Source organism: Vogesella fluminis (genome assembly GCF_014652335.1).
Classification (GTDB): domain Bacteria; phylum Pseudomonadota; class Gammaproteobacteria; order Burkholderiales; family Chromobacteriaceae; genus Vogesella; species Vogesella fluminis.
On the sequence record NZ_BMYP01000026.1, the window covers coordinates 1 to 43,092 of the forward strand.

34 protein-coding genes are annotated in these 43,092 nt (G+C 64.3%); 16 read left to right on the top strand and 18 right to left on the bottom strand.

Features of this window, described 5'->3' with window-relative positions:
• A partial coding sequence (locus tag IE083_RS10775) for an IS66 family transposase (protein WP_229799717.1) occupies window positions 1–761 on the top strand: 761 nt, incomplete at its 5' end.
• A 141-nt stretch (window positions 762–902) separates the two neighbouring features.
• Here IE083_RS10775 and IE083_RS10780 read toward each other — a convergent pair.
• The 9 genes from IE083_RS10780 to IE083_RS10820 form a co-directional block, all read right to left on the bottom strand.
• A complete protein-coding gene (locus IE083_RS10780) occupies window positions 903–1,517 on the bottom strand; it encodes a response regulator (RefSeq protein WP_189353607.1) in 615 nt (204 codons plus the stop codon).
• Window positions 1,517–2,026 carry a nitrous oxide reductase accessory protein NosL gene (locus IE083_RS10785; RefSeq protein ID WP_189353608.1) on the bottom strand — a complete coding sequence of 170 codons (510 nt, stop codon included), beginning with the start codon at window positions 2,024–2,026 and terminating at the stop codon, window positions 1,517–1,519. Before IE083_RS10785 ends, IE083_RS10780 begins: the two co-directional genes overlap by 1 nt.
• A 461-nt stretch (window positions 2,027–2,487) precedes the next feature.
• A complete protein-coding gene (locus IE083_RS10790; RefSeq protein WP_189353609.1) occupies window positions 2,488–3,303 on the bottom strand; it encodes an ABC transporter permease in 816 nt (271 codons plus the stop codon).
• Entirely contained in the window at window positions 3,300–4,226 is a 927-nt protein-coding gene (locus tag IE083_RS10795) for an ABC transporter ATP-binding protein (protein WP_189353610.1), read from the bottom strand. Before IE083_RS10795 ends, IE083_RS10790 begins: the two co-directional genes overlap by 4 nt.
• Entirely contained in the window at window positions 4,219–5,445 is a 1,227-nt protein-coding gene (locus IE083_RS10800) for a nitrous oxide reductase family maturation protein NosD (RefSeq protein WP_189353611.1), read from the bottom strand. Before IE083_RS10800 ends, IE083_RS10795 begins: the two co-directional genes overlap by 8 nt.
• A gap of 245 nt (window positions 5,446–5,690) precedes the next feature.
• A complete protein-coding gene (locus tag IE083_RS10805; RefSeq protein ID WP_189353612.1) occupies window positions 5,691–7,811 on the bottom strand; it encodes a 4Fe-4S binding protein in 2,121 nt (706 codons plus the stop codon).
• A gap of 13 nt (window positions 7,812–7,824) precedes the next feature.
• A complete protein-coding gene (locus tag IE083_RS10810) occupies window positions 7,825–8,241 on the bottom strand; it encodes a hypothetical protein (protein ID WP_189353613.1) in 417 nt (138 codons plus the stop codon).
• A 190-nt stretch (window positions 8,242–8,431) separates the two neighbouring features.
• Entirely contained in the window at window positions 8,432–9,064 is a 633-nt protein-coding gene (locus IE083_RS10815) for a helix-turn-helix transcriptional regulator (RefSeq protein WP_229799718.1), read from the bottom strand.
• 104 nt (window positions 9,065–9,168) lie between these two features.
• The gene (locus tag IE083_RS10820; protein ID WP_189353615.1) at window positions 9,169–10,137 is read right to left on the bottom strand and encodes an ornithine cyclodeaminase family protein; all 969 of its coding nucleotides are present in this window, start codon (window positions 10,135–10,137) and stop codon (window positions 9,169–9,171) included.
• Between the two features lie 427 nt (window positions 10,138–10,564).
• On the opposite strand from IE083_RS10820, the gene IE083_RS10825 reads away from it, so the two are divergent.
• Both IE083_RS10825 and IE083_RS10830 read left to right on the top strand, forming a co-directional pair.
• Window positions 10,565–11,344 (top strand): ABC transporter substrate-binding protein, encoded by a 780-nt coding sequence (locus IE083_RS10825; protein WP_189353616.1) that lies wholly within the window; start codon window positions 10,565–10,567, stop codon window positions 11,342–11,344.
• 104 nt (window positions 11,345–11,448) lie between these two features.
• Window positions 11,449–12,690, top strand: a complete 1,242-nt coding sequence (locus IE083_RS10830) for an NAD(P)/FAD-dependent oxidoreductase (RefSeq protein WP_189353617.1) — start codon at window positions 11,449–11,451, stop codon at window positions 12,688–12,690.
• A gap of 90 nt (window positions 12,691–12,780) precedes the next feature.
• On the opposite strand, the gene IE083_RS10835 is transcribed toward IE083_RS10830, so the two are convergent.
• Complete coding sequence (locus IE083_RS10835) at window positions 12,781–13,674, bottom strand: LysR family transcriptional regulator (protein ID WP_189353618.1); 894 nt, start codon at window positions 13,672–13,674, stop codon at window positions 12,781–12,783.
• Between the two features lie 140 nt (window positions 13,675–13,814).
• Here IE083_RS10835 and IE083_RS10840 point away from each other — a divergent pair, with 140 nt between their 5' ends.
• Together IE083_RS10840 and IE083_RS10845 are read left to right on the top strand one after the other, a co-directional pair.
• Complete coding sequence (locus tag IE083_RS10840; protein WP_189353619.1) at window positions 13,815–14,891, top strand: alpha/beta hydrolase; 1,077 nt, start codon at window positions 13,815–13,817, stop codon at window positions 14,889–14,891.
• Window positions 14,892–15,039: 148 nt separating this feature from the next.
• Entirely contained in the window at window positions 15,040–15,342 is a 303-nt protein-coding gene (locus IE083_RS10845; protein ID WP_189353620.1) for an MFS transporter, read from the top strand.
• A 148-nt stretch (window positions 15,343–15,490) separates the two neighbouring features.
• Here IE083_RS10845 and IE083_RS10850 read toward each other — a convergent pair whose 3' ends face one another.
• Window positions 15,491–16,072: a DNA-3-methyladenine glycosylase I gene (locus IE083_RS10850; RefSeq protein WP_189353621.1), complete on the bottom strand. Its 582-nt coding sequence runs from the start codon at window positions 16,070–16,072 to the stop codon at window positions 15,491–15,493.
• A 136-nt stretch (window positions 16,073–16,208) separates the two neighbouring features.
• Here IE083_RS10850 and IE083_RS10855 point away from each other — a divergent pair, with 136 nt between their 5' ends.
• From IE083_RS10855 to IE083_RS10890, 8 genes are all read left to right on the top strand, one after another.
• On the top strand, window positions 16,209–16,766 hold the full coding sequence (locus IE083_RS10855) for an ANTAR domain-containing response regulator (RefSeq protein WP_229799719.1): 558 nt from the start codon (window positions 16,209–16,211) through the stop codon (window positions 16,764–16,766).
• Between the two features lie 393 nt (window positions 16,767–17,159).
• The gene (locus IE083_RS10860) at window positions 17,160–18,371 is read left to right on the top strand and encodes a nitrate/nitrite transporter (protein ID WP_189353623.1); all 1,212 of its coding nucleotides are present in this window, start codon (window positions 17,160–17,162) and stop codon (window positions 18,369–18,371) included.
• Between the two features lie 94 nt (window positions 18,372–18,465).
• Window positions 18,466–20,130, top strand: coding sequence for a bifunctional protein-serine/threonine kinase/phosphatase (locus IE083_RS10865; RefSeq protein WP_189353624.1), 1,665 nt, complete (start codon window positions 18,466–18,468; stop codon window positions 20,128–20,130).
• 294 nt (window positions 20,131–20,424) lie between these two features.
• Entirely contained in the window at window positions 20,425–22,857 is a 2,433-nt protein-coding gene (nirB, locus tag IE083_RS10870; RefSeq protein ID WP_189353625.1) for a nitrite reductase large subunit NirB, read from the top strand.
• A gap of 153 nt (window positions 22,858–23,010) precedes the next feature.
• Entirely contained in the window at window positions 23,011–23,325 is a 315-nt protein-coding gene (gene nirD / locus IE083_RS10875; RefSeq protein ID WP_189353626.1) for a nitrite reductase small subunit NirD, read from the top strand.
• 159 nt (window positions 23,326–23,484) lie between these two features.
• On the top strand, window positions 23,485–26,166 hold the full coding sequence (locus tag IE083_RS10880; RefSeq protein ID WP_189353627.1) for a nitrate reductase: 2,682 nt from the start codon (window positions 23,485–23,487) through the stop codon (window positions 26,164–26,166).
• A 102-nt stretch (window positions 26,167–26,268) separates the two neighbouring features.
• Window positions 26,269–27,021, top strand: coding sequence for a uroporphyrinogen-III C-methyltransferase (gene cobA / locus IE083_RS10885; RefSeq protein WP_189353628.1), 753 nt, complete (start codon window positions 26,269–26,271; stop codon window positions 27,019–27,021).
• 165 nt (window positions 27,022–27,186) lie between these two features.
• Window positions 27,187–28,383 carry an amino acid aminotransferase gene (locus IE083_RS10890; protein ID WP_189353629.1) on the top strand — a complete coding sequence of 399 codons (1,197 nt, stop codon included), beginning with the start codon at window positions 27,187–27,189 and terminating at the stop codon, window positions 28,381–28,383.
• 111 nt (window positions 28,384–28,494) lie between these two features.
• On the opposite strand, the gene IE083_RS10895 is transcribed toward IE083_RS10890, so the two are convergent.
• The 6 genes from IE083_RS10895 to IE083_RS10920 form a co-directional block, all read right to left on the bottom strand.
• Window positions 28,495–29,688 carry a branched-chain amino acid ABC transporter substrate-binding protein gene (locus IE083_RS10895; protein ID WP_189353630.1) on the bottom strand — a complete coding sequence of 398 codons (1,194 nt, stop codon included), beginning with the start codon at window positions 29,686–29,688 and terminating at the stop codon, window positions 28,495–28,497.
• A gap of 281 nt (window positions 29,689–29,969) precedes the next feature.
• Window positions 29,970–31,169: a branched-chain amino acid ABC transporter substrate-binding protein gene (locus IE083_RS10900; RefSeq protein ID WP_189353631.1), complete on the bottom strand. Its 1,200-nt coding sequence runs from the start codon at window positions 31,167–31,169 to the stop codon at window positions 29,970–29,972.
• A gap of 260 nt (window positions 31,170–31,429) precedes the next feature.
• Entirely contained in the window at window positions 31,430–32,515 is a 1,086-nt protein-coding gene (gene hemH, locus IE083_RS10905; protein ID WP_189353632.1) for a ferrochelatase, read from the bottom strand.
• A 79-nt stretch (window positions 32,516–32,594) separates the two neighbouring features.
• Entirely contained in the window at window positions 32,595–34,892 is a 2,298-nt protein-coding gene (locus tag IE083_RS10910; protein WP_189353633.1) for a DNA translocase FtsK, read from the bottom strand.
• Between the two features lie 79 nt (window positions 34,893–34,971).
• Window positions 34,972–36,072, bottom strand: coding sequence for an anhydro-N-acetylmuramic acid kinase (locus tag IE083_RS10915; RefSeq protein ID WP_189353634.1), 1,101 nt, complete (start codon window positions 36,070–36,072; stop codon window positions 34,972–34,974).
• Window positions 36,073–36,123: 51 nt separating this feature from the next.
• Window positions 36,124–37,455 (bottom strand): M23 family metallopeptidase, encoded by a 1,332-nt coding sequence (locus tag IE083_RS10920; protein ID WP_189353635.1) that lies wholly within the window; start codon window positions 37,453–37,455, stop codon window positions 36,124–36,126.
• Between the two features lie 344 nt (window positions 37,456–37,799).
• Between IE083_RS10920 and IE083_RS10925 the strand changes: the two genes are divergently transcribed.
• The 3 genes from IE083_RS10925 to IE083_RS10935 are packed head-to-tail and all read left to right on the top strand — an operon-like array spanning window position 37,800 to window position 42,101.
• On the top strand, window positions 37,800–38,804 hold the full coding sequence (locus IE083_RS10925) for a hypothetical protein (protein ID WP_189353636.1): 1,005 nt from the start codon (window positions 37,800–37,802) through the stop codon (window positions 38,802–38,804).
• Window positions 38,801–40,492 carry a single-stranded-DNA-specific exonuclease RecJ gene (recJ, locus tag IE083_RS10930; protein ID WP_189353637.1) on the top strand — a complete coding sequence of 564 codons (1,692 nt, stop codon included), beginning with the start codon at window positions 38,801–38,803 and terminating at the stop codon, window positions 40,490–40,492. Before IE083_RS10925 ends, recJ begins: the two co-directional genes overlap by 4 nt.
• A gap of 31 nt (window positions 40,493–40,523) precedes the next feature.
• Window positions 40,524–42,101 carry a DNA recombination protein RmuC gene (locus IE083_RS10935; protein WP_189353638.1) on the top strand — a complete coding sequence of 526 codons (1,578 nt, stop codon included), beginning with the start codon at window positions 40,524–40,526 and terminating at the stop codon, window positions 42,099–42,101.
• Between the two features lie 500 nt (window positions 42,102–42,601).
• Here IE083_RS10935 and IE083_RS10940 read toward each other — a convergent pair whose 3' ends face one another.
• Window positions 42,602–42,949, bottom strand: coding sequence for a hypothetical protein (locus IE083_RS10940; RefSeq protein WP_189353639.1), 348 nt, complete (start codon window positions 42,947–42,949; stop codon window positions 42,602–42,604).
• Window positions 42,950–43,092 lie beyond the last annotated feature (143 nt).

A 43,092-nucleotide genomic window follows, 5' to 3' on the forward strand; every position in this document is an offset into this window, starting at 1 on the left:
AAAACAGCCCTGCGTTTCACTATTCCGCCTTCGGGCAGGCCCAAGTCCGACAGGCTGCTAGTATGTTCCCACAGATGGACAGGTTGTGTCATCCCAATTGCATCAGCTTTCGACAGAAAAAATTCCCTTCGCAAAGTCATCGCGTGCTATCGCTTCACCCTTTGACCAATCCCCGTCAGCCAACAAAGGCGATGCCGATGTCCACTACGCCTTGGCTGAATCGCCTGGGTGCGCATGCTCGCCGCAAGTTCTTCGAATTACATGCCGCCGGCGGCCATCCTGTGGCAGAAGATGTGTTGACGCGGATCGGGCGACTGTACGCCATCGAAGCCACGGCACGAGACGACTCCATAGAAGATCGTGCGCACTTGCGCGCCGAACAAGCCCAACCCGAGCTGCAGTCGCTGCACGACTGGCTGGTCGCGCTGCGCCCCGGCGTGGCCAACGGCAGCGGTTTGGGCAAAGCCATCGACTACACACTGCGCCGCTGGCCAGCCTTTGCCCGTTACGCCGAAACCGGCGATCTGCCGATCGATAATAACCCGATCGAGAATGCCATTCGTCCGATCGCGGTCGGGAAAAAGAATTGGTTATTTGCTGGCAGCGAACGTGCCGGTCGCGGTGCCGCTGCGATTCAAAGTCTGCTGGCTACGGCGAAGCTCAATGGACTGGAGCCATTGGCCTGGCTGAAAGAAACCCTTGAAAAACTTCCCGCCTGGCCGAACAGCCGCATCGACGAATTGCTGCCGCTAAAACCCTGAACAACGACAGAGCCATTTGGGCAGGTGCCGGTCATGCCGGAGTTGAACGGCCGTGCCAGCCGGATGCCGCACCGGCGGCCGCAGCCCGTCCCGGGCAAGGTTGGCCGCAAGTACACGCCCGCGCGGTGTAACCGTGTCTGCTCAGACGCCCGCCGCCAGCCGGACCGGTGCGCTGTCGGTCAATAGCCAGTCCAGCAGGGCGGGCAGTTGTGCCGGAGCGGGGGTGGCCAGCCGCAGCTGACTACCGTCCGGTCGGCTCAGCCGTGGTGCAGTGGCACCGGGCAGGGTGTCCAGCGCCCAGATGCCATCCGTCATCTGCCACACCAGCCGCCACTGGCACGGTGACAGCAGGCGCAGCAGCAGTTGTGCACCGTCGAGACCAGTCAGCACCAGTGCGTCATGGTGCAGCAGCTGTGTCGGGTAGGCCGCGCCATGGCGGGTCGTGATGGCGACCTGCAGGGCCTGCTGCGGGCTGTCTTCGATATCATCCTGGCCGGCAATGGCCCGCTGCAGCGCCTGGCGGGTGTGTGCCAGCTCACGAGCCACGATGGCCTGCGCCAGATAGTATTCGTAGCCGGGGTCCGGGGGGCAGTCGCCAGCTACGATGGCCGCCAGCAAGGCATCTGCATCGGGGTAGCCGCTGCCTTGCTGCAGGGTCTTGCCGGCCTCGCGCAACTGGTACTGGCGCAGCGACAGGGGTTCGATGCGGGCGCCACAACCGGCGGGCAGGCCACGAAAGAAGTCACTGCGCGCCATCACATGCCTCCATCGTTCAGTACGCCGCCATCCAGCCGCGCCATGTCCGCGCTGATGGCAGCATAGCCATATACCTTGCCACCGTTGTGCCGGGCGAAGGCATCCGCTTCCGCACGCTGGGCGAAGCTGGCAAAGGTCGGCCCCATACTGCCGTGCAGCTTGCTGCCGGCCACATAGAACGCAGTTTTGGCATCTATCCAGTGGCCTTGCGGGTTTTCCCATTCGGCCTTGGCCATGTCCTGCACGTAGGCGCCGCTGATGCTGCGCGTGCTTTCCGGCGTTTTCAGCATGGCGATCAACTCCACAGTGTCGCAGAAGGCGTCTACCTGGCCATCCTGATAGCGGATCTGGCCCTTGGGGCCAGGGTAGTCAGCCAGCAACATGCCATCCAGTGCACACGCGGTATCGCGTGCCAGCTGCAAGGCATCGCCGGCCAGTTTGGCTGCCGGCTCACTGCAGGCGGCGAGTACGGCGGAAAACAACAGGGTCAATAACAGGCGCTTGTTCATAACAAACCTCGTATGGAGTGGTTGGCCTCGGAAATAACCGAGGGAAAACCGATTTCAGCCACGAAACCTACGAAAGAAACCCGAAACCATTTTTAGCCACGGAAGCACACGGAAAGACACGGAAAAAAGCAAGAGTACCCAAGGTTGGCCGCAAGAAACGCATGGGTCTGCTGCTTATTGATCCGGCCGGCTGAAGTCTGAACTTATGCCGTTGTAGCGGCACCAGTCGCTGGACCCCGGCTTTCGCCGGGGCAATGAATCCAGAAATCAGCCGACCTGGTCAATAGCGTTGCCCTGCGCGGCATGGACACGGCTGAGGTCGGGGTGGATTTTCTTCCGTGTCTTCTGTGTGCTTCCGTGGCTAAAAATGTCTTTGGTTTTGTTTCGTGCCTGTCGTGGGTTTCGTGCCTGTCGTGGGTTTCGTGGCCAAATGGTTTTAGGGGTTTTGTGGCAAAAAATTCCTACGCCCGCGCAAACAGCCGCCCGGCGATAGCCAGCGGCAGGGCAATCCACGCCAGCATCACCGCACACAGGGTGACCGGATGGGTAAGGGCGCCGGGCAGGGCAGTAGCCAGACCGTAATAGCTTTGCAGTTGTTCGGAGGAAAAGATGTTGAGCATGCGGAACACGTCGGCCGGATTGACCAGCAGCAGGGCGCCGAACAGCCAGCCGACGGTATCGCCCAGCAATACCATACCGCCGAGCAACAACAGGTCGAACACCAGTACCAGCGCGAACCACAGTGCGATAGCGGCACCGCTGGCGCGTGTGCGCTCGCGGCTGGCGACACTGATCAGCAGCGCCAGACTGAGAAAGGCATAACCCAGCAACAGGGCACTGACGATGAAGCCGGCGTAATGCCAGGCGGCATAAGCATCAAGCTGTGGTGCCAGCACGGCACCGGCCACGCCAAAACCGCCGACGGTAGCCAGCGTCAGTGCCGCCGCCAGACCCAGGTACTTGCCCAGCAGCAATTCGCCGCGGGTGAGCGGCATCGACAGCAGCAAATCCAGCGAGCCACGTTCACGCTCGCCGACCACGCTGTCAAAGCCCAGTATCAGCGCGATCAGCGGCAGCAGGTAGATCACCAGACTGACCAGGCTTGCGATGGTGGGGGCGATGCCCTGAAAGCCGACCAGCCCCTGTTGCGCCGGACCGAAACAGGCGATGGCCAGTGCGAACAGCGCGAACAATACGGCGACGGCCAGCACCCAGCGGTTACGGATGCGGTCACGGCATTCCTTGGCGGCGATGACCAGTAGTGGATGCGATGTCATGCGCTGGCTCCTGTGTCGTGGATACTGGCGTGGCGGTGGCCGAGAAATACCGCTTCCAGCGTCGGTTCGATAAAGCGGACGTCGGCAAGCGTCGCGGCCAACGGTGCCAGCGCGGCCAGCAGCCGTCCCTTGTCGTGGCGGGCGATGGCCAGACTGAGGCCGTGCGGTTTGGTCTGGCAGGCAAAGCCGGCAGCAGCGAGGCTGGCAGCAAGCGTGTCGTGGTGGGTCGCGGCACTGACCAGCTCCACCGCCACCGGCAGCGCGATGCCAGCCGACAGCTCGGCAACGCTGCCGATTGCGGCCAACTTGCCGCCGGCCAACATCGCCAGCCGGTCCACGCGCTGCTCGATTTCGGCCAGGATATGCGAGCTGAGGATCACGGTGCAGCCGTGCGCGCGCCGTGCCTCGACGATGCGGTAGAAGTCGTGGATGCCTTCCGGATCCAGGCCGGTGGTGGGTTCGTCCAGCAGCAGCAGTTGCGGGCTGCCCAGTAATGCCTGGGCAAAGCCCAGGCGCTGCCGCATGCCCTTGGAGTAGGTGCCGACACGGCGGGCCGCGGCATCTGCCAGACCGACCTCGGCCAGCAGCGGCGCGCATGCCGTCAGCGGCACGCCCTTGAGCCTGGCGTAGAAGGCCAGTGTCTCGCTGGCGGACAGGTTGTCGTACAGCACCACGTTTTCCGGCAGGTAGCCGATGCGGCGGCGCACATCACGGAAGCTGGCGCCGCGTATCGACACGCCGTCCAGCAGGATGTCGCCGCTGTCGGGTGCCAGCAGGCCCAGCATCAGCTTGAACAAGGTGGACTTGCCGGCGCCGTTGTGGCCGATCAGGCCGAACAGCTCACCGGGCGCCACCGTCAGGCTGACCTGGTTTACGGCCAGCTGCGCGCCAAAGCGGCGGCAGACCGCGTGTAACTCAATCATATTGCGTTGCAAGCCAGTGTCTCCAGTCGCGGTGATGGGGGGCGAGTGCCGGATGGGCGTCCACGATGGACGGCACCCGCAATAGCGGAAACTGCCGCGCCACCAGGCGCAGGGTGTGTACCGCCGGGCTGGCCAGCAGCAGTTTGATTTGCGGGTGGCGCCAGCTGAGGCGGTCCACCACGTCGTTGGCCTGGTAGGGCACGTCGCCGGCGCCGTCGCCGTTCTGGTCCCAGCCCAGGTAGTTGCTCCAGTAATTGCCGCCGTCAACGCCCCACGGTTCATCGCGGCTGGCGACATAACGCACCTGTTCGCGGTTATGGATGAAGTCGTTGTTATAGACACTGTTGCGGAAGGAACCGGCCGACAGGTGCACGCCGGTGCGGTTGTTGATCACCAGATTGCGACGCAGGGTGTTGTACTCCGCGTCGTAGATGAAGAAACCGCGTGCGTTGCCGGCAACAATATTGTCCTCGATCACCGAATCCTGGATGGTGCGTAGCATGATGCCGTGGTCGCTGTTGCCCCACGCCTTGTTGCGGCGCACGATCTGGTCGCGTACTTCCATCAGTGCCAGCCCGCCGCGGTTGCGGTATACCTCGTTGTCCTCCCACACATTGTGGTAGGAGTTCATGTAGTGGCTGCCGTAGCGGGCGTGGTGCATGCGGTTGCCGCGGAACAGCGCCTGGTGCGATACATCTACATAAATGCCGTCGCGCACGAAGCTGATGTCGTTGCCTATCACCCGTGCGCGCTGGGTGTTGTACAGCTGGATACCGTTGCCGCGCTGCGCGCTGGCAAAGTCGCGCTTGCCGGTGATGCGGTTGCCGGCCACCAGCACGTCGTCGGCCTTCTCGATCCACAAGCCGAACAGCACCCAGGCGAAATCGTTGCCTATGACGCGTGCGCGGTGGGCGCCGGGGGCAAGGTAGATGCCGGCATGCTGGGCGCCAAGGTCGCTGCCGGAATCGCGCACGATGAAGCCTTCGATGCGTACGTCCGGTGCGGTGACGCGGATCACGTCGCCGGCCTCGCCGCCACTCAAGGTTGGCCGCAACTGGCCGATCAGGGTCAGCGGTTTGTCGATCAACAGCCGGGTGCGGTAATGGCCACGCGCCACCTTGACAGTGTCGCCGGGCGCGGCGGCGCGCACCACGGCGGCGAGGTCGTCACCGGGCTGCACCTGCCAGCTGGCGGCGTGGGCGGCGGCGGTCAGCAGCATCCAGGGGAGGCAATGAAAGGCGATCTTTTGCCACAGAAGAACACAGAAGGACACGGAAGGCAGTGCTTGGCGCGGCGGAGGCGGTTCTGCTTGGCGAGGGCATGCCGCGTGGCGAGCGACCGTTGCCAGTTGCGCACGCAGCGCTTGCGCCCAGGCGTTGCCGAGCGGTGGGCGCATTTCGGTCTGTGTTTTTCTGTGTTCTTCTGTGGCAGATAGGGTTTTTGCCTGCTTACTGTGGCGCACGCTCATTTCACCTCCCGTATCGGGATGTAGTAGCCGTCGCGGCCGATAGGTGTCAGTGCCTCGCCGGCCTTGGTGCGGCGCTTGCGCTCCTTGGCCAGCGGCGGGCAGGCGTGGTCGTCGTAGTAGTACACCAGGCAATCCAGGCAGTGCAGGCACTCCGCCGGGTCGATGCGGCCGTCCTTGGCGATGGCCTGCGCGCCGCACTGCACGGTACAGGCCTGGCATGGGCCGCAGTCGCGCTTGCGCTTGAGCGCAAATACCCGCAGCCAGGAAGGGATGGCGAGGCCGGCACCAAGCGGGCACAGGTATTTGCAGTACGGCCGCTCGGTGAACAGCGACAGTGCCAGCAGCGCGGCGACGAACAACCCGTACGGCCACGGCCGCTGCCAGATGCCGACCAGGAAGGTGGTCTTGAACGGCTCCACCTCGGCCAGCTGTTCGGCCAGCACCATGGAGTGCAGTGATGCTGCCACCAACATTGCCAGTACGCCGTACTTCAGCCACTTGAGTTTGTCGTGCCAGCGTTGCGGCAGTTGTCGTTGCCAGCGTTTGAGGCCCAGCTTGCCGGCAACACGGTACAGCCCCTCGGACAACGAGCCGAACGGGCACAGCCAGCCGCAGAACACGCCGCGCCCCCACAGCAGCAGGCTGACGGCGATGAAGATCCAGAACAGGAAGATCAGCGGATCGGACAGGAACAGCTCCCAGCGCCAGCCTTCGAACGGTGCGTGCAGCAGCGTCAGCAGCTGGGTGACCGACGGCTGCGCCATGCCGGCGAAACCGACCACGGCGACGCTGACGCCCCACAGTACATAACGTGGCCAGTCGATGCGGCGCTTGTCGCGGCGGCTGCTGGTGCGCGCCAGGCGGTCACGCTGGGCATAGAACAGCAGTGTGAATAGCAGGAAGGCACCGAAGGTGATCACTTCCGGCAGCCGCGTCTGCCAGGTTTTCTGCCATGCCGGCAGCTCGCGGCCGTCGGCCGGGCGGCCACCCTGCAGGTAGGCGTCTGGCAGCCAGTATTCGCTGGCGAAGTTGACGAAGGTCTTCTGGCTGCTTTCCTGTTCCTGACGGTTGGCGAGGAACACGAAGTGGAACGGGTAGGCGGCGGAGAACGTCGCATCGCGCACGATGAAGATTGCCGACTCGTGGTAGCGTGGTGCACCGGCAGCCTGCATGGCGTACAGGTTGAGGTAGTCGCTGTCGCGGAAGGTGTACACTTCGTCGCCCTGGCGCAGCTGCACGCGGTCGTAGATGCCGCCACGCACGAAGCCGGAGCCCTTGAATGAGGCAGCACCGTCGTTGATGGCGAAGATGGCATGCTCGCCGGGTTTCAGCCGGGCCATCAGTTCACGCCAGCCGGCCTCGCCCAGCACGCTGCGGCCAACCTGCGGCTGGTTGAGGTAGCCGAAGTGCAGGTCGAGGTAGGGCTTGCCCGTATCCGGCAGCCCGACATCGGCGTGCTCTACCCGCAACGGCTGCACGGCACCGTCGACCTGCAGCGCCGCCCAGTCGCGCATCTTGCCGTCGTCGGCAAACTTCGCCTGCGCGCGCGCCTGCTGCTTGATCAGGCCGGCCTGGCGCGCAATCGCCTGGCTGGTGCGGGTGAGCAGCTGGTTCTCGGCGATCAGCGTCACCGTGGCGCCGGAGATGGCGTCCAGCGCTACCGCCTTGTCGTCGCTCTTGCCCAGCTCGAAGCGGGTTCCGGCCATGTGTCCCAGGTACTGGTTCACGTAATCGGTCAGCTTTTGCTCCGGGATGCCCAGCAGCAGAATGGGTTCGCTGTGTTTGAGGATGCGTACGCCGACGATTTTGCCCCTTGCGTCCATGCCGACCAGCGTTACCACCGGCTTGCCGGAGTAGGCGGGAATGTCTGCCACGTCGGTAGAGAGATACACATAGCCGGTGGTGCGGCCATTCGCATCGCGGCCGATCACGTACGGCGGCTTGCCCTGGCGTGGCGAAAAGCTGGCGGCCTGCGGCAGCACGGCCTTGCAGTCCAGGTAACGGCACATGTCCGGATCGCTGGTCAGCTGTTCCGGCAGCTTGGCCTCATAGGAAGATGCGGTAGCGATAGCGGACAGCAGCAAGGTGCAGATGGCAAGCAATAGGTGATGCAGCATGAGAATCTCCGGCTCAGGCGACAAACGGCAGTGCGTAGCGTTTACCGTCGGTTTCTATGGTCAGTAGCCAGCGTCTGGACGTGGTGGAGCACAACGGCAGGCTGAGGCGGGCATGCCACTGGCCGTTGCCGGCGGCAGTGGCACGGTAGCGCACCGGCGCCATTGCCATGTCGGCCATCTCCAGCTGCAGCACCGGCTGTGTGGGGCTGGCAATATCCACCCGGAACGGCTTCATGCCGGATGGCGGTTCGGCAAAGCGCAGCTGCAGTGCACCGGCGCGACAGCCCAGCTGCGGGTCGGCACAATCAATGGCAATCTCGGCAGGTGCGGCTGCCGTCTGGCTGCCGACCGAGGAGTACAGCAGCCAGGCAGGTGCGGCGAGCAGCGGCAGGAACAGGGCAAGACGGGACAAGTGGTTTGACGACATCATGCGGCGATTATGGCGCGGCATTTTGTCGCAGGGATTGACGTATGTCATGCCAATGCGGTGTGACTGTTGCAATTACGACGCAAACATCATCACCGACGACATCGTACGCCGGCTGTGCCGGCTGGCGAGTGTCAGAACCTGTTCAAGGTTGGCCGCAGCGCTGCGGCCAACCTTTTTCATTGGCGGACGCCTATTTCAGCGTCTGCAGGTATTTGTACACCGTGGCGCGGCCGAGGCCGAGCACGTTGGCGATATAGTGGGTGGCGCTCTTGCCGTTGAAGGCGCCCTCGGCGTACAGCGCCTCGACCAGCTCCTTGCGGTGCTGGCGCGACAGGGTGTTCAGCGCCAGCTGCCGCTCCTGCAGCCAGCGGTGCATGAAGGTGTTGATGCGCTCCTGCCAGTCGTCGCGGAACAGCTCCGCCGGCTGTTCCACCAGCCCGGCGCCCTTCAGCAACATGCCCAGCATGCCGTGCATGTCCTCGAACACCGCGATGTTGAAGTTGATGCACATCACCCCCAGCGCCACGCCTGCGTCGTCGAACAGCACCGAGCTGACGCAGCGCATCTTGCGGCCGTCCCAGTTCACCTTTTCATACGGCCCGACGTAGCGTTCGGCGATGGTGCGCTCGATTTCCTCCAGCGCCGACTCGTCGCCGATCTCGCGCCGCGACAGGTTGTTGGCGAGGTAGAGCACGCGCTGCTGCGCCAGGTCGTGGATCACCACCTCGGCGTAGGGAAAGAACAGCTTGGCGATGCTGTCGGCGAGGTGGCTGTAGCGCGACAGCAGCAATGGCTGCGGCGTGGGGCTGGGCGTGGACGTCATGGTCGGGTCGGGCGCATCGGCAGGGACAGCGATAGTGCCTGATGCGACGGGCAGGGCACAAGCACTGTGCCCGCCGGCTGCCGCCAGACCGTCCGCGCTCGGGCTCATTGCGCGGCCTGGGCCTGTTGCAGTAGCGCGCAGGCGATGGCGATGTCCTGCAGCCCCATGCCGATGGAGCGGAAGAACACCGGGCGCTGGTAGTCCGGCAGCGCGCAGCGCCGGCTGACCAGATCGGCCAGGTCACCGACGACGCGCTCGCGCTGCCAGCTGCCGGCCTGGCTGGCGAGCACCATCTCGCCGGCGCTGTCCGGCGTGCTGTGCTTGTGGTCGCAGTACACGTCCATCGCGGCGAGGCTGGCCGGTGTCACCTCGTGCGCGTTGACAGCGTTGGTGCTGATCGAGGTGATTAGCGCCGGCTTGCTGAGGGTGGCCGGGTCCAGCACCGGGCTGGCGGAGGAGGTGCACAGCATGATCACGTCGCTGTTATCGCAGGCAGCATCGACGCTGCTGCTGATCTCGATGCGCGCATCCAGCGCCTGCAGTTGCTGCTGCAGTTCCGGTTTGGCGGCGAGATCCGGCGCGTACACGCGGATGCGCTGCCAGTCGCGCAGCGGCAGCACGTGGCGCAGGTGCGCCTGGCCCAGCGCGCCGCAGCCGATCAGCGTCAGCTGGCGGCTGTCCTGGCGCGCCAGCAGGTCGATGGCCAGCGCGCTGGTGCCGGCGGTACGCTCAACCGTCAGCAGGCCGGCATCGCAGAACAGCAGCGGCTGGCCGGTGTGCATCGACATCAGGCTGGTCCAGGCGCTGATCACCGGCCGGCCGTCGGTGACGATGTAGGGCGACAGCTTGGCGCCGAACACGCCGGCATCGGCCAGCACGCCCTGATAGGTGATGACGTCGCCGGCGCCCTGTGGAAACAGGGTCAGCGTCTGCGCCGGCTGCACCGCGCGCTCGTGCGCCAGTGCCTGGAACAGCGCGCTCAGCGCGGCGCGCACCGGTAGCGCCGGCAGGTAGTCGCGCACCTGTTGCTGGTTGAGGAGCAGGGGCGCGGCGTGGTGGTCGATGGGGTTCATGCTGGGCTCTCGTATTGGCGTGGTCGGGCGCTGCCGGGCGGTCGGCCGCGGCGGGCAGGCTTGTTTGTTGTATTAAATTCCATTGTGGAAAAAAAGTCTACAAATTGTGCGATTACCAATTCCACAGGGTTTTGCGTACGTTTTTTGATGTTGATTTGACGTCAAGTTATTGTTATTTAAGTGATAAGTTGCAATTTGCGACATGGTTTTGTCATGAAGAGATCGGCTTTGACCGCCGTGTCTGGCGGGTGGCGGTCAGATTTTCTATAAATTAATTGTCCAAAGTGGAAAAAATGTCTATCTTGTGACCGAGCCAAAGCAAGACGTGAACGCAGCCCCGCCGGCTGCCAAACCACGCAGGCGCCATGGTCTGGCCAGGCGCAACGGGACGGGACGTTACCCGCTACAGGAACAAAGGAGACATTTCATGATCAGCAAACGCGTTCGCAATGCCGTTTTCCCTCTGCTGGCCTGCCTCGCCGGTACCGCCATGGCGCAGGGTGCGCCGCTGCGCATGGGGCTGGAGCCGTTCTACCCGCCGTTCGAGAGCAAGCAGGCCGACGGCCAGCTGGTCGGCTTCGACATCGATGTCGGCAAGGCAGTGTGCGAGCGCATGGCCGCCAAGTGCAGCTGGGTGGAAACCTCGTTCGAGGGCCTGATCCCCGGCCTGAAGGCGAAGAAATTCGACGCCATCAACTCGGCGATGAACATCACCGCCAAGCGCCGCGAGTCGATCGACTTCACCGTCCCGATCTACATCGTGCCGATCCAGATGGTGGCGCGTCGCGACAGCAAGCTGACACCGACCGTGGCCAGCCTGAAGGGCAAGACCGTCGGCGTGCTGCAGGGCGCCACCCAGGAAGACTTCGTGCGCAAGCACTGGGAGAAGCACGGCGTGAAGGTGGTCGCCTACCGCGACCAGGCGCAGATTTTCCTCGATCTGGCCTCCGGCCGTCTGGATGCCGGCGTGCAGGAAGCGCAGACTGCGATGGAAGGCTTCCTCAGCAAGCCGCAGGGCAAGGACTTTGACTTTGCCGGCGGCGTGATCAGCGACTTCGCCACCCTCGGCGAGGGCACCGGCATGGGCGTGCGCAAGGGCGATCCGCGCAAGGCCGAGCTGGACAAGGCGATTGCCAGCCTGAAGCAGGACGGCACCCTGAGCCGCATTTCGATGAAATACTTCCACCGCGACATCATCGCCAAGTAAGCGGCGTGCAAGGTTGGCCGCAGGCTGCGGCCAACCTTGCAGATTCCGTTGCCATGGCCGCTGGCCGCAGCGCCCATGGCAACTGCATCTGAAAGAAGCAAAACATGGATTTCGACATCATTGTCCTCGGCGCCGGCATGATCGGCGTCTCCAGCGCCATCGCCCTGCAACAACGCGGCCAGCGCGTGGCGCTGCTGGATCGCCGTGCCCCCGGCGAGGAAACCAGCCACGGCAACGCCGGCCTGCTGGAGCGCGCCGCCGTGGTGCCCTACGGCTTCCCGCGCGACCTCGCCAGCGTGCTGCGCATCGGCCGCAACCGCTCCACCGACGTGCGCTACCAACCGTCCAGCCTGCTGCAGAGCACGCCGTGGCTGTGGCGCTACTTCCGCGCGTCCGCACCGCACCGCCTCGCCGCCGCCGCGCGCGACATGCTGCCGCTGATCAGCCGCAGCCTGGACGAACACGCGACGCTGATTGCCGCGGCCAACATGCGGGACCTGTGCAGCGACGACGGCCTGTACGAGGCCTACCGCAGCGAGGCAGGCTTTGCCGCCGAGGCCGCCAACGCGCGCCGTATCGCCGCCGAACACGGCCTGCAGCTGCAGATTCTGGACGCGGCGCAGCTGCGCGCCGCCGAGCCGGGGCTGGGCGAGGGCTTTGCCGGCGCCGTGCACTGGCGCGACCCGCAGCGCATCAGCGATCCGGGTGCGCTGACCCGCGGCTATGCCCGTTACTTCGAAAGTCTGGGCGGCACGCTGCTGCAACAGGAAGCCACGTCGCTGATCCCGGATGGCAGTGACTGGCAGATCGGCACCAAGCAGGGCACGCTGCGCGCGGCGCAGGTGGTGGCGGCGATGGGGCCGTGGTCGGACGACATGTTCCAGCCGCTGGGTTACCGCATCCCGCTGCAGACCAAGCGCGGCTATCACATGCACTACCAGCCGTTGGGGCCGGGGCTGAACTACACCGTGGCCGATGTGGAAGGCGGCTTCGTGGTGTCGCCGATGCAGCGCGGCCTACGCATCGCCACCGGCGTGGAGCTGGCGCGGCGCGATGCCGCCCCCAACTACGCGCAGCTGGAGCAGGCCGAGGTGCTGGCGCGCGGGCTGTTCCCGCTGGGCGAGCGGCTGGACGCCACGCCGTGGCTGGGCAGCCGCCCCTGCCTGCCGGACATGCGGCCGGCCTTGGGCGCCGCGCCGCGTCACAAGGGCTTGTGGTTCAACTTCGGCCACGCCCACCACGGCCTGACACTGGGGCCGGTGTGCGGCCAACTGCTGGCGCAGGTGATCTGCGGCGAGACGCCGTTCACCGATCCGGCGCCATACGCACCGGCGCGCTTCCTGTAGCGCGGGGTGCACAGATGCAAAAGGCCCGCATCCTGACCAGATCCGGCAGCCTGTCATGTAACACCGGCCTGGCATCGATACATGAAGGGCTCAGCTCCGGTAGCGCATCGCCTCGACGAAGGCGAGGAAGGCAGGGGAGGTTTGCCGCCGGTTAGGGTAGTACAGGTGGTAACCCTGGAAGGACGGGCACCACTCGGGAAGCACCTCCACCAGCCGCCCGTCCGCGAGGTAGGGCGCGACCAGTTGCTCCGGGATATAGCCTAGCCCCAGCCCGTCCAGCGCGCCATTGAGCACGTGCATGATGCTGTTGAACACGAGTTGTCCCTCCCCCTTGACGGTGAAGGCCTTGCCGTCTTTCTCGAATTCCCAGGCATAGATGGCGCCCGAGGGGCGGTGCCGGATGTTGATGCAGGCGTGCCCGGTCAGCTCGTGGGGCGTTTCCGGGCGGGAGCGTGTCTCGAAATAGGCCGGCGAGCCAACAACGGCGAGGCGCCAGTCCGGCCCGATGCGCACGGCAATCATGTCCTTGCTGATGGACTCTCCCATGCGTATGCCCGCGTCGAAACGCTCTTCGACGATGTTGCGGAAGCCGTAGTCGACAAAGAGCTCCAGCGTGATATCCGGATAGTGGCTCAGGAACGCGGAAAACTTTGGTCGCAAACACAACTCGATCTGGTCGTCGGTGCAGGTGAGACGGATGGTGCCCGCCGGTTTGTCGCGCAGCTCGCCCAGGGCCTCGACCTCGGCGGCGATCTGCTCGAACAGCGGGGCCAGCGATCTCAGCAGACGCTCGCCGGCTTCGGTCGGGGAGACGTTGCGGGTCGTGCGCGCCAGCAGGCGGATGCCCAGCCGCGCCTCAAGCGTCCTGATCGTGTGACTCAGCGCCGAGGGCGTCAGATCCAGCCTTGCCGCCGCCTTCGAGAAGCTCTGTTCGCGGGCGACGGCGACGAAGGCCTGCAGGTCGTTTACCTTGGTCGGTTTCATTGCTGAAAAATTCTCACAAGTACATGAAGACTATACCGGCTAATAGTCTTGGCGTCGATGCGTCACTATCTGTCTGCACCGCGATGACGGTGCTGGCGGGCAGTTTGCACGCCAATTCAGAGACGACAAGGAGTACTCAAATGGACGCCGCAATCTCCAGGAAAAACTTCATCAAGGGCGCGCTGCTGACCGGCGCCGCCATGCTGATCGGTGCGCAGCCGGTGTTGGCCAGCGCATCGCGACCCGCAACAGGAAATACCATGCAACTGACCCAAAAGTGGGACAAGACCTTCCCCCAGAGCGACAAGGTCGATCACCAGAAGGTGACGTTCAAGAACCGCTACGGCATTACGCTGGCGGCGGACCTGTACTTGCCGAAAAACCGGGGCGGCAAGCGCCTGGCGGCGCTCGCGATCAGCGGCGCGTTTGGCGCGGTCAAGGAGCAGTCTTCCGGTTTGTACGCGCAGACCATGGCCGAGCGCGGTTACGCGACGGTTGCGTTTGACCCCTCGTACACCGGCGAAAGCGGCGGCGAGCCGCGCAATCTGGCCTCTCCGGAGATCAATACCGAGGACTTCAGCGCCGCGGTCGACTACCTCGGCCAGCAGCCCTTCGTCGACCGCGAGCGGATCGGCATCATCGGCATCTGCGGCTTCGCCGGCATGGGGCTGAATGCGGCAGCGGTGGACAAGCGCATCAAGGCCGTTGCCACCACCAGCATGTACGACATGTCGCGCGTGATGGCGAAGGGTTACAACGACAGCCTGGGCAAGGCGCAGCGCGGGCAAATGCTGGAGACGATGAGCCGGCAACGCTGGGCCGACGCCTCCGCCATCGGTCCGCGCATTCTGCCCGAGACGCTGGATGGCGTGACCAACCCCGTGGTGCGGATGTACTTCGACTACTACCGTACCCCGCGTGGTTTCCACGAACGCTCGCTGAATTCCAATGGCGGCTGGACGGCCACCATGCCGCTGTCTTTCATGAACATGCCGCTGCTCACCTACATCAACGAGATCTCGCCGCGGCCCATCCTGCTGATCGCGGGAGAAAAGGCCCATTCACGCTACTTCAGCGAAGACGCCTACAAGGCCGCGGCGGAGCCCAAGGAGCTGCTGATCATCAAGGACGCCATCCACACCGATCTGTACGACCGGGTCAACATCATTCCCTGGGACAAGCTGGACGCGTTCTTTGGCAAGCATCTGGCGAAGTGAGCGATGACAAATCCGCTTGTTGACGCGTCGATAAGCCGCGCCGGGAACCGGGAAGCAAGCGGTGACCGGCGCGCCTGCTGGAGCGGCGTCTTTGCGATGACGCTTTGCGTCTTCGTGCTGATCGCATCGGAATTCATGCCGGCCCGCCATGAAGGTGGTCGCCCGCCCGGCGAATGCGGGCGGTGTCTTCAGGCTGTTGCAGCGTCCCCGGATCGTGCTGGGCATGTCGGCGGTGGGCACGTTCTTCATGGGCCAGTTTGTGCTGTTTACCTACGTGCGTCCCTTCCTGGAAAACACCACCCAGGTGACCGTGCCCACCCTGTCGATGATCCTGTTGCTGATGGGTGTCGCGGGTTTCGTCGGTAGCACGCTGATTGGCCGCTTCCTGAAGACCGGTCTCTACCGCACGCTGGTGTGCATTCCGGTGCTCATGCCCGCGCCGGAGGTCTGAGGCGGGGTTCCCCGTGCTGCGCTGACGATGCAATGGGTCATGTCGCGTCGCCATGGTGCAGTGCGGTGGCCTCGCGCGTGCCGCTGCGCCGAACTGGTGCGCCGGCCACGCTTGCGGCCAACGTTGGCCGCAAGCGTCCGGCTGCTGCTTACGCACCGGGCTTTCGGTGTTGCGGGTGCTGCGGACAGGTGCAGAGGTGGTCGTTGATCACGCCGGTGGCCTGCAGGAAGGCGTAGATCACCGTGCTGCCGACAAAATTCATGCCTTCCTTTTTCAGCGCCTTGCTGATGCGGTCGGACAGTTCGGTGCTGGCCGGGCACTCGGCCAGGCGGATCCACTGGTTCTGCAGCGGCTGGCCGTCGACGTGGCTCCACAGCCAGCGCGCAAAGCTGCCGTGTTTTTGTTGCATGGCGAGGAATACGCGTGCATTGCGGATCGCACTGTTGATTTTCAGCCGGTTGCGCACGATGCCGGCATCCTGCAGCAGCCGCTCGACGTCAGCCTCGTCCATCGCCGCCACCCGTTGTGGATCGAAGTCGTGGAAGGCGCGGCGGTAGTTGTCACGTTTTCTCAGGATGGTGATCCACGACAGCCCGGCCTGGGCGCCCTCCAGCACCAGCATCTCGAACAGTTTGCGGTCGTCGTGCACCGGCTGCCCCCATTCGTGGTCGTGGTAGGCGATGTACAGCGGGTCGTCGCCGCACCAGCCGCAGCGTTGCAGGGTGGTCATGACGGCAGGCTCCTTTGCTTGGTGGCAAGCCGGCATTGTACGGTGATTTGCGCCTGGCACGCAGGCGGCACATGGCATGGCATTTGCTGCACCGTATGCAATGGCAAATCGGGAGGGGCATAAGGTGCTGACAGTCATGTTGGTGAAGGACGGTGCGGCCGCCTTGCCGCGGTCGCGGCTGGAGCAGGCCGGCGTGCGAGTGGTGGCCGAGGTGGCGGCGAGCCGGTGTCTGGCCGAGGTGGCGGCGGTACGCCCGGATGTGGTGCTGATCGACTGCGATACGCCATCACGCGATATGCTGGAATGCGTGCGCGTGATGAGCATGCAGGGCGGTCAGACGGTGGTGATGTTCACCGCTGACGATAGCCGTGATGCCATCCGCGCGGCACTCGGTGCCGGGGTCGCGGGCTATGTGGCTGGCATGGTGGAGAACGCTCGCATACGTTCCTTGCTGGAAGTCGCGATCGAGCGCCACCGGATCGACGTCTCACGCCGTGCCGAGCTGGCCGATGCGCAGCGGCAGCTGGCCGAGCGCAAGGTGGTGGAAAAGGCCAAGGGCCTGTTGATGGCGATGAAGGGGCTGGACGAAGCCGCCGCCTACAAGCAGCTGCGCGAGCGGGCGATGAAACAGCAGAAAAAACTGGTGGAGGTGGCGCAGGAGATTATCAGTCTGGCGGCGTGGCTGAAAAGCTGAATGTGGCAGTAGCGTCGTGCAAGGTTGGCCGCAACAGACCCTGGCTGTGACGGCCCTCTTTTCTTTTGAGCCTGCTGCCGTCGTGGTGCAGGGGCGGAGCCGTACTGGTGCTGCCACGCTCTGTTGCGGTGCAAAAAACGACGGTTTGCCATGTGGTATCCGCATGGAGGCGGGGCAAGTACCGTATCCGGCTGGCACGGCACTTGCTCAGTCAGGCTGGCAGAGCAAGTGCCGCTTGCCAATGACGGTAAGCGGGCCCGGACAAAGAGGTCCGTTGCGCGTGGTGCGATACCACGGGCAGCGGGCCTCTTGGCATTTCTGCGGCACCAGCCACCGCAGCCGTTACCGTTGTGCCGCCTGACCGAGCACGGATATTTTTCAAGGGACAAGACAATGAGCAAGGACTTCTGGAAAGCAGGCCATACCCCGACACTGCTGGTGTCGTTTCTTTATTTCGACCTCAGTTTCATGGTGTGGTACATCCTCGGGCCGCTGGCGATCCAGATCGCCGAGGCCCTGCAGCTGTCGGCACAGCAGCGCGGACTGATGGTGGCAACACCCATCCTGGCCGGCGCCTTCCTGCGCTTCGGCATGGGGCTGGTCGTGGATCGCTTCTCGCCCAAGTTTGCCGGGGTGCTGGGCCAGGTCGTGGTGATGCTGGCGCTGGGCTTCGCCTGGCTGCACGGCATCCATTCGCTGGCCCAGGCGCTGCTGCTGGGGCTGTTCCTCGGTGTCGCCGGTGCCGCCTTCGCGGTGTCGCTGCCGCTGGCGTCGCAGTGGTATCCGCCCGAGCACCAGGGCAAGGCGATGGGCATCGCCGGTGCCGGCAACTCCGGCACGGTGTTCGCCGCGCTGCTGGCGCCAACGTTGGCCGCAACCTTCGGCTGGGAGAACGTGTTCGGCATGGCGGTGCTGCCGCTGGGGGTGGCGTTCGTGCTGTTCTGCCTGTTTGCCAAGAACGCGCCGCAGCGGCCTCGTCCCAAGGCGCTGGCCGACTACCTGCGCGTGCTGGGCGCCAAGGACAGCTGGTGGTTCATGTTCTTCTACTGTGTCACCTTCGGCGGTTTTGCCGGCCTCGCCAGCGCACTGCCGGGCTACTTTTATGACCAGTACGGGCTGGATGCTGTCACCGCCGGCTACTACACCGCTGCCTGCGTGTTTGCCGGTTCGCTGATGCGGCCGCTGGGTGGTGCGCTGGCCGACCGTATCGGCGGCATCCGTACCCTGCTGATGGTGTACACCATCGCTGCGCTGCTGATTTGCGCGGTCGGTTTCAACCTGCCGCAGGCCGGTCTGGCGCTGACGCTGTTTGTCGGCGCGATGTTGGCGCTGGGCAGCGGCAACGGCGCGGTGTTCCAGCTGGTGCCGCAGCGCTTCCGCAAGGAAATCGGGGTGATGACCGGCCTGATCGGCATGGCCGGCGGCATCGGCGGCTTCCTGCTCGCCGCCGGTCTCGGCCTCGTCAAGCAGCACACCGGCAACTACCAGCTCGGGCTGTGGCTGTTCGCCAGCCTCGGCGTGGTGGCGTGGGTCGGCCTGCACGGCGTGAAGCTGCGCTGGCGCACCACCTGGGGCGCCAGCAACGTGACCGCGGCACGGGTATAAGCAGCAACAACCGGACATCAACGGGGCGGGATCACGGATCCCGCCCCGTCATGCCATGGCGGCGCACGACATCATTTTTAAGCGGGATAACAGCATGAGCTTGCAACTTGCCGTCGGCCACGCCAGCGACGCCGGCCGCCGCGGGCGCAACGAGGATGCGCTGGGCTGGAGCGTGCCGCAGGACGGGCTGCTGACCAGCAAGGGTGCGCTGTTCGCGCTGGCCGATGGCGTGTCCGGCTGCGCCGACGGCAGGCTGGCCGCACAGTCCACCATCCGCGCGGTGTGCGCCGATTACTACGCCACACCGGAAACGTGGGCGGTGTCGTCGGCGCTGGACCGGCTGCTGGCGGCACACAACCGTTGGCTGCGCTCGCAGGGCAGGCCGCTGGTGGCATCGCTGTCGGCGCTGGTGCTGCGCGGCCACCGCTATACCGTTGCCCACGTCGGCGATTGCCGCATCTACCGGCTCAGCCAGGGACGCCTGGTGCAGCTGACCGTCGATCACGTGTGGGAGGAGGCGTCGCTGTCGCACGTGCTCAAGCGCGGCATGGGGCTGGACGAGCATGTGATGCCGGATTTCTGCGACGGCGACCTGCACGCCGGCGACGTGTTCGCGCTGTTGTGCGACGGCGTGTGGCAGGCGCTGGGCGACAAGCGCATCGGCGAGGTCCTGCACCTGCACCTCGACGTGCAGCGCGCCGCCAGCGTGCTGTGCGAGACGGCGCTGGCCGCCGGCGCGCAGGACAACCTGTCGGCGCTGGTGCTGCGGGTGGAGGCGCTGCCGCAGGGCGCGCTGGCCGACGAGCTGGCGCGTGGCGCCAGCCTGCCGCTGCCGCCGAAACTGCGCGACGGCCAGCCGTTCGAGGGGCTGACGGTGGTGGCCAGCCTGCACGCCTCGCCCGGCGGGCAGGCCTATCGCGTCGCCGACGCCGCCGGACGGCACTGGGTACTGAAGACGCTGCCGCCGCCGCTGGCCGGCGACCAGGGCGTGGAGCAAGCGCTGCTGGTGGAGGAGTGGCTGCAGAAACGCATCAGCTCGCCGTACTTCGCCGAGGTGGCCACCGGCATCGACCGCCAGCACCTGTACTACCTGCAGCGCTGGCACGACGGCGAAACGTTGGCCGCACGGCTGGCGCAGCAGCGTTTCGGCATCAGCGAGGTGGTCGCCATCGGCCTCGCGCTGTGCCGCGCGATGTCGGCGCTGCACCGCCTCGGCATCGTGCACCGCGACATCAAGCCGGACAATGTGCACCTCGGCCGCGACGGCCAGCTGCGCCTGCTCGACCTCGGCGTCGCCTGCTGCGCCGGGCTGACGCCGGAGCACGACGGCCCCGGCCCCGGCACCGCCAGCTACATGGCGCCGGAGCGCTTCGCCGGCGGCAAGGCGAATAGCGGCAGTGACCTGTACGCCGCCGGCGTCACCCTGTACCAGCTGCTGACCGGCCGCTATCCCTACGGCGAGATCGAGGCGTTCCAGAACCCGCATTTCGATGCGCCGCAGCCGGCATCGCGCTGGCGTCCGGATGTGCCGCTGTGGCTGGATAACCTGCTGCTGAAAGCGGTGGCGCGCGAGCCGGAGCAGCGTTTCGAAACCGCCGAGGAAATGCGTCTGGCACTGGAGCGTGGCGACAGCGTGCCGCAGCGCCGCCTGCAGCGTGTGCCGTGGGCGGAGCGCGCACCGCTGCGGCTGTGGCGCACGCTGGCGCTGGTTTCGCTGCTGCTGAACCTGCTGTTGCTGTACGCATTGTTGCTGCGCTGACGCGGTGCTGCCTGCTTTTGGTGCTGCTATGCACCATAGGCAGGCAGCAATGGCATTGCAGGCCGGCATGGCTGCAAAAAACGGGCGTTGCAGGCTGGCACGGCCTTTGCGTTAAGACAGGCACAATCAGATTGTCCGGGTCGCCAATGGCGGTGACCGGGGCAGGGACAATGAGGTCCGTCAGGTGTGGCAGCGGTCATGCTGGCGGGCTTTTTCGTTTCGGCACCGCAACGACGACGGGCGGCGCAGGCAGGACACCGCACACTGCGTCGCAAATCAGACAAAGGAAATACCATGAAGAAACTCAAATTGGTAATGGTCGGCAACGGCATGGCCGGGGTGCGCACCCTGGAGGAGCTGTTCAAGCTCACCCCGGACACCTACGACATCACCGTGTTCGGTGCCGAGCCGCACCCCAACTACAACCGCATCATGCTGTCGCCGGTGCTGACCGGCGAACAGACGCTGCCGGAGATCATCCTCAACGATCTGGATTGGTATGCCGAGCACGGCATCACGCTGCACCTGTCCAGGGCGGTCACCGAGATTGACCGCGTGCGCCGCGTGGTGCGCGCCGCCGACGGCACCGAGGCGGCCTACGACAGGCTGCTGCTGGCCACCGGCTCCAGCCCGTTCATGCTGCCGGTGCCGGGCAAGGACCTGCCCGGCGTGGTCAGCTTCCGCGACGTGGCCGATGTCGAGGCGATGATAGCCGCCGCGGCCAACCATAAACACGCGGTGGTAATCGGCGGCGGCCTGTTGGGGCTGGAGGCGGCCAACGGCCTGCTCGCCCGCGGCATGGACGTCACCGTGGTGCACCTGGCGCCGTGGCTGCTGGAGCGGCAGATGGACGAGACCGCCGCCCGCCTGCTGCAGCAGAGTCTGGAGGCCAAGGGACTGAAGTTCCTGCTGCAGAAGCAGACTGCCGAGCTGGTGGCCGGCGAGAGCGGCCGTGTCGGTGCGGTGCGCTTCAAGGACGGTGACGAGGTGCCGGCCGAGCTGGTGGTGATGGCGGTGGGCATCCGCCCCAACTACAGCCTGGCCGAGCAGTCCGGCATCTATTGCAACCGCGGCGTGGTGGTCAACGACTTCATGCAGACTTTCGACCCGCGTGTTTATGCCGTGGGCGAATGCGTCAGCCACCGCGGCGTCAGCTACGGACTGGTGGCGCCGCTGTTCGACCAGGCCAAGGTTGCGGCCAACCATCTGGCGCAGTTCGGCATCGCCCACTATGTGCCGGCGGCCACCTCGACCAAGCTCAAGGTCACCGGCATTGACGTGTTCTCCGCCGGCGATTTCATGGGCGGCGACGGCTTTGAGGCCATCACGCTGTCCGATCCGGTCGGCGGCATCTACAAGAAGCTGATCATCAAGGACGACAGGCTGGTCGGTGCCTGCCTGTATGGCGACACCACCGATGGCGGCTGGTATTTCCGCCTGATCCGCGAAGGCCACGGTATCCACGAGATGCGCGAACAGCTGATGCTGGGCGAGGGCACGACCGGCGATACCGGCCACGCCGGCCAGAACCGTGCGATGAGCATGCCCGATGACGCCGAAGTGTGCGGCTGCAACGGCGTGTGCAAGGGCAGCATCGTCAAGGCCATCCAGGAAAAAGGCCTGTTTACCGTCGACGACATCAAGAAGCACACCAAGGCCGGCAGCTCCTGCGGCTCCTGCGTCGGCCTGGTGGAGCAGATCCTGATCAACACCGTGGGCGGCGCGGCAGACGTCAAGCCCAAGTCCGAAAAGGCGGTCTGCGGCTGCAGTGACATGACGCACGGCCAACTGCGCCAGGCAATACGCGACAAGCATCTGGTCACCCTGGCCGATACCTTCCGTGAACTGGCCTGGCGTAGCCCGGACGGCTGTGCCAGCTGCCGCCCGGCCATCAACTACTACCTGATTTCCACCTGGCCGGGCGAGGCGCACGACGATCCGCAATCACGCTTCATCAACGAGCGCGTGCACGCCAACATCCAGAAGGACGGCACCTACTCGGTGATCCCGCGCATGTGGGGCGGCGTCACCAACCCGGCCGAGCTGCGCCGCATCGCCGACGTCGCCGACAAGTACGCGATCCCGATGGTGAAGGTTACCGGCGGCCAGCGTATCGACCTCTTGGGGGTGAAGAAGGAAGACCTGCCGGCAGTGTGGAAGGAGCTGGACATGCCGTCCGGTCATGCCTACGGCAAGTCGATCCGCACGGTGAAGACCTGCGTCGGCAGCGAGTTCTGCCGCTTCGGCACCCAGAACTCCACACAGATGGGCATCGACCTGGAGAAAGACCTGTTCGGCATGTGGAGCCCGGCCAAGGTCAAGCTGGCGGTGTCCGGCTGCCCGCGCAACTGTGCCGAGGCCGGCATCAAGGACATCGGCGTGATCGGTGTCGATTCCGGCTGGGAGCTGTACATCGGCGGCAACGGCGGCATCAAGACCGAGGTGGCCGAGTTCTTCTGCAAGGTGAAGACACACGACGAGGTGCTGGAGTACAGCGGCGCCTTCCTGCAGCTGTACCGCGAGGAGGCGTTCTACCTGGAACGCACCGTGCACTACCTGCAGCGTGTCGGCATGGAGTACATCAAGCAACGCGTGCTGGCCGACGAGGTTGGCCGCAACGAGCTGTATGCACGGCTGAAGTTCGCGCTGTCCTTCGAGCAGGACCCATGGGCAGAGCGTTACGAAAAAGGCGTGGCGCAGCACGAGTTCGAGGCGTTGGCGCTATAGAACCCCTGTTGCCACAGAATCCACGGAAAACACGGAAATTTATCACCCACCATGCGGCAATCGACAGGAGGCCAAAGTGGGAAATACGGGGGTTTTCTTCCGTGTTCTTCTGTGGTTTCTGTGGCGAAAAAAGACTTTGAAAAGGATTTAATCATGAGCAACTGGAAAACCATCTGCCAGCTGAACGACATCCCGGTGCAGGGCGCCCGTGTCGTCAAGCGCGAAGGGCATACCGATATCGCCATCTTCCGCACCGCCGACGACCAGGTCTTCGCGATGGTCGACAAGTGTCCGCACAAGGGTGGGCCGCTGTCGCAGGGTATCGTCTCCGGACATAGCGTCACCTGCCCGCTGCACAACTGGAACATCGCGCTGGAAACCGGCCTGGCGCAGGCACCGGACGAAGGCTGTGCCGGCCGTATCCCGGTGCAGCTGGACGGCAATACCGTACAGCTGGCGCTGGATTGATGTCTGTTTTGCGATAGAAGCTACAGAAAGCCATGCCGTCGGGCCTGAGGCGGATGGCATGGCGTAAGGAACAACGGCTTTCGCCATGGCGCGACTTGATTGTTCTTTCCGTGTTTTCCGTGGATTCCGTGGCAAAAAAATAAGCCGCAAGGAGAAACCATGAACGCCAGACCCGCCCCACCCGAGGTCTCGTCCGTCTGCTGCTATTGCGGCACCGGCTGTGGCGTCGAGATCACCACCGATGGCCACCGCGTGCTGGCAGTGACCGGCGACGGCACCCACCCGGCCAACTTCGGCCGCCTGTGCAGCAAGGGCCGTACCCTGGGCGACACCACCGGCCGGCCGTCGGCACGGCTGTTGCGGCCAACCTTGCGTCCGGCCAAGGATGAGCCGGCGCAGGAAGCCAGCTGGGAGCACGTGCTGGATGTGGTCAGCACAAGACTTGCCGACGCCATCCGCCAGCACGGCCCGGACTCGGTCGGCTTCTACCTGTCCGGCCAGCTCTTGACCGAGGACTACTACCTGTTCAACAAGCTCGCGCGCGGCCTGGTGGCGACCAACAACATCGACAGCAATTCGCGGCTATGCATGTCCGGCGCCGTCACCGGCTATAAGCAGACACTGGGCGCCGATGCGCCACCGGCCTGCTACGACGATTTTGCTCATGCCGGATGCGTGTTCATCGCCGGTGCCAACATGGCCTATGCCCACCCGGTGCTGTTCCGCCGGCTGGAAGAGGCCAAGGCGGCCAAGCCGGAGATGAAGATCATCGTCGCCGACCCGCGCCGCACCGACACCGCCAGCCTCGCCGACCTGTACCTGCCGGTGCTGCCGGGGACGGACGTCGCGCTGTTCCACGCGATGCTGAACGTGATGATCTGGGAAGAGCTGATAGATCGCGACTACATCGCCGCGCACACCGAAGGCTTCGCCGCACTGCGCGCCCGGCTGCGCGAATTCACCCCGCGTGCCGCCAGCGAACTGTGCGGCGTGCACGAAGACGACATCGTCACCGCCGCGCGCTGGTTCGCGCAGAGCCCGGCTACACTGTCCTGTTATGCCATGGGCCTCAACCAGTACAGCAACGGCAGCGACAAGAACGCGGCGCTGATCCACCTGCACCTGGCCACCGGCCACATCGGCAAGCCGGGCGCCGGCCCGTTCTCGCTCACCGGCCAGCCCAACGCCATGGGCGGGCGCGAGGTCGGTGGCATGGCCACGCTGTTGCCGGGGCATCGCGAGCCGGGCGATGCTGCGCATCGTGCCGAGGTGGCCGCGTTGTGGCATATCCCGGCACTGCCGTCCAACCCCGGCCTGTCGGCCATCGAGATGTTCGAAGCAGCGGCGGCAGGCAGGATCAAGGTGCTGTGGATCGCCGGCACCGATCCGGCACAATCGCTGCCGGAGCAGGCACTGGTACGCACCGCACTGGAAAAGGTGGACTGCGTGATCGTACAGGAAGCGTTCAACAGCAGCGAGACGCTGGCCTACGCCGACATCGTGCTGCCGGCCGCTGCCTGGCCGGAGAAGGACGGCACCGTCACCAACAGCGAGCGCCGCATCAGCCGCGTGCGCGCCGCACTGCCGCCACCGGGCGCGGCGCGTGAAGACTGGCGCATCGTCGCCGCCGTCGCGCAAAGGTTGGCCGCAACGCTGATGCCGGAACGCGTCGCGCTGTTCGAGTTCGCCGACGCGGCGGCAGTGTTCGCCGAGCACGCCGCCACCACCGCCGGGCGCGATCTGGATTACAGCGCGCTCAGCTACGAGCTGCTGGAACAGCGCGGACCACAGCAATGGCCGTTCGACGGCAAGATTGGCCGCACCCGGCTGTACGAGGACGGCATGTTTCCCACTGCCAGCGGCAAGGCGCAGTTTGTCGATATTGCCTGGCGCACGGTCAGCGACAAGGTATCGGCGCACTTCCCGCTGCGCCTGACCACCGGCCGTCTGCGCGACCACTGGCACACCATGAGCCGCACCGCGCTGGTGCCGGCGCTGACCCGCCACGCGGAAGAACCGCAGCTGGCGATGCACCCGCGCGACCTGCAGCGACAGCGCCTTGGCAGCGGCGATCTGGTCAAGGTTCGCAACAAGCGCGGCGCGATCTACCTGCCGGTGGTAGCCGACGACACGCTGCGCCCCGGCGTGGCCTTCATCGCTATGCACTGGGGCGGCGCTGCGCTGGGCGGGCAGGGCATCAACGCGCTGACCACCCGCGTTATCGATCCGCAATCGCGGCAGCCGGAACTGAAACATGCCGCAGTAGCAGTGGAACCGGCCAGACTGCCGTGGCGCGCCACCATGCTGCTGCGCGGTGATGTGCCGAGCATGCGCCCGCAACTGGATACGCTACGCGCAATGTTTCCGTACGCGGTGGCGGTACCGGTGATGCTCGGCGGCACGGAAGCGCTGCGGTTGCGGCTGGCAGCCAGCGCGGCACCGGATGCCGCCGTGCTGCAGCAGCTGGCCAGCGTGCTGGAACCGGCCGGCAGCCTGTCGGCGGTGCTGGATGATCCGGCGCGCGGCATCCTGCGCCGGGTATGGCTGCGGGCGAAACAGCCGCTGGGCTTCGTACTCGCCGGCGACGTGCGCGCCGACGAGGCATTGAGCAGCTGGCTGGACGGTGGCGCAGCACCGGACAGCCTGCCTGCGCTGCTGGCCGGACAGGCGCGCGGCACGGTACGGTCGCGCGTGGTGTGCGCATGCGAAGGCGTGCGCGAGGATGCAATCTGTGCCGGCATCGCCAGGGGGCTGGACGTGAACGGGCTGAAACACGAGCTGCGCTGCGGCACCGGCTGCGGTTCCTGCGTGCCGGAACTGGTGCGCATGGTAGCGGCATGATGGCCCGGATTTTGCGCCATTTGGTTATGAAACATCGGTCTAACCGAACTTTTTGTTTCGGGTATGGTGACCCTGACAGGCTGCACACGCAAAGGAAATCTCATGAATGGCAAGGTATGGTTGGTCGGGGCCGGTCCCGGCGACGCGGAATTGCTGACCCTGAAGGCGCTGCGCGTGCTGCAGTCCTGTGACACCTGGCTGGTGGATGATCTGGTCGGCCGCGATATTCTCGGTCTGGCTCGTCCCGGCACCCGCATCGTGCACGTCGGCAAGCGTGGCGGCTGTAAATCGACTTCACAGGCATTCATCCTGCGACTGATGGCACGCTACGCACGGCAGGGCAAGGTCGTGGCACGGGTGAAGGGCGGCGATCCGTTCATCTTCGGCCGTGGCGGCGAGGAATGGGCGTGGCTGGCGGAGCGCGGCGTGGACGTGGAGGCGGTCGGCGGTATCACCGCCGGTCTCGCCGTCGGCCCGGCGCTGGGTTTGCCGCTGACGCACCGCAGCGTGGCTCGTGGTGTAGTGCTGGTCACCGCACAGACCTCGGACGGCTCGCGGCCGGACTGGGCGGCGCTGGCAGCATCAAGGCTGACGATAGTCTGTTACATGGGCATGAGCGATGTCGCCGCACTGGCCGGCGAGCTGATGGCCGCCGGTTTTGCCGCCAGCCTGCCTGTGGCGGTAGTGCATCGTGTCGGCTGTGCCGAGCAGCGCCACATCGTCACCCGATTGCAAACGTTGGCCGCCGATGTGGCACGCAGCGGCCTGGCCAGCCCGGCGGTGATCGTGCTGGGCGAGGTGGCGGCGCTGGCACAGGTGGCGGTGGCCGAGCAGGCGTGGCCCATCGCGGTGTAAGGCCCTGGCGGGTGGCTGGCAATTTAGTGGCTGAAAAATGAATTATGCTGCAATGTTGCTACGGATTTAGCGGCTTGTTGGTGTCGATGCTGTGAAAATACAGGCTTTATGTTAGGTTTATCGCTTGTTTGCCACCCGATCCGGACAAGAGAGAAACAGGAAACTATGTTCCAGCATGTCGAAGCCTACGCCGGCGACCCGATCCTGACCCTGGTTGAAACCTTCAACAAGGACACCCGCAATCCGAAAGTCAACCTTGGCATCGGCCTGTACTACGACGAGGAAGGCCGCATTCCGCTGCTGCTGTCAGTACAGAAGGCCGAAGCCCGCCGCGTGGCCAGCGCCGGTCCGCGTTCCTACCTGCCAATGGAAGGCGCCGCCAACTACCGCACCGCGCTGCAGCAGCTGCTGTGGGGCGCCGGCCACGAGGCGGTCACCGCCGGCCGCATCGCCACCATCCAGACCATCGGCGGCTCCGGCGCGCTGAAGATTGGCGCCGATCTGCTCAAACGCTACTTCCCGCAGAGCGAAGTGTGGGTCAGCAGCCCGACCTGGGACAACCACCGTGCCATGTTCGAAGGTGCCGGCTTCATGGTGCACGACTACCCGTACTACGATGCCGCCAGCGGCGGGGTGAAGTTCGACGAGATGATCGCCTGCCTGCAGGCGCTACCGGCCAAGACCATCGTACTGCTGCACCCGTGCTGCCATAACCCGACCGGTGTGGATTTGAACCATGCGCAGTGGGAGCAGGTGATCGAGGTGGTGAAGCAGCGCGACCTGCTGCCGTTCATGGACATCGCCTACCAGGGCTTCGGCGACAGTCTGGAAGACGACGCCTTCGCCATCCGCGCAATGACCGCCGCCGGTGTCAGCTTCTTTGTCAGCAACTCGTTCTCCAAGAACCTGTCGTTCTACGGCGAGCGTTGCGGCGGCCTGTCGGTAGTATGCCGCGATGCCGAAGAAGCCGAGCGCGTACTGGGCCAGCTGAAGGCCACCGTGCGCCGCAACTATTCCAGCCCGCCAACCCACGGCGGACAGGTTGCGGCCCTGGTCATGGCCGAGCCGGCGCTACGCAGCGAGTGGGAGACCGAAGTGAGCGGAATGCGCGAGCGCATCAAGGCCATGCGCCAGAAGCTGTACGAGGTGATCTCTGCCAAGGTGCCGGGCCGCGATTTCAGTTACTTCATCAAGCAGCGCGGCATGTTCAGCTACACCGGGCTGACCCCGGAACAGGTGGATCGCCTGCGCGAAGAGTTTGCGGTGTACCTGGTACGCTCCGGCCGCATGTGCGTGGCCGGCCTTAACAGCCATAACGTGGAATACGTCGCCGATGCGATGGCGGAAGTGCTGAAAGCCTGATTGCGGCCAACCTTGGCCTGCCGGAACGCCCCGTGTGGTTACGAGGCGTTTTTCATGAAAAAACGCCGTTCCCGCGGTGGCGGGAACGGCGTTGTTGCATCAGGCTCAGGTTTATTGCGCCGCAGAAGCGTCACTGGCCGGCTTGACTACGCCGGTCCACTTGCCGCCCTCCATACGATACAGGGTAACGGTACCGTTCTTGATGTCGCCATTGCTTGCAAAGGCGATCGGGCCGGTCACGCCCTGCAGCGAGGTCTTGCCGACTTCGGCCAGGTATTTCTTCGGATCGGCGGAGTTGGCGCGTTTCATCGCGTCGATCACCACACGGGTGGCATCGTAAGTGTACGGTGCGTAGGCCTGAATCTCGCCATTGAAGCGCGCCTTGTACTTGATGTTGAATTCGGCATAGCCCGGCATCAGCTCTTTCGAAGCGCCGGCGCTGGAGGCGTAGGCACCGTCAGCATCCTTGCCTGCCAGTTTGGCAAACTCGGCGGTATTGACACCATCGGCACCCATGAAGATTGCCTTGATGCCCAGCTTGCGCATCTGCTTCACCAGCGGGCCGGCCTGTGCGTCCATGCCGCCGTAGAAGATCAGTTCCGGCTTCTCGGCCTTGATCGAGGTCAGGATCGCCATGAAGTCGGTGGCGCTGTTGGTGGTGTACTCGCGTTTGACGATGGTGCCGCCGGCCGCTTCGGTGGCCTTGGCAAAATCGTCGGCCAGGCCCTGGCCGTAGGTGGTGCGGTCGTCGATGACGGCGATGCGCTTCGATTTCAGTTCGCTCACCGCATAATTGGCCAATGCCTGGCCTTGCTGCAGGTCATTGGCAATGATGCGGAAAGTATTGTTATAGCCTTGCTGGGTGAATTTCGGGCTGGTTACCGAACCGGCGATCATGGCAATGCCGGCATCGTTGTACAGGCGCGAGGCCGGGATGGCCGCACCGGAGGTCAGGTGGCCGATCACGGCGGCAACACCGGCGTCGACAAAGCGCTGGGCAACCTGGGTGGCGACTTTCGGGTCGGCCTGGTCGTCTTCGGAAATCACTTCAAAACGGACCGGCTTGCCGTCCAGGGTCAGCTTTTCTGCGTTGGCTTCTTCGGCAGCCAGTTGTACGCCATTGTCGGCATCACGGCCCCAGTGGGCGAACGGGCCGGTCAGCGGGTTGGCGGAACCGATCTTGACCACGTGCTCCTGTGCGGCAGCGGGGGCGCTGGCGGCGGCGTCTTGCTGTGGTTCGGCATTATTGCAGGCGGCCAGCGTCAGTGCGGCCGCGGCGATAGCGGTGATGCGATATGGATTCATGGTGAAAACGGGTCCCTGTTCCTCATGGCGGGAACATTCTGTTTGTAAAATGCAGGTGGTTTTATGTTCAGCCGAACCGGGCCCGGTCGGGCGCCTGTTGTCGTGACATTGTGTCCGGACGGCGCGGGGTGGTGGCAATCGCGGAGACAAAGGGGAGCGGCGACTGGATACAATCGACGCGTACTGCAACGATCTTAATTGGTGCACTGCGATATGGCAAGCATAAAAAACGGCGCCCAAGCGGGCGCCATTTTCACAGGCAAAAGCCTTGCCGGATCAGCTTACTGGGCCGGGCCGCCAACAGTGGAAACCACTTCCCACTTGCCGCCTTTAACCTGGTAAACGGTCACTGCGCCGTCCTTGATATCACCTTTTTCGTCAAAGGCGATGTTGCCGGTCACGCCGGTCATCTGGGTCTTGCCCACTTCCGGCAGGTAGACCTTGGGATCGGTCGAACCGGCACGCTTCATGGAGTCAACCAGTACTTTCACGGCATCGTACTCGTACGGTGCGTAGATCTGTACTTCGGTGTTGAACTTGGCCTTGAAGCGATCGTTGAACGCCGCAAAACCTGGCATCTTGTCGCGGGGCACGCCGCAGCTGGAGGAGTACTGACCTTCGGATGCTTCGCCGGCCAGCTTGATGAATTCCGGAGTCTGCCAGCCGTCGCCACCCATCAGCTTGGCCTTGATGCCCAGACGCTGCATCTGCTTGGCCAGTGGTGCCGCCTGTGCGTCCATGCCGCCGTAGAAGATCACGTCCGGCTGTGCCGACTTGATCGAGGTCAGGATGGCGTTGAAGTCGGTGGCGGTGTTGGTAGTGAACTCGCGCTTGGCGATTTCGCCGCCCTTGGCCTTGATGGCTTTTTCGAATTCGTCAGCCAGACCCTGGCCATAAGCGGTACGGTCATCGATGATGGCGACTTTTTTCGCTTTCAGGTTGTCGACGGCAAACTCGCCCAGCGCCTTGCCTTGCTGTACGTCGTTGGCAATGACACGGAAGGTGGTCTTGTAACCTTGCTTGGTGTAGTCAGGGTTGGTCGCCGAAGGGGAGATCTGCGGAATGCCGGCATCGGAGTAGATCTTGGATGCCGGGATGGTGGTGCCGGAGTTCAGGTGTCCAACCACGCCGACGACCTGGGCATCAACCAGGCGCTGGGCAACCTGGGTGCCGATCTTCGGGTCGGCCTGGTCATCTTCGGATACCAGTTCAAACTTGACTTTCTTGCCGCCGATCTCGATGCCTTCGGCGTTCAGATCCTCAATGGCCAGGCGGGCGCCAAATTCGTTGTCTTTGCCCAGGTGAGCAATCGGACCGGTCATCGGCGATACCTGGCCGATCTTGACCACTACTTCACCGCCGGCATCGGTTGCGGCAGCGGTAGCAGAGGCGTCGGCAGCTGGTTGTTCTTCTTTATTGCCGCAAGCAGTCAGTGCGATGGCGGCGGCTGCAAACAGGCTAAGGCGTGCGAATTTATTCATCTTGTGTTTCCCCTGATCTTAGTCATGTGACTTGTAAGATCTGCCCGGTTCTTTTGGAAAGGGCAGATGCGGACTGATTATGCGTAGCACCCTATGCAGTGTCAACGAAGTTTGATTTCACCAATTTGGAGATTGTCGGACATGTCAAGGTTAATGACATTTTTGTTGCGCTGCGGTAGTTCGGCGCCCGGATGGGAAAGTACAAAACGGACAATGGCGCACTGTTCTGGTGCGCCATTGGGGTGAAAAAATTGCTTTTGCTAGTTTTTTGCGCCGGAATCTTGCGCGCGCTGCTGACGCAGCACCGGATCGTCCGGTGTTGTTATCCAACCACCAAGATGCTGTCTGACCAATGCCGTCAGTGCATTTAGCCAGTTTGGATCCTCGTTGAGACAGGGGATGTAGCGGTATTCTCCCCCACCATTGGTCAGGAAAATCTCCTTGCCTTCCATCGCGATTTCTTCAAGTGTCTCCAGACAGTCACCGACAAAGCCGGGGCACATCACGTCCAGTTTTTGCGTACCAGCCCTGGCCAGTGCCGTCAGCGTGTCGGCGGTATAGGGCTTGAGCCACTCCGCCTTGCCGAAGCGGCTCTGGAATGCCACCACATACTGTTCCTTGCTCAGCTGCAGCCGCTCCGCCAGTAGGCGGCCGGTTTTCAGACATTCGCAGTGGTAAGGGTCACCCTTGTCCAGTGTAAAACGCGGCACCCCGTGGAATGACATCAGCAGCTTGTCACCACGGCCGTTTGCCTGCCAGTGCGCCTCCACCTGTCGTGCCAGCGCTTCGATATAAGGCGGGAAGTCGTGGAAATGGCGCACGGTGCGGATTTCCGGCATGTTGCGCATGCGTAGCAGGCTGCGGAACACCTCGTCCAGCGCGGTCGCCACCGAGGAGCCGGCGTATTGCGGGTACAGCGGCACCACCAGCAGGCGCTCGACACCCTGTTCGCGCATGCGGCGCAGCACGCTGTCGACCGACGGTTTGCCATAGCGCATTGCGAAATCGACCACCAGGTTTTCCAGTCCGGCGGCGGCCAGTTTGTCAGCCAGCAGCTGGCTCTGCTTGCGGGTGTGGACCAGCAGTGGCGAGCCTTCGCTGCTCCAGATGCTGGCATACTTCTCGGCACTCTTGCGCGGGCGCAGGTTGAGGATGATGCCGTTGAGGATCAACCACCACAGTGCCTTCGGAATTTCGATCACGCGCTGGTCGGACAGGAATTGCTTGAGGTAAGGGCGCAGGGCCTTGGCGGTCGGCGCGTCGGGGGTGCCGAGGTTGATCAGCAGCACGCCGGTCTTGGAAGTGTAGCTGTGGCGGAAAGCCGGTTCTGTGAGCGGTACGGCCATGTTTTGTCCAGTATGAATAATGATGAAGCCTTGGGAGCGCTATTGCGGCCAACCTTGTGCAAGGTTGGCCGCAAGCCGCTCAGTCGTCGCGCGCCGGCACCAGTACGCTGCGGTTGCCGTTGGTTTCCATCGGGCTGACGATGCCGGTGGCCTCCATCTGCTCGATCAGGCGCGCGGCGCGGTTGTAGCCGATGCGCAGGTGACGCTGTACCGACGAGATCGACGCCTTGCGCGTTTTCAGCACGATGGCGACGGCATCGTCGTACAGCGGGTCGGCTTCCGTGTCGTTGCTGCCGGAGAGGCCGTCGCTGCCGTCACCAGCCTCGGTTTCGGTGCCGCCGGTGAGGATGCCCTCGATGTAGTCCGGCTCGCCGGTGGTCTTGAGGAATTCCACCACCTGGTGCACCTCGTCGTCGGCGACAAAGGCGCCGTGCACGCGCAGCGGGTAGCCGGTGCCCGGCGGCAGGTACAACATGTCGCCTTGCCCCAACAGCGTCTCGGCACCCATCTGGTCGAGGATGGTGCGGCTGTCGATCTTGCTGGATACCTGGAATGCGATCCGCGTCGGGATGTTGGCCTTGATCAGGCCGGTGATCACGTCCACCGACGGCCGCTGCGTGGCGAGGATCAAATGGATGCCGGCGGCGCGCGCCTTCTGCGCCAGGCGGGCGATCAGCTCCTCGATCTTCTTGCCGGCCACCATCATCAGGTCGGCCAGCTCGTCGATCACCACCACGATCAGCGGCAGGGTCTCCAGTGGCTCCGGCGTTTCCGGGGTCAGGCTGAACGGGTTGGGGATTTTCTCGCCGCTCTTTTCCGCGTCGCGTATCTTCTGGTTGTAGCCGGCGAGGTTGCGCACGCCGAGCTTGGACATCAGCCGGTAGCGTTTTTCCATCTCGCCGACACACCAGTTCAGCGCGTTGGCGGCCTGCTTCATGTCGGTGACCACCGGTGCCAGCAGGTGCGGGATACCTTCGTACACCGACAGTTCCAGCATCTTCGGATCGACCATGATCAGGCGCGCCTCTTTGGGCGTCGCCTTGTACAGCACCGACAGAATCATGGCGTTGATGGCCACCGATTTGCCGGAGCCGGTGGTGCCGGCCACCAGCACATGCGGCATCTTGGCGAGGTCGGCGGACACCGGCTGGCCGGCAATATCCTTGCCCAGCGCCATCGCCAGCCGCGAGCTCATGTTCTGGTAGCTGTCGGAGCCGACGATCTCGGACAGGCGTACGATCTGGCGTTTCGGATTGGGCAGCTCCAGGCCCATGTAGGTCTTGCCGGGGATGGTTTCCACTACGCGGATCGACACCAGACTCAGTGCGCGCGCCAGGTCACGCATCAGGTTGACGATCTGTGCGCCCTTGACGCCGACGGCCGGCTCGATCTCGTAACGGGTGATGACCGGACCGGGATAGGCGGCCACCACTTTCACGTCGACGCCGAAGTCGGCCAGCTTGCGTTCGATCAGGCGCGAGGTGTATTCCACCGTCTCGGCGGAGACCGGCTCGCCCTGTTCCTTGGGTGCGGCCAACAGCGGCAGGCCGGGCAGGGTGTCGTCGCCCGGTGCGGCAAACAGCGACTGCTGTACCGGCTTGGTCACCTTGGGCGACAGCGGGATGTCCAGTATCGGGGCCTCGATGCGTACCGGCGGCTTGTCCTCGATTTTCTTCTTCTCGGTGACCACTTTTTCTTCACGCTGCTGGGCGACCTCGCGGCCGATTTCGCGGTCCTGGCGTGCTTGCCACGCCTGCCAGGCCTTCAGCGCGCCATCCTCGATAGTGGCGCCGATGCGCTCCATCAGGTTCAGCCACGATACGCCGGTGAACAGCGAGAAACCGATGGCGCCGCTCACCAGCAACAGCAGGCCGCCGCCGGTCAGACCAAACACGCGCGCGGCGACATCGCCGAGAAACTGGCCAAACAGGCCGCCGGCGACCAGCGGCAGGTTCAGCGTTTCGTCACGCCAGATCAGCGCTTCGAGACTGGCGGAGCAAAGAATGAACAGCAGGAAACCGAACGAGGCCGCCCACGCCATCGGCCCCGGGCGGCGGATGCCGTCGCCCAGCTGGCGATAGCCCCAGGCGATGGCGGCGAGGCAGAACGCCACGCTCAGCCACGCCGAGTAGCCGAACAGGTAGAGCAGGATGTCGGACAGCCAGGCGCCAAAGGTGCCGCCATAGTTGCGCACCTGCGCATCGGCCGAGCTGTGCGACCAGGAGGAATCGGCAGGAGAAAAGGACGCCAGCGTCAGGACGAGGTAGACGGCGGTCACGGCCATCAGCAACCACCACGCTTCACGCAGCAGGCCGGACAGCCGTGGCGGTAGCGGATCGGTGTTGCGGACGACGGCTTTACGCTTGAAGAGGCGCATTGAATATTCTGTTTGATTAGGGTGGTGGCTGATTATATCGGCAAACCGCACAAAAGCCGCGCGCCGGCGCGTGAATTTGTCAGGCCGGATACAGCGCCCCCAGCACGCGCCGGCCGCTGGCGCCGGTCACCGCCGGCAGGTTGGCGCCCTGGCGCCGGCTGAAGCAATAGCCCAGCCAGGCAAAGGCGGTGGCCTCCACCTGCTGCAGCGGCAGCCCCAGCTCGTCGGTCAGGTGCCAGCTGACTTGCGGCCAACGTTGCCGCAGCCGCTGGCGCAGGTCGCGGTTGCGTGCACCGCCGCCGCACAGGTAGACCGCGCTGACGGCGGGCAGGAAGCGCTGTGCGGCGTTAACGATGCTGTGCGCCACCAGTTCGGCCAGGGTGGCCTGCACGTCGGCCGGACGCAGCGGCTCGCCCAGTGCGTGCAGCTGGGCCTGCAGCCAGGCGAGATCGAACAGGTCACGGCCGGTGCTCTTGGGCGGCGGCGCGTCAAAGTAGGGCGTTGCCAGCAGCTGTTGCAGCAGGCGCGGGTGGACATTGCCGGAGGCCGACCACGCGCCGTCGGCGTCGTAAGGTTGGCCGCAATGCAGCTTGATCCAGGCATCGAGCAGCATATTGCCCGGGCCGCTGTCGAAGCCGGAGACCGTGCCGTCGCTGCCGAGGTAGGTCAGGTTGGCGATGCCGCCGATGTTGACGATCAGGCGGTTCACGCTGGCGTCATGAAAGGCATTGGCGTGGAAAGCGGGGACCAGCGGTGCACCCTGGCCGCCGGCGGCGACATCGCGGCTGCGCAGGTCGCCGATCACGTCGATGCCGGTCAGCTCGGCCAGCAGTGCAAGGTTGCCAAGCTGCAGTGTGTAGCCGCGTTCCGGTGCGTGGCGGATGGTCTGACCGTGGCAGGCGATGGCGCTGACGGCGCCGGCATCGAGCCGGCAAGCCGCCAGTAGTTGCTGTACCACTTGCGCGTAGCGCTGCGCCAGCTGGTTGGCCAGTTGGGCGCTGCGATCCAGCTCGTTATGCGCCGGCGTCTGCAGCGCCAGGATGTCCTCGCGCAGTGCCGCCGGATAGTCGACGAAGGCCTCGCCGCAGACGCGGAAGCGCGGGCCGGAAAAATCCACCAGTACCGCATCCACGCCGTCGAGGCTGGTGCCGGACATCAAACCGATAAAGTACGCAGACATGAAAAAACCCTGACAGTGGCGCTGTCAGGGTTGGTCGATGGCACGGGGCGTTTACTCCAGCTGGGCAACGCTGACCGGAATCTCCCTGAGCAGCTTCAAATTAGCCGCCAGCTTAACGCTCTGCTGGCGGAAGGCCAAGCGTTGCTGCGTGCTCAGGCCTGGCACCGGCAGCGCGGTGGTTGACGGATCGACCGCCTGGCCATTGACGTGCACCTCCATGTGCAGGTGCGGGCCGGTGGAGCGGCCGGTACTGCCGACATAGCCGATTACCTGGCCGGCGGACACCTTGCTGCCGCGTTTCAGCTTCGGCTCGAAGCGGCTCATGTGTGCGTACAGTGTCGACAGCTTGGCGCTGTGCCGCAGGATCACCACGTTGCCGTAACCGCTCTGGCTGGCGATGGTGTCGACCACGCCGTCGGACGGCGCCACGATCGGCGTGCCGCTGCTGGCGGCATAGTCGATGCCCTCGTGCATGCGCAGGCTGCGCAGCACCGGGTGGAAGCGCATGCCGAAACCGGAGCTGATGCGGGCATTGCTCACCGGCTGGTTGCTGAACCCCTTGCGTAGCGACTGGCCGGCGGCATCGTAGTAGGCGCCGGATTCGCTGTCATGGGCGAAGTAGAACGCCTGCCAGGTCTTGCCGCCGGACTGGATCTCGGCGGCCAGCACGTTGCCGTTGGCAATCGGCGAACCCTTGTACAGCAGGGTTTCGTAGACCAGGTTGACGCGGTCGCCTGCTTTCAGGCGGGTGGTGTCCAGCTGGTCGGAGAAGATCTCGCCCAGCTGGGTGCGCACTTCGACCGGCACGCCGGCCTGGGCCAGCGCGCCGCTGAGGCTGGTGCGGATCTCGACGGAGCGCACCGCCTGGATCACCTCGGTGCGTGGCGGCTCGGCGCTGGCCTGCCACTGTTCGCCCTGTTTCTCGATCACGACCAGCACTTTTTCGCCGTTTTCGTCATCGTTGAGGAAGCGCAGGCCGAACAGTTCGCCCTGGTCGTTGATCTGTACCGACAGCGTGGCGCCGGCGCGCAGTTTCAGTACGTCGCGCGACACCGGTGCGGTATGGATGAAGCGGTTGGCTTCGTTGCTGCCGACGCCGAGGCGGTTCAGCAGGCGGGCAATGGTGTCGCCGCGCTGGATGCGCTCTTCGCGCCAGTAGCGCGAGCCGTCTGACTGGCCGGCCGGCAGGGCCGGCAGCGCCAGCGACTGGCTGACTTCGCGCACTTCAAGCGGCGCCTGTTGTGCCGCGCCCGGGGCGACGGCAACGGCGGTCAGTACGCCGAGAAAGGGCAGGGTGGCCACGCCGATCAGCCAGCTGAAGCGATGTTTCATCAGGCGCTGGAGGCCTTGTTGACGGAATTGCAGCAGTGTCTGGTAGTTCATGGATCTCTTCGTCTTGTATGGCCCGGATGGTGTCCGGGACAAGCACGTTTATCGAACAAGCTGCTTAATCAACAGCTATTGATAAAAATACAAAGGAGGCAGGTTAGCAAAAAAATGTACACAGGCAAACAAATAATGTTTAAGAATCAACAAACTAGCCCCATGTCATTGCCAGATTTACGACAGATCCCACCTTTGCTGCGCGCAGAAAAAGCGGGGCCGCCTGCACAGACTGTTTTGTCCCTAAATAAGTTCAACGGCTGCGGCAATTGGTCAGCGTCGGCTGCAAACCGCTACAATACCGGCCTGTCATCGCAAGCCACCCACCCGACGCTACACCCGCCATGAAATACACCCTGTTTGTTCCCGGCCTGACCTGGCTGGACAGTGACGCCGGCCCCGAGCTGTGCAAGGACCTGTCGCTGCCGGCGCTGTCGACGCTGCTGGGCCGCGGCCAGTGGCGCAGTGAGCCGCTGAGCGCCAGCGAGATGCTGTGCCGCACCTTCGGCCTGCCGCAGCCGGCGCTTGCGGCCAACCTTGCCCACGCCGCCGGGCTGGCGCCAGCGGCCAGTTGGCTGATTGCCGACCCGGTCAACCTGCGCGTCGATCGCGACCGCGCGCTGCTGGGCGACATCGGCATCATGAATCTGGCGCAGGATGAGGCCGCGGCGCTGCTGGCCAGTTTGAACGCCTTTTTCGCCGAGGACGGCTTGGTGTTCCATGCGCCGACACCGGCGCGCTGGTTCGTTGCCTTGCCGCAAGCCAGCGGTGCCGAGTTTTCAGCCTTGCCGGACGTGATCGGCGAAGACATCAATCATCATCTGCCCAAGGGCGCAAACGGCATGCGCTGGAGCCGCTTTCTCAACGAGCTGCAGATGTTGCTGTACACCCACCCGGTCAACGAAGCGCGCGAGGCGCGCGGCGAGCCGACGGTGAACAGCCTGTGGTTCTGGGGCGAGGCCAGCCAGCCGCAGCCGCTGGCCAGTGCGTATCCGGCGGTGCACAGCCATGACCCACTGTGGCAGCAGCTGGCGCAGCAGGCCGGTGTCGGCGGCGACAGCCCGAGCTACGCCTTTGCACTGGCGGAAGGGGGCGGCGATGTGCTGCTCCATCTCGACGCCGCCGAGGGTGCGGCGCAATTCCGTGACGTGTGGGGCTGGCGCGAGGGGCTGCTGCAGCTGGAGCGCGACTGGTTCGCGCCAACGTTGGCCGCACTGCAGCAGGGGCGGCTCAGCGAAGTGCAGCTGTGCTGTCACGGCAGCGCCGGCCTGCACAGCCGCACCACGCGGCTGGATCTCTGGAAACTGTGGCGCCGTCCGCTGCCACTTTGCAAACTGTATCCGCAATGACCCGTATCGTTACCCGCCAAGTCCCAGCCGATCCCGCCCGGCAACTGCACCAGCAAGGCATCGCGCCGCTGATGGCGCGCCTGTACGCCGCCCGCGGCATCGCCGACGCCGCCGAGGTGGATTACGGCCTCAAGGGGCTGCTGCCGTATCACAGCCTGAAAAACATCCAGCCGATGGCGGCGCGACTGGCCGACGCCATCGCCGCCCGGCAGCGGCTGCTGGTGGTCGCCGACTACGACGCCGACGGTGCCACCGCCTGCGCGGTAGCGATCAAGGGGCTGGCGGCGCTGGGCGCGGTGATCGACTTCATCGTGCCCAACCGCTTCGAGTACGGTTACGGCCTGACGCCGGAAATCGTCGAACTGGCGGCGCAGAGCCGGCCGGACATCATCGTCACCGTCGATAACGGCATCGCCAGCGTGGCCGGCGTCGAGGCCGCCAATGAGCGCGGCATCGAGGTGCTGGTTACCGATCACCATCTGCCCGGCGACACCTTGCCCGCGGCGCTGATCGTCAACCCCAACCAGCCCGGCTGCGAGTTCCCGTCCAAGAATCTGGCCGGCGTCGGCGTGATGTTCTACGTGCTGATGGCGCTGCGCGCCGAGCTGCGCAGCCGTGGCGCGTTCCGGCAGCAGCCGGAGCCGAATCTGGGCGAGCTGCTGGACCTGGTGGCGCTGGGCACCGTGGCCGACGTGGTGAAGCTGGACCGCAACAACCGCATCCTGGTCGACAACGGTCTGCGCCGCATGCGCGCCGGGCGCATGGCGCCGGGCATCGCTGCACTGTTCCGCGTCGCTGGCCGCGCCGCGCACAAGGCCAACGCCTTCGACCTCGGCTTCACCGTCGGGCCGCGCCTGAACGCCGCCGGACGGCTGGACGACATGAGCCTCGGCATCGCCTGCCTGCTGGCGGGCGACGAAACACAGGCGCTGACGCTGGCGCAGGAGCTGGACAAGCTCAACCGCGAGCGGCGCAGCATCGAGCACAGCATGCAGGACGAGGCGCTGGCGGTGCTGTCCGGCATCGACGCCGAGCAGCGCTACACCCTGTCACTGTATCGCGACGACTGGCACCAGGGCGTGGTCGGCATTGTCGCCTCGCGGCTGAAGGAAAAGTACCACCGCCCGGCCATCGTGTTCGCGCCGGGCGACGAGGGCGAGATCAAGGGCTCCGGCCGCTCCATCCCCGGCTTCCACCTGCGCGATGCGCTGGACCTGGTGTACAAGCGCCACCCGCAACTGATCCTCAAGTTCGGCGGCCACGCGATGGCGGCAGGGCTGACCATTGCCGCGGCCCGCTTCGACGAGTTTGCCGCCGCCTTCGAGAGCGTGGCGCGCCAGCTGCTGGACAGCAACACGCTGACCCGCACGCTGGAAACCGACGGTCCGCTCAGCGGCCGCGAGCTGTCGCTGGCAGTGGCGGAAACCTTGGCCGCCGAGGTGTGGGGGCAGGGCTTTGCCGCGCCGACCTTCCACGACGACTTCCACATCGTCAGCCAGCGTGTGGTTGGCGACAAACACCTGAAACTGCGTCTGGAAAAGGACGGAGTGCAGTGCGACGGCATGCTGTTCAACCAGGTGGAATGGCTGCCGCAGACCATCAACGCGGTGTACCAGCTGGCAGCCAACGAGTGGCAGGGACGCAAGGAATTACAAATTTACATCCAGCACTGGCGCCAGCCCGGCTGAGCACAAGGTTGGCCGCAAACCGGAGGACACCATGATCGAACTACTGATGGCATTGCTGACCGGCGCCGGCGCGGGCATCGCCGCCACCTGGCTGGTCGGCAAGCACCGCGCCGAGGCCGCCTACCAACGCGGGCTGGGTGAAACCACGGCACAGCTGGCTGCGGCACAGGCGCGCGGCGAAGCATTGCAGCGGCAGCTCGACGACAGCCAGGCGCGCACGACCGCACTGCAACAGCAACTGGACAGCCTGCGCCAGCTGTTGTCCGAAGCGCAGCAGAAGCTGGCGGTGTTCACCAATCACGCGCAGCGTCTGCCGGAGCTGGAAGGACAGCTGCAGCAGCAACAGCTGCAACTGCGCGAGCAGGGCGAAAGGTTGGCCGCACGCGAAGAGCAGGGGCGGCAGCTGCCGTTGCTGCAGCAGGAACTGCAACAGTTGCGCAGCGCATGGCAGACGCAGCAGAACGATTTGGCCCGGCTGGGCGCACGCGAACAGGAGCTGCTGACCCTGCTGCAACAGGAGCAGCGCCAGTCGGCGGAGAAGCTGCAGCTGCTGCAGGAGGCGCGCGAGGCACTGTCCAATCAGTTCAAGGCGCTGGCCACCGACATCCTGGAAGAAAAGTCGAAGCGCTTCACCGAGCAGAACCGCGAAAACCTCGGCCTGTTGCTGGGGCCGCTGGGCGAGCGCATCCAGCACTTCGGCAAGCTGGTGCAGGACACCTACGACAAGGATTCCAAGGAGCGCCTGACGCTGGAACAGGAGCTGCGCCGGCTGCAGGAGCTGAATACCCGGCTCAACCACGACGCGGTGGCGCTGACTCAGGCGCTGACCGGCAGCAACAACAAGACGCAGGGCAACTGGGGCGAGATGATTCTGGAGCGGGTGCTGGAAACTTCCGGCCTGAGCCGCGACCGCGAATACCGCGTGCAGGTGTCGGATACGGTGGAGACGGGCGAGGGCGGCCAGAAGCGCTATCAGCCGGACGTGGTGATCGACCTGCCGGAAGGCAAGCAGCTGGTGGTCGACTCCAAGGTGTCGCTGAATGCCTACGTGCGCTACAGCGCCAGCAGCGACGAAGCAGTGCGCGACAGCGAACTGAAAGCGCACATCGCCGCATTACGGACGCATATCCGCAGCCTGTCCGAGAAACGCTACCAGGACCTGTACAAGCTCAACACGCTCGATTTCGTGTTCATGTTCGTGCCGGTGGAGCCGGCCTATTTGCTGGCGGTGCAGCACGACATGAGCCTGTTCAACGAGGCTTTCGAACGCCGCATCATGATCGTCGGCCCCAGCACCTTGCTGGCGACACTGCGCACCGTGGCCAGCATCTGGCGTTACGAGCACCAGAACCAGAACGCGCAGGAAATCGCGCGACAATCCGGCGCCATGTTCGACAAGCTGGCCGGACTGGTGGACACGCTGGAGAAGCTGGGCAAGCAGATTGGCACCGTGCAGGACAGCTACGGCACCGCGATGAAACAGCTCAGCACCGGCAGCGGCAACCTGCTGGGGCGCGCCGAGAAACTGCGCAAGCTGGGCGCCAAGACCAGCAAATCCCTGCCATCACACCTGTTGCTTGCTTCGGATGCGGCAGAAGATGCGGAATAATTTCTTGGTGATTACCAAGAGATGAACTATAAAAAAGTCAGGCACAGGGAAGGAGGAGGGCCAGATGGTATCGCTGATAACCTTGTTGATGTATGCACTGTTTGCACTGATCTTTGTTAAAGCGTTTTCCTCCAACCGTAAACGTGATGTTGTACGCGTTAAAGCTCCGGCATCGTGCCGGCAACGCTCTCGCCTTCGTTAGTGTCTGGTGTGTAGTGAAAGGTAGTTATGTTGTAGCAGTAAAGCGACGTTGTACCATTCAACCACCCACAGAAGCCGGCAGAAATGTCGGCTTCTTCATTTTGTTGTTTGTCGTGCGGCCCGGATCACTCTGCAGCCAGCGCCCGCCGGTATCATCGGGTGCAGATACTTCGTAATTCACTTGCAGGTGCAAGAGAGTTTGTGACCAGGGCCTCCGCACTGGAAGGAGATGAGGGGTATTGGAAGTGGCGGAATTTGCTATTTTATTAGACATAATAAACATTATGCGACACGAACGGCTAAACCCCTTGGGGGGCTTTTTCGGTAGTTACCGGGCTAAACGCCATCGTCGTGATCACCAGACCGCCCACGACCAGCTGGGTGATCTTTTTGCGAAAATCCTGCCAGAAGTCCTTTCTGGCTTGGCTTTTTTCGCGCTCCATGTTGGCCGCTGCGATGATTTCCAGCGGATCGATGCCCAGGTATTCGGCCACGACGATGCAGGCGTAGTCATCCATGATGCGCTCGCCACGTTTGTACGAATTTACTGAGTTTCTGTGCATTTTCAGCGCTTCAGCCTTTTTTCCCTCGGCCATGTCGCCAAGCTTTTCCAGCGCTTCCTGCAGGTAGTCCGTTGACAGTTTCATGGATTCCTCCTTGTTTTAACCCACCTGTGTTCGTACAATCCAATTCGAGTGAACCCACGTGGGTTCATTGCTTCGTCAGTCCAGGGCCTGTCCGAATTTTTGTGTAAACGGGGTTTCAAATCACATCTGAGGAATGCGTTCCT

Bases quoted from the DNA above. Each gene is read 5' to 3' on its own strand.
- IE083_RS10940 (WP_189353639.1), bottom strand. From the start codon at position 42,949: ATGAAACTGTCAACGGACTACCTGCAGGAAGCGCTGGAAAAGCTTGGC.
- IE083_RS10825 (WP_189353616.1), top strand. From the start codon at position 10,565: ATGATCAGCAAACGCGTTCGCAATGCCGTTTTCCCTCTGCTGGCCTGC.
- IE083_RS10890 (WP_189353629.1), top strand. From the start codon at position 27,187: ATGTTCCAGCATGTCGAAGCCTACGCCGGCGACCCGATCCTGACCCTG.
- IE083_RS10800 (WP_189353611.1), bottom strand. From the start codon at position 5,445: ATGCTGCTGACCGCCGCCGCCCACGCCGCCAGCTGGCAGGTGCAGCCC.
- nirD (WP_189353626.1), top strand. From the start codon at position 23,011: ATGAGCAACTGGAAAACCATCTGCCAGCTGAACGACATCCCGGTGCAG.
- IE083_RS10910 (WP_189353633.1), bottom strand. From the start codon at position 34,892: ATGCGCCTCTTCAAGCGTAAAGCCGTCGTCCGCAACACCGATCCGCTA.
- IE083_RS10790 (WP_189353609.1), bottom strand. From the start codon at position 3,303: ATGACATCGCATCCACTACTGGTCATCGCCGCCAAGGAATGCCGTGAC.
- IE083_RS10855 (WP_229799719.1), top strand. From the start codon at position 16,209: ATGTTGGTGAAGGACGGTGCGGCCGCCTTGCCGCGGTCGCGGCTGGAG.
- IE083_RS10880 (WP_189353627.1), top strand. From the start codon at position 23,485: ATGAACGCCAGACCCGCCCCACCCGAGGTCTCGTCCGTCTGCTGCTAT.
- IE083_RS10830 (WP_189353617.1), top strand. From the start codon at position 11,449: ATGGATTTCGACATCATTGTCCTCGGCGCCGGCATGATCGGCGTCTCC.
- IE083_RS10900 (WP_189353631.1), bottom strand. From the start codon at position 31,169: ATGAATAAATTCGCACGCCTTAGCCTGTTTGCAGCCGCCGCCATCGCA.
- IE083_RS10915 (WP_189353634.1), bottom strand. From the start codon at position 36,072: ATGTCTGCGTACTTTATCGGTTTGATGTCCGGCACCAGCCTCGACGGC.
- IE083_RS10820 (WP_189353615.1), bottom strand. From the start codon at position 10,137: ATGAACCCCATCGACCACCACGCCGCGCCCCTGCTCCTCAACCAGCAA.
- hemH (WP_189353632.1), bottom strand. From the start codon at position 32,515: ATGGCCGTACCGCTCACAGAACCGGCTTTCCGCCACAGCTACACTTCC.
- nirB (WP_189353625.1), top strand. From the start codon at position 20,425: ATGAAGAAACTCAAATTGGTAATGGTCGGCAACGGCATGGCCGGGGTG.
- IE083_RS10925 (WP_189353636.1), top strand. From the start codon at position 37,800: ATGAAATACACCCTGTTTGTTCCCGGCCTGACCTGGCTGGACAGTGAC.
- IE083_RS10840 (WP_189353619.1), top strand. From the start codon at position 13,815: ATGGACGCCGCAATCTCCAGGAAAAACTTCATCAAGGGCGCGCTGCTG.
- IE083_RS10935 (WP_189353638.1), top strand. From the start codon at position 40,524: ATGATCGAACTACTGATGGCATTGCTGACCGGCGCCGGCGCGGGCATC.
- IE083_RS10895 (WP_189353630.1), bottom strand. From the start codon at position 29,688: ATGAATCCATATCGCATCACCGCTATCGCCGCGGCCGCACTGACGCTG.
- IE083_RS10860 (WP_189353623.1), top strand. From the start codon at position 17,160: ATGAGCAAGGACTTCTGGAAAGCAGGCCATACCCCGACACTGCTGGTG.
- IE083_RS10815 (WP_229799718.1), bottom strand. From the start codon at position 9,064: ATGACGTCCACGCCCAGCCCCACGCCGCAGCCATTGCTGCTGTCGCGC.
- IE083_RS10845 (WP_189353620.1), top strand. From the start codon at position 15,040: ATGAAGGTGGTCGCCCGCCCGGCGAATGCGGGCGGTGTCTTCAGGCTG.
- IE083_RS10865 (WP_189353624.1), top strand. From the start codon at position 18,466: ATGAGCTTGCAACTTGCCGTCGGCCACGCCAGCGACGCCGGCCGCCGC.
- IE083_RS10795 (WP_189353610.1), bottom strand. From the start codon at position 4,226: ATGATTGAGTTACACGCGGTCTGCCGCCGCTTTGGCGCGCAGCTGGCC.
- IE083_RS10780 (WP_189353607.1), bottom strand. From the start codon at position 1,517: ATGGCGCGCAGTGACTTCTTTCGTGGCCTGCCCGCCGGTTGTGGCGCC.
- recJ (WP_189353637.1), top strand. From the start codon at position 38,801: ATGACCCGTATCGTTACCCGCCAAGTCCCAGCCGATCCCGCCCGGCAA.
- IE083_RS10835 (WP_189353618.1), bottom strand. From the start codon at position 13,674: ATGAAACCGACCAAGGTAAACGACCTGCAGGCCTTCGTCGCCGTCGCC.
- IE083_RS10850 (WP_189353621.1), bottom strand. From the start codon at position 16,072: ATGACCACCCTGCAACGCTGCGGCTGGTGCGGCGACGACCCGCTGTAC.
- IE083_RS10810 (WP_189353613.1), bottom strand. From the start codon at position 8,241: ATGATGTCGTCAAACCACTTGTCCCGTCTTGCCCTGTTCCTGCCGCTG.
- IE083_RS10920 (WP_189353635.1), bottom strand. From the start codon at position 37,455: ATGAACTACCAGACACTGCTGCAATTCCGTCAACAAGGCCTCCAGCGC.
- cobA (WP_189353628.1), top strand. From the start codon at position 26,269: ATGAATGGCAAGGTATGGTTGGTCGGGGCCGGTCCCGGCGACGCGGAA.
- IE083_RS10785 (WP_189353608.1), bottom strand. From the start codon at position 2,026: ATGAACAAGCGCCTGTTATTGACCCTGTTGTTTTCCGCCGTACTCGCC.
- IE083_RS10805 (WP_189353612.1), bottom strand. From the start codon at position 7,811: ATGCTGCATCACCTATTGCTTGCCATCTGCACCTTGCTGCTGTCCGCT.